The organism is Undibacterium parvum, assembly GCF_003955735.1.
GTDB classification, from domain to species: domain Bacteria; phylum Pseudomonadota; class Gammaproteobacteria; order Burkholderiales; family Burkholderiaceae_D; genus Undibacterium; species Undibacterium parvum.
The window spans coordinates 3397987-3455657 of record NZ_CP034464.1 but is presented as its reverse complement, the minus strand read 5'-3'; the positions used below and the strand labels follow the sequence as shown (position 1 = coordinate 3455657).

Sequence of the window (57671 nt, the reverse complement as noted above, 5' to 3'; positions counted from 1 at the left end):
CACCAAAGCCAGTGTCATTGCGGAAAAACAGCAACATAAAGGCAAACGTCATGGCCTGCGTGATGATAGAAAAATACACACCTTTGATACGCGAGCGAAACGCAAAATAGCCAAACACAAATGCCAGCACGCCCGGCACCAGGACCACCAGCGCCATGCAATACCAGAAGTTGTCGGTCATGGCCCAATACCATGGATAAGTTTTCCAGTCGAGAAACACCATAAAATCGGGCAAATGACTTTGATACACGCCATCGCGGCCTATCGCACGCATCAGATACATGCCGTGCGCATACGCGCCCAAGGCGAAAAATACCCCATGCCCTAAGGATAAAATACCGGTATAACCCCACACCAGATCGAGCGCCATCGCTGCCAGTGCATAGCACATGAACTTGGCCACCAGACCCAGCATATAGCTAGATACATGCAGCGCATGGCCGTCGGGGAAACTCAGATTAAGTAGCGGCAGTAAGGCGGCAATCACGCTGCAGACCATAATCGCCGTCCAGACCGGGCGGGCAAACAAAGGCTGATGCTTCACTAGCTTATTCATGGCGATGGTATTCATTCGACGCTCCTGCCTTTCAATGCGAACAGGCCTTGCGGGCGGCGCTGGATAAAAATAATGATAAAAATCAGGATAAAAATTTTACCCATCACGGCACCGGCAAACGGCTCCAGGAACTTATTCACTTCGCCCAAACCAAACGCGGCAATCACGGTGCCGGCCAACTGCCCTACCCCGCCCAGCACCACCACCATAAAAGAATCGACGATATAGCTTTGTCCCAGATCTGGCCCAACATTACCCAACTGCGACAAGGCAACGCCACCCAGACCGGCAATCCCTGAGCCCAGGCCGAAGGTCATCATGTCGACCTTGGCAGTGGAGACCCCGACGCAATCGGCCATACGACGGTTTTGCATCACCGCCCGTACAAAAAGGCCGAGCCGGGTTTTATTCAGGATCAGCCACACCGCCAACACCACCAACAAGGAAAAAAATACGATGACGATGCGGTTGTAGGACAGCACCAGGGAACCCAGCACCGTCACGCCACCCGACATCCAGGAAGGATTGGCGACCTCGACGTTTTGAGCGCCAAAAATGCTACGCACCGTTTGCATCAACATCAGGCTGATGCCCCAGGTAGCCAGCAAAGTCTCGAGCGGGCGTCCATACAACCAGCGTATCACCGTGCGCTCAAGTGCGATGCCAACCGCTGCCGCGACAATAAAAGCAGCCGGCAAGGCCACGATCAAATAGGCATCAAGCGCGGCCGGCAAATAGCTGCGAAACAGCATCTGCACTACATACGTGGTGTAGGCACCTATCATCAGTAATTCGCCATGCGCCATGTTGATGATGCCCATCAGGCCGAAGGTAATCGCCAGACCAAGAGCCGCCAGTAGCAGCACGCTACCGAGAGAAATACCATACACCAGATTGCCGACAAATTCGGTCAGCGCCAGATGACTGTCGAGCGCTTTTAGGGTTGCCGCTACTTCGCGGCGCACCGCTTCATCCGGCTCTGCGTAAAGACCATCCGCCGACTTTTCTAGCATTGCTTGCAATACTGGCTTGAGGCTAGCGTTGCGGGTTTGCGCCAGGGCATGCGCGGCTTGCCTGCGTATCGCCGCATCGGGCGACTGCAGATTGGCGCTTGCCATCACCATTTTCAGTATCGCCAGTATCTCGTCATCCTGCTCCTTGGCGATGGCGATTTCTATCAGTGGAATTTGTTCTATGGCTGCGCTTTTTTGCAATTCCAGCGCGGCGCTAAGGCGCACCGTGCGCTCGGGCGAGAGTAATTTAAACCCTGACAAGGCGCCATCGACGACGGCGCGCAAACGGTTATTCACGGTCACGCCATCAATACCATCGGGTGTCTCGCTAATCTGGCCGTTAAGCGGATGAAAAGCTTTACCGTCGGCCACAATCAGGAACTCGCCGTCCGGCGTGCTGTAGGCGCTATCGTTTTTTAAGGCGTTCAAGACCTGCTGCGCCTCGGGGCTGGCGAGTGCCGCAATCTTGGCTACCGCCGCTATGCGCGCATCCGGATCGTCGCCCGTCAGCGGCTTGAGTAATGCCGCATCGATAGCGGCAATTGCACTAAGCGCATGGGTGCAAAGTAGGAAAGCTATATAAAATTTGTTGGATAGACGCATATTGCTGTCGTTGGGTTTTCGCCGCCCTCCTTTTTTTAAGCATTCCAAATCAATCTAATAGGACTTACGCAAAATTGCTCCAGCTAGGCGCACCGCCGAAGACAGTACTCTAGTACGGCAAGGCGGATGCAACGACGCTGGGGCGGTTTTGCGTAAGTACTATCTAAGCCGGACTCAAGCTCCCTCTCCCGCTAGCGGGAGAAGGTTGGGGTGAGGGCGATTCAGATTATTAAAATGCTAGAGTTCCAGGAATTATTGCGGCTTGAAATTACTTGAGAAAGTGCGTTGCTCTACCGCCCTCACCCCCAGCCCCTCTCCCGCAAGCGGGCGAGGGGAGCTTATGTCGCTGCGCTTGGTAAAAACTACAGCTTCTGCTTGCCTTCGTTACCGGCGATATACGGGCTCCAAGGCTGCGCACGGATCGGCGCTTTGGTTTTGTAGACCACACTGAACTGACCGTCACCTTTGATCTCACCTATCATGACCGGCTTATGCAGGTGATGATTGGTGGCATCCATGGTCAGCGTAAAACCGGATGGCGACTTAAAAGTCTGCCCTGCCATTGCCGCAATTACTTTATCGGTATCGGTAGATTTGGCTTTCTCTACCGCTTGCTTCCACATATTGATACCGACATAGGTCGCTTCCATAGGGTCGTTAGTAACGACCGTGCTGGCGTTCGGCAATTTTTGCGCCACTGCGTAGGCTTTCCATTTTTTGATGAACTCATCATTCGCAGGATTTTTTACCGACTGGAAATAATTCCAGGCTGCCAGATGACCGAGCAAAGGCTTGGTATCAACGCCGCGCAATTCTTCTTCACCGACCGAGAAGGCAACCACAGGAACATCGGTGGCTTTCAATCCGGCATTGCCGAGCTCTTTGTAGAACGGCACATTCGAATCACCATTAATGGTAGAGATCACTGCAGTCTTGCCGCCGGCCGAAAATTTCTTGATATTCGCGACGATGGTCTGGTAATCAGAATGACCGAATGGGGTGTAGACCTCGTCGATGTCGGTGTCTTTCACGCCTTTTGATTTGAGGTAAGCGCGCAGGATTTTATTGGTAGTGCGCGGATACACATAATCGGTGCCGAGCAAGACAAAACGCTTGGCCGCGCCGCCTTCTTTACTCATCAGATATTCGGTCGCTGGTATCGCTTGCTGGTTCGGTGCGGCACCGGTGTAGAACACATTTTTCTCCAGCTCTTCACCTTCATATTGCACCGGGTAAAACAGCAGGCTATTGAGTTCCTTAAATACCGGTAGTGTCGATTTGCGCGAGACCGAAGTCCAGCAACCAAACACCACCGCCACCTTATCTTGCGAGATCAGTTGACGCGCTTTTTCTGCAAACAAAGGCCAGTTGGACGCTGGATCAACGATGACAGGTTCTAGCTGTTTGCCCATCACGCCGCCCTTGGCATTGATCTCGGCGATCGTCATCAAGGCCACGTCTTTCAAGGACGTTTCCGAGATCGCCATGGTGCCGGAGAGTGAGTGCAAGATACCAACCTTAATCGTATCGGCAGCCATCGCCTGAGACATCCAAACGTTGGCAACGAGTGTCATAGCGCCTAATGCGCTAGCCTTCAAAATCATGCGACGTGACATAAATTCTCCTAGATGAAAAAAGAAAAAAAGGCAAAAAGGGTGAGGACTGCGACTTCCCTAGCCTAGTTAGCAAAATTGATGCCACGCTCGCCTGCCCAGTTTTAATGCCTTCATGACTAATTATTTTGCCAACACGGTGCGTTTATCATGTGCAGCCGCTGTGCCGCACTGAATCGGTGAGAGCTAAGCACCAGAACAAGGATTATTCGATAGAAGCGAAAAAAGCGGCCTCAGCCTAGTCAATGCACAGATCTGAAGGGAATTGAGGTGATAGAAAAAGCCACACAAGATGATCTTGCCAGCCGACAAGGAAATTTAGGTATACTGCGCATTTAGACCTCAGCCTCTAATTTAAATGACGGGCGAGGAATAGCCAGGGGTCTTGATTTTAATACTAGGAAATGGAATTAGGCATGATCTTAAATACCGGGAAACGCTACCTGCTAGCGGCAATTTTAACCTTCAGCGCGAGTCTGAGCGGTCATGCTAGTAGCGCCGAGGTGGCGGGGGTCAAACTCGAAGATAGCCTACCGCTCGCCAACACAGAATTAAAACTCAATGGCGCAGGAATACGCTACAAAGCCATCTTCAAGGTCTATGTCGCTGGCCTGTATCTGAAGGAAAAGAAAACCACAGTCCCGGAAATTTTGGCATTAGCCGGACCTAAGCGCGTCAGCCTGGTGATGTTGCGCGGTTTGAGCAATGAGGATTTCGGGCGTGGCTTCGTCACCGGCATCCAACAAAACACAGAAAAAGCCGAGAAAGCCAAACTGATCGCACAATTTGTACGCTTTGGAGAAATGTTTGCCTCCGTCCCTGAATTAAAAAAAGGCGACGTCCTGATCTGCGATTGGCTGCCTGGAGTCGGCACCGTGATGTCCTTAAATGGTAAGCAGATGGGCGAGCCGTTCCAGGATGTGGCTTTCTACAACGCGATTTTGCGCATCTGGCTGGGAGAAAAACCGGTCGATAACGGTTTGAAAAAAGCCATGATGGCCGACACCAGCGACGACAGCAAGAACAGCTATCGCTAACACTTTCATCCGGCTGGGTTTAAGGCTGGCTTTAAGCTGAACGAAGACTGACAGCCAAGCAATCAATTTTAAAACACTATTAAATCCACTGCCTAGCAGCTGTATCGCTAGGCGTTTTTTTGCGCGCCGACTTTGCTGTAGTGCAGCATAAGCAAGGCATACAGGTTAGAATCACGCCTGTTGAAAATAATAGACACTAGAGGACGAACACCATGACTTTACCTAGCAGCAGCGGTCTTACACCTCAGCAATTATTTGAAAACAATAGAAAATGGGCGGCAGCCATTAGCGCCAAAGATGCCGACTTCTTTAAAACACTCGCTTCGCAACAAAATCCCGAATACCTGTGGATAGGCTGCTCGGACAGCCGCGTTCCTGCTAATGAATTATTGGGCTTATTGCCGGGCGAACTTTTCGTCCACAGAAATATCGCCAACGTGGTGGTGCATTCTGACCTGAACTGCCTGTCGGTATTACAGTTTGCGATTGATGTACTGAACGTCAAACACATCATCGTCTGCGGTCACTATGGCTGCTCCGGTGTACACGCCGCGATGACGGGCCGCCGCGTCGGCCTGGCCGACAATTGGCTGCGCCATGTGCAGGATGTCCATCAGAAACACGAACGTTATCTGGGCGAGGTACTGCCCCTTAAGCAACGCTCAGACCGACTGTGCGAACTCAATGTCATCGAGCAGGTAGTGAATCTGTCGCAGACCACGATAGTCCAGGATGCCTGGGAACGCGGTCAGCCCCTGACCGTGCATGGCTGGGTCTACGGCCTGCAAGACGGTTTATTGAGTGAACTGGGTATGTCTATCAGTTCGCCAGACATGCTGGCACCACATCTGGAACGCAGCCTGGCGCGCTATCAAGACTAAGTCGCTGCTAAGGCAGCGGGTAGTCGATTGCGCCTACCAAATTTTACCTATGAAGGCCTGAGACTTGCCATGAACATCCTTCCGCTATCAAAGTTAGGACGCACTGCCGCAATGTCTTGGCTGACAGTCTGCAGCGCAGTCTTAATTTTTGCCTACGTCCAACAGCAAATTCCCGGCACGCCTGTCATTTTCACCTATTGCCTGGTCGCGCTGACTTTCCCGCTGGGACTGCCATTCGGTGCCGTGGTCGGTATCTCAATGACATGGCTTTACACCAACCATGGCCTGCCCTACCATCCTTTCGGCGATCTTGTCCCCACCTGGATAATGATGGTGTTCGCTGGCTATCTGCAATGGTTTGTACTATTGCCAATCGCGCTTAAAAGGTTTACGCGCTAAGGCGTAATGGCACACATTCAGTTCGGCAGCTGCGATTAGCAACGCGTAATCGCAGGCTGTTCGCTTTGTCCGAAGGTATTTAAGCTGCCCCTGCCAACGCGCATATTCCATGCGCTTCTTCAGGTATGCCGGGCTGTGAGGCGCATGGAATATGCGTGTTGGCGACATGCTGTTTTTGCGTGCTGTTGTTCTGCTCTTGTTTTTATTTCGGTCGTTGTTGTGCGATTGCAGGCCGGTGGTAGACCGGCGGCTACTCCCTTTTCTTGCTTCGCCAAGAAACGGAAGCAAAAGAAGGCGACGCAAAGTCGCTGCCCTGCGGGTTCCCGCCTGTGCAGGTCAAAAAATGGGAAAAGTTCGAAACTCGCTACGCTCAAACACGAACCTTTCTAATCCATTTTCTGCCATGCACAAGCGGCAGCGCCACATGCGGAAAGCGAAAGTCAACACATCCGTAGTGCGGCTTGCGCGTCTCCGTAAGCCCGCGTAGGTACGATTAGCGCAGCGTAATCGTACGCATGCTGCGCCGAATGGAATTCTATTTGCGCCAGTCCGCACAGCCACGGCGCATAGCCCATGCGCTTCTCCAAGCACATTGCTTTGAAACCCGCATGGAATATGCGTGCTGGCGGCATGCTGTTTTTGGTTTGCTATTGCTTGGTCTTGTTTGTACTTCTGTCGTTGCTGGGCGATTGCTGGCCGGTGGTAGACCGGCGGCTACTCCCTTTTCTTGCTTCGCCAAGAAACGGAAGCAAAAGAAGGCGACGCAAAGTCGCTGCCCTGCGGGTTCCCGCCTGTGCAGGTCAAAAAATGGGAAAAGTTCGAAACTCGCTACGCTCAAACACGAACCTTTCTAATCCATTTTCTGCCCCGCACAAGCGGCAGCGCCACATGCGAAAAGCGAAAGTCAACACATCCGTAGTGCGACTTGCGCGTCTCCGTAAGCCCGCGTAGGTACGATTAGCGTAGCGTAATCGTACGCATGCTGCGCCGAATGGAATTCTATTTGCCGCCAGTCCGCACAGCCACGGCGCATAGCCCATGCGCTTCTTCAAGCATGCCGGCCTGCGAGCCGCATGGAATATGCATGCTGGCGGCATGCGGTTTTGGTTTGCTGTGGCTTGGTCTTGTTTATTTTTCTGTCATTGTTGTGAGATTGCTGGCCGGTGGTAGACCGGCGGCTACTCCCTTTTCTTGCTTCGCCAAGAAACGGAAGCAAAAGAAGGCGACGCAAAGTCGCTGCCCTGCGGGTTCCCGCCTGTGCAGGTCAAAAAATGGGAAAAGTTCGAAACTCGCTACGCTCAAACACGAACCTTTCTAATCCATTTTCTGCCATGCACAAGCGGCAGCGCCACATGCGGAAAGCGAAGGTCAACACATCCGTCGTGCGACCTCCATCTCTCAACACACGCAATGCTCAAGCACATCAAAATACGGCAATCCGGTGCTGCTTTTGATCTGGGTTTTGACCTAGGTTTTGAATCTGCTTTTGACTCTGCTTTTGAATCGAATTCGCATGTGGCGCTGCCGATTGTGCGGGGCGGAAAATGGATCAGAAAGGTTCGTGTTTGAGCGTAGCGAGTTTCGAACTTTTCCCATTTTACGACCTGCACAATTGGGTATCCCGCAGGGCAGCGACTTTGCGTCGCCTTTCTTTGCTTCCGTTTCTTTGGCGAAGCAAAGAAAGGAAGTAGCTACCGGGCTACCCCCGGTCGGCAATCGCACAACAACGACAAGAATACCAACAAGACCAAGCCGCAGCCAACCAAAAACAGCATGCCGCCAACACGCATATCCCATGCGGCTCGCAGGCCTATGTGCTTGAAGAAGCGCATGGAATATGCGCGGTGGCCCTGCATGTTTTGAAATTACCTAAGACGTAATAGATCAAGCCAATTACGCTTTAGCGAGTTAAAAAAAGTTTCTACATAACCAATTGTGTTAGCATGATGCAATTAGTCAAAGTGAACGTTTTGTCGATTTGTTTATTCCATCTATTTTCAGGGCATATACGATTTGAGCTAGACGCCATAAGGCTTTCCCGAAGATAGAAACCGATCCGCTATTTTTTTCTTGTCGGTTATCTTTGCAAAATGAAAATTAAAACACGTTATACGGCACAAAACACCCTGCGGTTATCCAAGGAGTAATGACGAAGATGCATCCAATTCAATGCAAGTGCGGCACAGTCCGCGGCCAACTGGACGGCACAGGAGTCCACAATCGAGTCATCTGTTATTGCACAGACTGTCGCGCGTTCGCGGGTTTTCTAGGCAGAACTGCTGAAGTGCTGGACAAGCAAGGCGGAACTGAGATTGTCCAAGTGGCGCAACCGCGCCTCCGCTTCTTGCAGGGAGAAGATCGACTTTCGGCGGTGCGCCTCAGCGAGAAAGGCATGGTTCGTTGGTATGCGTCATGCTGCAACACCCCCATCGGCAACACGATGGCCGACCCAAAAGTTTCATTCATTGGATTGATTCATGTGTCCCTTGATCATGCCCAGATGGATAGGGACTTCGGAACGAAGATTGCAATCTTGAATACGGACACCGCGCTGGGTGAGACGAAACCAAAGCAGCGCGGCCTTATAGGAGTCATAGCCCGCTTTATCTGGATCTTTGTCACGACGCGCATCAGTGGTCGGTACAAAGACTCTCAGCTGTTCAATGCATCAGGTTCGCCACGGGTAGTCCCATCGATACTTACGCCTCAAGAGTTGGCGCGGTTGAAGGGTGCCGTATAACATGGCGCTCAACCTCGCTCCCTTCGGTCGCTGGACGCTGCGCGATAAAGCCGCGCAGCGCCGGTTAGCTCTACGTTAAACCTCAATACGGCAAGGCGCAATGCCCCTCAAATATCGCGCCGTATACAGCCCGGAAAAACGCGGCATCTAAATCTCGCCGCAATCTAATTTCCTAAAAACCACCCCCGCCCACCGCGCATATTCCATGCGCGTCTTCAAGCACATCGCCTCGAAACCCGCATAGAATATGCGTGTTGGCGCGGTGGCTTAAAAATTGCTGTGCCATTGATGACGCCAATTAGAATCCAAATTTTGATACCGCGACCCACCCTATGATTTCTCACGTCTTTATCGGCATCACGGATTTCCAACGTGCTTTGGCTTTTTATACTCCGATCTTACAAAGTCTTGATCTCAGTCTGAAATTCTGCGATGCCGAAAAACCCTGGGCTGGCTGGGTGGCACGCGATGCGCCACGGCCGCTGTTTGTCATCGGCCACGCCTTTAATGGCCAAGCTAGTACGCCGGGTAACGGCCAGATGATTGCCCTGCTTGCCGCCGATAGAAAAACGGTCAGGCTTTGCCATGCGCTGGCATTAGAAAATGGCGGTGTCTGTGAAGGTGAGCCGGGTTTGCGGCCGCAGTATCATGCCACATATTACGGCGCGTATTTCCGCGATCCTGATGGCAACAAGCTTTGCGTTTGCTGCCATGCGGCCGAAGCTGAACTTTAGAACTCGACGGTTTAGAACTTAACGGTTTTCCAGTTTGCCGTCGCGCAGCTTGAGCCTGTGCACTCCCGGTAAGGCGATCAGGTCTCTGTCGTGGCAGACCATGATGACGCTGCTGCCTTCTTGGATTAAATCCGGTATCAAGGCAATCACTTGCTCGCGCGCTTCGCCGTCGAGATTTGAGGTCGGCTCATCGAGTAGCAATAAAGCCGGACGCAGCACTTTGGCTCTGGCCAGCGCGACTCTTTGCTTCTCGCCACCAGACAAGGTAGTGGCCAGCTGCTCGCGCAGATGTGCGATGCCAGCCCAGTCTAGCGCTTGTTGCAGGGCGATTTTTTGTTGCGCTAGCGGGATGCCGCGCAGCTTCAAGCCATACACGATATTGCCAGCTACCGTATCGGCAAACATGATGGGGTGCTGATGCACATAAACTATGCTATCGCGCAACACGCGCGGGTAGGCCGCCCAGTTTATCGCTGCACCACGGAACTGCGCCTGCTGTATCTGCGCTTGATCGAGGCCACTGAGTATGCGTAGCAAAGTGCTTTTGCCCGCGCCATTGATGCCGGTCAGTACGTAGGCGCTCTGGGTTTCTATCGTCAGGCTAGCGATGTCGAGCAGCCATTCACGCGCCGGGCTTTGTTGCGATTGCGTGCCGCAGCGCTTACGCAGGCCATGTAGCTGTAGCAGTATGCTCATCGCCGCCGCCCATAGTGAGGTGTATCGCCTTGCAGCAATAACAGCGCGGCGTTGAGCAGTAGCGCCAGCGCAATCAGGACGACGCCTAATGCGATGCCCTGAGCGAATTCACCCTTGCTGGTTTCTAGTGCAATCGCGGTGGTGATGGTACGGGTTTGGCCGGCGATATTCCCGCCTACCATCATGGCGCAACCGACTTCAGAAATGACCCGCCCAAAGCCATAAATCAAGGCGGCCATGACGCCAAAGCGCACTTCGTGCATGACCGTGAGCATCACTTGCCAGGGTCTGGCACCTAGTGTGATCGCGGTCTCGGCCAGCCGTGGATCAGCCGCCTGCACCGCGCTTAAAGTGAGCGCGATCAAGACTGGCATGGCGATTAAAGCTTGGCCTAAGATGATGCCGGACTGAGAAAATAACCAGTGCAAGGAGCCGAAAGCGCCCTGACGGCTAAGCAGCAAATACAGCAGCAAGCCTATCAAGACGGTCGGTAGCGAGAGCGCCGCCTGCACCAGCCAGATCAGCACCCGGCGTCCGCGAAACTGCGAGCTGGCGATCAAATAACCCGCCAGCAGCGCAGGCACGGTCGCCAGCGCCAAACCGAGCACGGAGGTCTTGAGCGAAACCCAGACGATTTGCCACAGCTCTGGGTCACCAGAAAATAGCAAAGCAAAGGCATCCGCCACCGCTGCAGAGATACTCATGGGCGACTCATGGGTGACTCATAAGCGGCTCAAGAGATCGCTAGGTGGAGGAAAATAATTAGGCTCAAAAGCAATGTTCAGGCGCCGGAAAGGACAAGTCTTTAACGGCTGCAACATAGGCCAGCACGGCAGCATCGATACTGCTATGCCCTTCCATGAAGTTTTTTACGAACTTGGCTTTGCGACCCGGGAACACGCCCAGCAAATCGTGCATGACCAGCACTTGGCCTGAGCAATCCGGGCCAGCGCCTATGCCTATGGTGGGAATCAGTAGCAGGTCGGTGACTTGCTTACCCAGCACTGAGGGGATCGCCTCCAGCACCAGCAGCGTGGCACCGGCGGCCTGCAAGATCAAAGCATCTTTTTTAAGTAATTCGGCCGCTTCGGCAGTTTTGCCCTGTACTTTATAACCGCCTAGCTGATGCACCGATTGTGGTGTCAGACCCAAATGGGCGCACACCGGTATCGCCCGCTCGGTTAAAAATTGTATGGTGGGCGCAAGCCATGCTCCGCCTTCCAGCTTGACCATCTGGGCGCCGGCTTGCATCAAAGTTACCGCGTTATTAAAGGCCGCTTCTGGCGTGCCATAACTGCCAAACGGCATATCGGCCACTAGCAAGGCGCTCTTGTTGCCGCGTGCCACACTCGCCGTATGGTAGGCGATCTCGGCCACCGTCACCGGCAAGGTCGAGCTATGTCCCTGGCTAACCATGCCCAGTGAATCACCGACCAGCAGGATCTCTACCCCGCACCTATCCATCAATGCCGCGAAGCTGGCATCGTAGCAAGTGAGCATAGTAATTTTATTGCCCTGGCCACGCTGAGCGATCAAGCCAGGGAGGCTTACTGCCTTACGATCTTGTAAATATTCAGCCACGATTTTCTCCACAATTTCTACAATTAAGATAGCGCTGCGCAGGTAATTTTAATGGCTGCGCAGAAAAATGCCCCGGTCTTGCCCTAACTTCTGAATATAAAATACAGCGCGCCTATCAGACACAAACCAGCCCAGACATCAACTATTTTAAACGGCTGATCAATGTAAAATTTTGCAAACGGCACGAAGACTAACAGGCTCAATGCCACTTGTAAAATTTTAAGTTGCGCCAGGCTGCAGTGAGTGTAACCGATACGCTAGTCCCGCACTTGCAACAGCTAGCTGATGCGCGCGCTGCTAGCTACGACGTGAATAAATCTGACGCTCACACTACGTTTGCAACACTAGCTTTGCAACACCATAGCGATAAGACTAAATACGGGAGTATATGAATCAGATCGCCATTTGCGCATACCAGATAAGCGGCTTTAGCTAAAACATGGTCATACTATCAGGGAGTATCCGAAACAAACCAATTAAATTTGCAGTCGATTAAGCCAGCTTACGGATTGCCTGATCGGCGACACCAGGGGCAAATTGATGCGCCGCCCCTTTACCCGGTATGCGGATAAAAGGATCTAGCTGCAACAGCGGCAGCAAGACAAAAGCCCGCTCCGTCATGCGCGGATGCGGCAGCGTCAACTCTTCAGTGTGTATGCTTTGATCGGCATACAACAGCAGATCCAGATCCAGAGTACGCGGCGCATTCCGATACGGACGTTCGCGCCCAAACGCCAACTCAAGCTCTTGCAAGGCGTGCAGTAAATCGAGCGCGCTCAGCGCTGTGCTCAGCTCAATCACCGCATTCACATAATCGTCACCTAGTGCATCGACCGGCGCACTCAAAAACAAACTCGATTGCGCCTTCAAGATGGTTTCTGGCAATTGCGCCAGACGCTGTATCGCTTGCTGCACGCTGGCCTGCGCATCGCCCAGATTGGCACCTATGCCTATGAATGCGGCGACCTGCATCTTACTCATCAGCAGCAACAGCCGCGCGCGGTTTGCTGGCGGGAGCACGGCGTGGTTTGCGCTTTTTGGCCGCACCAGCTGCAGCTTTTGGTTTAGCCGTGAGCAATTCTTCGCGGGCGACTTCATCACCATTGATAAACGCGGTCCACCACTCGCCGATTTCGGCTTCGACTTCGCCGGAAGCGCAGCGCAGTAACAGGAAATCATAACCGGCCCGCAAGCGCGTGTTTTCTAATAATTTATACGGCGTTTTACCGACGCGTTTTTCAAAGCGTGGCTGCATGGCCCAGATGTCGCGCATGTCCGAGCCTATCTTGCGTTGCAGCGCCAGCGCATCGGTTTGGGCATTGAGTACATCGTCGGCCGCCAGATGCAGCGCCGGTATCGAGAACTCACCGGCAGCGATATACGCATTCCATTTTTCCAATACCTGATGCCACAGCAAAGAGGCAAACAAGAAACCGGGCGAGACTGGCTTGCCTTGCTGTATGCGCTCGTCCGTGCTGGCCAAAGCCAGAGTGACGAACTTCTCGCCCATGGGTTGCTCTAACACCACGTCGAGCAAAGGCATCAAACCATGATGCAAACCGGCTTTGCGTAATTGCTGCAGACATGCCATCGCATGGCCGCTCATCAATAATTTAAGCATCTCATCAAACACGCGCGCACTAGGGACGTTATTGATCAAGGGCGCCATCACCGCGATCGGCGCGCTGGTGGCCGCATCGATAGTAAATTGCAGCTTGGCGGCAAAGCGCACCACGCGCAGCATGCGCACCGGATCTTCGCGATAACGCGCTTCCGGCACACCGATGATGCGCAGAGTTTTTTTGCGGATATCGGCAATCCCGCCGTGATAATCGAGCACAGTCTGGCTGGCCGGATCGTAGTACATGGCATTGATGGTGAAATCACGTCGAACCGCATCTTCGTGCTGCTCGCCGAAGGTATTGTCGCGCAACACGCGGCCATGTTCATCCTTGGGCGCTGCTTCGGTGGCGGGGCCACGGAAGGTGGTGACCTCGAGTAAATCCTGACCGAACATCACATGCACGATCTGAAACCTACGCCCGATAATGAAGGCACGTCGGAATAAGCGCTTGACTTGCTCAGGCGTGGCATTGGTGGCGATATCGAAATCCTTGGGTTTGACGCCCAATAATAAATCGCGCACCGCACCGCCAACCACAAAGGCCTTAAAGCCGTTTTCTTGTAGCGTTGAAGTGACCCGGATGGCATTTGAGGATAGCAATTTGGGATCGATACCGTGTTCTTTGGCGCTCAGCACTTTAGGCTTGCGATTGCCAGCGGCCTCATCTGCAGAACTCTTAACGCCGAGTATTTTGCGTATAAATTTTTTTATCATTGCTCGTTGAATAAGTGAAGAGTAGGCCAGCCCTGAGTTTGGGCATGGGCGCTAAGTAGAGCATTTGGATTGGTGGCGACCGGGTGCGTGACGATAGACAACAAGGGAATATCGTTTTGTGAATCGCTGTAAAAATAACTGACCGGGAAGTCGCTCAGTTGCTTGCCCTGCCCTGCCAACCAGGCTTGCAGATGATGCACCTTGCCAGCGCCCGAGGTCGGCACGCCTAATAGTTTGCCGGTGATTTTGCCATCGACATCACGCTCAGGTTCGGCCGCAATCAGATGCTCCACCCCAAAGGCAGTCGCAATCGGCTCGGTCACGAAGCGATTGGTGGCGGTAATGATGACGATCAGGTCGCCCTGATCCTGATGCTTCTCGATCAAATCTAAGGCACTAGGCAAGAGCGCCGGCTGAATCACTTCTTGCATGAATTTGGCATGCCATTGATCGAGCTGCTCACGCGGAAATTGCGCCAGCGTACCGAGCGCAAACTCCAGATATTCTACCGGGTCGATAGTACCGGCCTGATACTGTGCAAAAAAATCGGCATTGCGACGGGCAAACACCTCGGCATCGACCGCACCTATGCGCGTCAAAAACTGTCCCCATTCGTAATCCGAATCGATGGGAATTAAAGTGTGATCAAGATCGAATAAAGCGATATTGCGCATGAAATTTCAATCCAGGTAAGTTAATCTAAATAAGTCAATTTAAATAAGTCAATCTAAATAAGTTCGTTATCACTGTTCACTGCTCCGCGTTCGGTTCAGCGTTTGTTTCAGCGTTCAGGCTTTGCTGTTGCTGCTGATATAGCTGATTGAGTACTTCACGCAGCAAAGGCAGAGTAATCGGACGCTTGGTTTCTAAAGAATAGTGATCCAACTGATCGAGCATCTCGGTCAGTGAGCTCATATCACGCCGATAATGGGTAATCAGATAGGGTAACACGCCAGGCGAAATTGATATACCGCGTGCTTGCGCAGAACGTTCCAAAGCATCAATTTTATCCTCGTCGGTCAACTCATGCACCTGATAAATCAAGCCCCAGCCGAAGCGGGTACGCAAGTCTTCGCGCACATTAAGTATCATAGGCGGATGATTGCCGGCCGCCACCAAAAAACCGCCATGCGCCCGAATCTCGTTAAACAGCGCAAAAGCATCGATCTGCGCCGCAGCCGAGAGCCGCTCGCAATCATCGAGCAGATACAGGCTAATCGCCGGATCATGTACAAACTCGCTTTCCGGCGCATCCGGTGCGATATAGCGCGCGTTTTCACTCTCGGCTAAAGCATGTAGCAAATGCGTCTTACCCGCGCCCGCAGCACCCCACAAATACACAAAACGCTCACCGTACTGACTTCCGGTACGGGCAAAAAACAGACTCAATAGTTGTGCCAACTCCGCATTCTGCCCAACCACAAAGCTCTCTAGGGATGGCGGTTGTTCCGCATCCAAATCCAATAGCATTTGCCTCATGACTAAATAAAAAGTTCCCGCAAATTGAGCGAACGCTGTGTTGACAGCGCGGCCGATAAATAAAAATAAGCTCTGGCTTTAACAAAAAAATAGACAAACCTATAAGTGTAAGCTTGCCGCAATTTGCGTCTCCAGACAAAGCAAAACAGAGAAAAACCTAAAAACTAGGTGAATCCTGAGTCGATTTGTTAAAATAGCGGTTTTGCTGGTCTATTTTCTGGCAATTCCGCTATTTTACCGCCTCACGCCCTCTACTGACGAAAATCATGAGTACTTCTACTTCGGCTACTACGCCTGCAACTACCGCTGTCTCTCTTTCCTACGCCGACGCAGGTGTCGATATGGTAGCTGGCGATGCGCTAGTTGATGCCATTAAACCTTACGCCAAACGCACGATGCGCGAAGGCGTCATGGCCGGCATCGGCGGTTTCGGCGCCATGTTTGAAATCAGCAAAAAATACAAAGAACCGGTTTTGGTCTCAGGCACCGATGGTGTCGGCACTAAACTGAAATTGGCTTTCCACCTGAACCGTCACGACACCGTGGGTATCGATCTGGTCGCCATGAGCGTCAATGATATTCTGGTGCAAGGTGCAGAACCCCTGTTCTTCCTCGATTATTTCGCTTGCGGCAAACTCGATGTGGCCACTGCCACTGACGTCATCAAGGGCGTTGCCTTTGGTTGCGAACAAGCTGGTTGCGCCTTGATCGGTGGCGAAACCGCTGAAATGCCTTCCATGTATCCTGAAGGCGAATACGATTTGGCCGGTTTTGCAGTCGGCGCAGTAGAAAAATCAAAAATCATCGACGGCAGCAAAATCGCTCCCGGCGACGTTATTCTTGGTTTAGCCTCTTCCGGCATCCACTCGAATGGCTTCTCTTTGGTACGCAAAATTATCGAGGTCGCAAAACCAGACCTGAACGCCGATTTCCATGGCCGCAGTCTGGCAGATGCCTTGATCGCCCCTACCCGTATTTACGTCAAGCCTTTGCTGGCTCTGATGGCTAGCCTGGAAGTCAAGGGCATGGCGCACATCACCGGTGGCGGTCTGGTCGAAAACGTACCTCGCGTATTGGGCGACAAATTGACTGCGATCCTCAATAGCGCTGCCTGGGATATGCCGCCACTGTTTAAATGGCTGCAACAACACGGCGGCGTGGCCGATGCAGAAATGCACCGCGTCTTCAACTGCGGTATCGGCATGGTCGTGATCGTAGCAGCTGACATCGCTGAAGCGGCAATGGCGCAATTGACTGCCGCCGGCGAAACGGTCTACAACATCGGCAGCATCCGCGCCCGTGCCGGTGACGAGCACCAGACTCAAGTTATCTAAGCTTATCTAAGAATAAAACACATACTGGCAGGGGGTATCCCTGCCAAATAGACGAAAAGCGCACGAATCACGTGCGCTTTTTTATTTGAGAAGATTAAAATAAGGGGAGTATATACCCCCCTATTTAGATATTAATAGGACTTACGGAAAATTGTTCCAGCTAGGCGTATCGCCGAAGACAGTAATTAGTACGGCAAGGCGAATACAACGACGCTGGGGCGGTTTTGCGTAAGTCCTAATTAACTATCCAGCGACTCCCACAAGGTATCCCAGTCATTCGGCAAGAAACTACCTTCACGCTTAAACACCAACTGATTCTTGGCATTAATCACAAAATGGGTGGGCTGACGAGTGATCACACCGAAATTATCTTTGTGCTCCGGCGCATTGCGCCACACCGTAGGGAAGCGCTGCTCTTTCGGTACCGCTAGCGCGATCAGCTTATTGTAGTCATCAAAATCTTTTTTCTCCTGGTCGATATTAATCGCCAGCAAAACAAAATTGCGCTTGGCATTGCCCACATAAAATTCGCGCATCAATTTCAGATCGCGTGAACACAGGCTGCAACCGGCGGTAAAAAAACTGACTAAGACGGTTTTCCCCAGGTAATCGCTCAATTCGAGTTTTTTACCGTTGGCATCTAGCCCATGCAGATTGAATTTTTGCGCCTCTTTTTGCGCTTCCTTGGTTTGCTGTGCCAATACAGGCAGGCCCAGCAGGCTGGCGGAAGCGGCCATCGCTGCCAATATAAATTCTCTTTTTTTCATCGTATAGTTTCAATCTTGAAGGAAAATCGGGCCGTTTTAATCCAACTTAGGACTTACGCAAAATTGTACCAGCTAGGCGTGCCACCGAAGACAGTACATCAGTACGGCAAGGCGGATACAACAACGCTGGGGCGATTTTACGTAAGTCCTGCAACTAACAGAGGCAAGCTAGCGAATGGGCTAGTAAGTAAATTCTTGCAGTCTTACTATCTTACACAAAAGTAGCCGTACTTGTCTAAGTTGATGCATGCAACGCACGTGCTAAGACCTGCGCCCTGGTGCAGAGTTCAAAATGCTTGTTTAAAGCTGGGAATTAAATTTGAGAATAAAATTTAAGAGTGAAGTTTGAAAATGAATCGCCTAAGCATCCAGCATAGGCTGCAATAAAGTCCAGACATGTTCGCTGCTAATTTTTTGCATACAGTCTTGATGACCCAGCGGACACTCTCTTTGCTTGCAGGGACCGCAAGCGAGATGCAGAGAAACAGACTTGGCGACATCCGAAAACGGTGGGGCATGCTCGGGGTCAGTCGGCCCGTACAAGGCAATCACAGGACGATTCAAGCCAGAAGCGACGTGCAATAAGCCAGAATCATTACTCACCATCAGCGCCGCGCCGGCGATCACCGCGATCGCCTGATCCAAACTGGTTTTACCGGCAAGATTGATAAGACCTGGAGATAGACTTAGGATTTCTTCACATACATCAACGTCTTTAGGAGAACCCAACAAGACCACTTGCGCCTGTGGATGCGCTTGTTTGATAGTCTGAGCCAAACGCGCAAAATGGCTGGCAGGCCAACGCTTGGCGGTGCCGAATTCTGCACCGGGAGCAAACACGATCAGTTTACTGCTGCCGCTCAGCCCCAGGGATGTATACACCGTCTCGATCTGAGCAGGTGCCACATGCAACACAGGCCTAGGCAAAACCAAGGCAAACTGGGTCTTGGGTTTAGCCGCCAATGCCGCGTAAAATTTGGTCATAGGCAGCGGTGCGCGTCGATTATCGTGATGCATCACATTAATCAAGCCATAGCGGGTCTCGCCCCTGTAGCCTATGCGCTTTTTGATGCCAGCCAACCAGGGCAATAAGGCGTATTTCAAGGTATTCGGCAGCACATAGACTTCGGAGTAAGAGCGATGGCGCAAAATTTGCGCATAACTTAAGTACTCACGAAACTTGAAGGAGCCATGCTTGAGCGAGCTCTCTATCACATGATCGACTTCGCTCATGGCACGCATCACTGGTGCCACCCAACTCGGCGCCAACACATCGATCGCTCTGTGCGGATAATTTTGCTTTAACAATTGCAGCAAGGGCTGCGCCATGATGGCGTCGCCTATCCAATTGGGAGCGATCACCAACATCCTCGAATTATGTGAAGAAACCGTAATGCTGCTACTGGCAAGCGCCATCTCTTCATCGACGGAAATCAAGGCACGCTTCATCTTAGTCTAGGCCAGAGTGAGCGTCGAAAAAACAAAGAATGATTTTTTACGATATTTCATTATTTCGGTTTGTATGTTTTTCAAAAAAACAAATCCTGAAGGACCTGGCACCAGAGCCAACAGCGCCACTAAATACAGTCAGTTACAAGGGATGTACATTACGTTACAATCCATCTGCGAACCGCGATAGTACCAACTTTTATGTATTTTTGAAAATTATTTTTCTGTACCGTAGACTCTCCTTACACATGCATAAACCTCCCGCTGATGCTGCGCCTTCCAATATCCAGATTGTTGATATCCACCACTTAGCCTTAAGCCAGCCGCATCCGCTATCACTGTTTACTAGCTCAGCGCTGCGCCCGGTTAGTTTATATACGGGGGTCAATCAATCGCAGCGCGGACTGTCGTATCTTAGAGAGACGATAAAAATAAGCTTACGTGCCGTATTCAGTTATCCTACGGCACGTCTATGGATAGCGCTTTGGAACTCTAGCCCCTTCCACAAAGACTTGGCACTGGCCAATCCCAGCATCTTAAAAAAAATCTTTCGACCTTATCTTTCCAGGCAGCTAACTTGCGGCGCCCGACTGGAGCTGGTGTATTCCCATTACGCACTCATAGCCCAGCAGCAATTGGGCGACCTGGTGTTAGCCGCAGCTAAGGCCCCCGTTACGCTCAGCCAATTCACAGGAAAATCTGGCGCGATTTATCAACTAGAACTGCTGGCAGCCACCACCATGGAACGTGAGGGTGAGCTGGTTTTGCAATTACGTAATGGTGGCCATGCGCATGACAGTGCGCAAGACAGTGTTTTGTTCTCTGTTGCCTTCACATTTTTCTCGCGTGCCGGAACTAGTGGCGTTGCCATAGGCTGCCTGCAAGGTGGCCGCGAGCCGAATAGTCTAGAACAGATACGTGTGGCCACCAAGGATATGTATGGCTTGCGCCCCAAGACGCTATTGGTAAGATTGGTACAGCAATTAGGCCTGCAACTGCAGTGCGAGGATCTACTACTGGTTGGAAATAAAAACCGTGTAGTGACGCAGCCGCTAAAAAAAGGCAAGGTGTTTGCCGATTACGACGCCAGTTGGCAAGAGCTGCAAGCCGAGCCACGCGCAGATGGCGACTTCCGTCTGCCCTGTGTGGCCTTGGCTGAGCCAGATATGGCGAGTATCCCCTCGCATAAACGCTCAGAGGCGAAAAAACGCTTTGGCTTACTTTCTAGCATTTCACAGTCTACCTGCGAGAGCTTTTTCGCTCAGGATCCAGCACAGGATTTTTTACCTAAGTAGAGAACGCATATTGGCAGCGCAGGCTGGTGCTGCCAGCGCTGCAAGCCAAGCGAGCCCAGCTTTTACGCGCTAGCTAGCAAACTACTCTGCCACACATTTGGCGTGCTTGAGATGCACTTCTTGTGCCTTGTTCTCATAGATTAACCAGCATTGCTGAGCGCGGATTTGTAGTTTGAAGATGTGTGGCATCTCGACCACCCGTCCCTGCAGCATTTGACCGCTAGCATCGTATCGTGGCGTACGCGCATAGGAAAACTGGCTGCTATCGATCAAAGTATTTTCAGCCAGATCAATACTGGCGAGGCCTAAAAATGTCGCCGTCTGCAGTTGCAACTCTTGCCTGGCAAGCTGATCGACTGCCAGCAGACGCGCCGCTGTTCCAATTGCGGGCGTAACGGCCTGGCAGGCAGCAAGCGTTCCAGCAAAAAGAATAAATAAGATAGCTTGCGCTATTTTCATCGCAAACTCCCACTGCCATAAATGGCGATTTCCTTGGCAGCCGGGCGTACCAAGCGTAAATTTTGCGTGGCATAGCCGGCCTGTAAATTGACACCCACGCTGGCTGCTGGGCAAACTTTACTCTCGCGATAACTCAGGGCCGCCGCCAATTGGCCTTCGGTCGGATCACCGAGCGCGCGGGTAAAATCATCGGCCACGTTACAGGTGGCGGCTATCCCATCCGAGTAGTCACCAAACCCCTTATTGTTGACGCCTTTAAACTGAATCGCGAAATAGGTGGTGCCACAATTAGGCGTGGGATAAAAGCCATACGGCTTGCCGCAAGTCTGAGCACCGATCAAGTTAACTTCGATGTCTATACCTTGCAAGCCATTGATGATGGCCTCACTGGCTGAACAGGTGCCAGCACTGGTCAGTAGGCTGACGCGCTTCAAACCCAAATAGGGTAAGGTCGAACCTTTTGGCACACCTTGGGTGGTGGAAAAACCGATCGCTGTCGCGAAAAAGGGCGTCGCCGGATCAGGTCTGATCTTATCGTTAAACTGGGCTTGCTCAAAGACCTTACCGGCGGTGGCGGTCGGTCCGGCTATCATATATGCCAACTCACTGGCGACATACAAGAGGCCGCCGCCGTTATACCGTACATCAAGCACCAGATCAGTCACTCCTGCCGTTTTTAGTTGAGTGATCGCGTCGACCAAGCCCTTTTCTGAATTTGCATTGTGCTCATGAAATGTCAGATAACCGACCGTGCCACTGCTAGTGCTAATGGTTTTCACATTCTGCACCGGCGCTACCGCCACATTTTCAGCAACCATTGGCGCATTGATGGTGCTGCCATTGCGCTCGAAAACGAAAGTGTGGAGTTCACCTGTTTTTTCTGGAAACAGCGCCTGGTTAAATATGGCGATATCAGCCGCCACTGCACTGTTAAGGTAATCAAGGCTATCGATGGTAGTCAATTGATCACCGCGGCGCAGGCCTGCCTTATCCGCCGGCGAGCCCAGTTCAACGGTAGCGATCACCCGTTTGCGTGGGAAAGTACCGCTAGCACTACGCGACCAACGTATCCCATAACCTAGCTCCACCCCTTGCTGCGAAATCGCATCCCACTCTGCGCTAGAATAGGTAAAGTGAAACCTATCCTTGGCTTTGCCTGAGGCAGTCAACTCAGGCGTTTTCAGCGCATCGAAATAAGCAATAGGATTAGCGTAACTATCGGGATTCAAGCTAGCCGGCACTTCTTTATACCAGAGATAAGTTTCATCTATCCAGGAACGCAACCATTGTTTTTCTGTCGTCAAACTACCAGGTTTATCGGGATAGGCCAGGTTTTTATTAAAGGGATCGCCGCCAACTCTAGGCGCCTGACAAAGATTCGCCAGTGTGATCGATGGCGCCAGCGCTGTGCCAGTGCTAGTACCGTTGCCAGCACTGCCGCTAGCAGCACAAGCAGCTGCATTGCCAGAACAACTGCTAAGACTAGTGCCGCCACCGCCGCCACCGCAGGCGGATAAAAGTAGCGCGAACCACAGCGCAGTAAATGGTAAATAAGCTTGTTTCAACATAAAGCGAGACCTAAAATTTTCTGGATACGGCGAATGATTTCGACAAATCTAAACGGCGCAAGTCAGTATTGCTTGCGCTATTAGGATTTTTATCAAATGTTAAAATAGCATACGCCAATTTTAGAAATAATTTTAGAACCAATTTAGAAAGACACAATGCCAGTCACTCGCTGCGCCTGGGCTAATCCAGCCAATCCACTCTACCTTGCCTATCACGACGATGAATGGGGCGTGCCTTGCCACGACGAGCTGCGCTTGTTCGAGATGCTGAACTTAGAAGGCGCACAGGCCGGATTGAGTTGGGAAACCATACTCAATAAACGCGCCAATTATCGCGCGGCGTTTGATGATTGGGATGCAAAAAAAATCGCCGCCTACGATGCCGCCAAGGTCGCCGCATTATTGTGTAACGCCGGCATCGTGCGCAATCGTCTGAAGATCGCTGCCGCCATCACCAATGCGCAAGCTTACCTGCGTCTCTGCGCAGAAGTCGGCAGTCTGGACGCCTATCTGTGGGCCTATGTGGGCGGCGTGCCTATAGCGAATCACGGCGAGCGCATCATCAAAACAGATTTATCCGACCGCATCTCAAAAGATTTGCTCAAACGCGGCTTCAAGTTTGTCGGCTCCACCATTATCTATGCGTATATGCAGGCGATAGGCATGGTGCAGGATCATGCTGATGACTGCGACTGGAAACAGCGCTGAGCCATCCCAGACAAATTTAAAAAGTGATGCCGCCAGCGCGCATATCCCATGCGGCTTGCAGGCCATGCAGGCTGGAGACCCGCATGGTATATGCGCGAGCGGCCTGCTGCCTAAAAATTTTAGGCAGCATCCTTGGCTGGATGCGATTGGCGGTGGTATAAAAACTCCAGTACGGCGCTGCGATATTCGGCATACAAGGGGTCTTGCGAGAGCGCGACCCGCTCGCGCGGACGCTCCAGTTTGACGCTTAGAATTTCGCCTATGGTGGCCGCCGGGCCGTTGGTCATCATCACGATACGGTCAGAGAGCAACACCGCCTCATCCACATCATGCGTCACCATCACCACGGTCGATGCGGTCTTGGCGACGATCTTCAGCAACTCGTCTTGCAAATGGGCGCGCGTCAAGGCATCGAGAGCGCCAAAGGGTTCATCCAGCAGTAGCACCTTAGGCTCAATCGCCAAGGCGCGCGCGATCCCCACCCTTTGTTTCATGCCGCCTGAAATTTCATTCGGACGTTTGTTTTCCGCGTGAGTGAGGCCGACCAGCGACAAGGCTTGCATAGTACGCTTCTGTAATTTGGTGCCATTTTCCCTTGCGCCAAAGACCCGCTCCACCGCCAGATACACATTTTCATAGCAAGTGAGCCAAGGCAGTAGCGAGTGGTTCTGAAACACCACGCCGCGCTCAGGCGAAGGCCCGGCGATTTCACGATTAGCGCACAACAGTGTGCCGGAACTGGCGGTCGTCAAGCCAGCGATCAGGTTGAGCAAAGTCGATTTACCGCAACCCGAGTGGCCTATCAGGGTAATAAACTCACCCTTGGCGACACTAAGATTAATATCACGCAGAGCGTGAAAACTCCCTTTCTTGGTATTAAAACGCATCTCGACATTGTTGATCTCTATGTATTTCGCATCTAACTTTTCCATCTTGAACTCCTTACTCGCTGATTAATTTAAGGATTAACTAGGCACATCGTCATAAGTAAAAGCACGGGCCACGGCCACCAGTATTTGCTCTAAAATCAGGCCGACCAAACCTATCACCACAATCGCGATGATGATGTGCGGGACGTTCAGGCTATTCCATTCATCCCAGACCCAGAAGCCAATACCGACACCGCCGGTCAGCATTTCTGCCGCGACTATCACCAACCAGGCAGTACCAATCGCTAACCTAACCCCGGTCAGCATGTAGGGCAGTACAGAAGGGAATAAGATTTTGGTGAATATCTTCCACTCAGACAGATTCAAGACCCGCGCTACGTTCATATAGTCTTGCGGCACGCGCTGCACGCCGATCGCGGTATTGATGATCATGGGCCAGATCGAACAGATAAAAATCGACCAGATCGCTGCCGGATGTGCCGACTTAAATACCAGCAAGCCTATCGGCAACCAGGCCAGCGGCGAGACTGGCTTGAGTAAGCTGATGATGGGATTGAACATACCGGACAAAAATTTAAAGCGCCCTATCAGAAAGCCCAAGGGGATACCGACCGCAGCAGCCAGACCGAAGCCCAGTGCCACCCGCTTGAGCGAGGCAAAGATGTTCCAGCCTATGCCCTGGTCGTTCGGCCCGTTTTGATAAAACGGATCAGAAAACACCTTAATTGCCTCTTGCAAGGTAACCCAGGGAGAGGGAAAACTGGAGGTCTTGATCGCGATAATTTCCCAGATCAAGATCAGTAGACCTACGCCCAACATAGGTGGCAGAATCGCCAGAAAAAACGGTTTTAAGGAAACAGAAAAACGCGCTTGCTTTTTTTCTTTTGCAGGCAGCGGTACTGCCATCGCCTCTGCTGGCGGTGTGCTGACAATAGTTTTAATCTCGGCTGTACTGCTGGCCGGGTCGCGGATTACGCCATGTACCATGGTATTCATTTCACTCCCCTATGCTTTAATCTTGAACGAGGCAGCATAAGCTGCCGGATTTTTACCATCCCAGACCGAGCCATCCATCAGTTTGCTACTGCGCATGGCATCCTTAGGCACGGCGACCTTGGCCATTGCCGCCGCATCTTTGTAGACATCGATGCGGTTGACTGCTTTTGCCACAGCCAGATAATCCGGATCGGCTTTCAGCAAGCCCCAGCGCTTGTGCTGAGTCATGAACCACATGCCGTCCGACAGGTAAGGGAAATTCACCGCACCGTCATTGAAAAATTTCATGTAGTTAGGATCGTCCCAGGTCTTGCCCATACCATTTTGGTAGCGCCCCATAATTCTTTGATTGATCACATCGACAGAGGTGTTGACATAGGCCTTGTCGGCGATGGTTTCGGCCATCTTGTTTTTATTCGTCAGGGAAGCGTCGATCCAGCGGCTCGCCTCAAGAATTGCGGCTGTCATGGCGCGTGCCGTATTTGGGTACTTCTGTACAAACTCGGCGCTGGTGCCCAAGACTTTCTCTGGATGATCTTTCCAGATATCTTGCGTCGTCGCTGCTGTGATGCCGATACCGTCGGCAATCGCCCTATGATTCCAAGGCTCACCGACGCAGTAGCCATCCATATTTCCAACCCGCATATTGGCGACCATTTGCGGTGGCGGCACGGTGATCACCTTGGCTTCTTTTAAAGGGTTGATACCATGCGCCGCCATCCAGTAATTGAGCCACATCGCGTGCGTGCCGGTCGGGAGGGTATGGGCAAAGGTGTATTCGCGCTTTTCCATTTGCATCAGCTTGGCCAGGCCCGCACCATCCACCGCCCCTTTATCCGCCAGTTTCTTCGACAAGGTAATGGCCTGCCCGTTATTATTCAGAGTCATCAAGACCGCCATGTCTTTCTTATTGCCGCTCACGCCCATCTGCACCCCATAGATCAGCCCGTACAAGACATGTGCGGCGTCGAGTTCACCATTGACTAATTTATCGCGCACACTGGCCCATGAGGATTCCTTGGTCGGAATAATTTTGATGCCATATTTTTTATCAAAACCAAGCACCGATGCCATCACAATCGAGGCGCAATCGGTAAGCGGTATGAAACCAATGCGCACTTCTTCTTTCTCTGGCTTATCCGAACCGGCGGCCCAGACACCACCTGAACGTAGCCCGACGACACCAGCTCCTGCGACGACTGCAGCACCCTGCAAAAAATGACGGCGCTGAAGATTAGTTTGGGTGCTATCAAGGTGAGCCTCCACGGTAGTGAAATCTTCAGACTTATTCTTTGGTGTTTGAATTGACATAGTGCGCTCCAGCTTAAGAAAAAAATGTAAACAAAAAAGGCGTCTTGCTACATTGAATAAACAATGTAAGAAGACACCTTTGTCTCGGTGAATCGACCGCCGTTAGCCGGATTCACTCTTGCGCCAGCGTTGGCGCTTTACTAGCTATTAGCAATTGCTGTGCCAGTTTTCTTTCATCAGTGCGGCCTCAGCAGTGACAGCTTAAAACCGCCCAAGCATCCCCAATACAGAGAAAAAACCGCACCGTTATGACGCAGCGCACCATTACAGTTCAAAATCTATGCGCCCAACAAATCTGCCACATCCAGCACCCGTTGCGCCAGATCGGCCAACTTCAGATTTTTTTCCATCGCCTGTTTGCGTAACCTTTGGTAGGCATCGTTTTCTGATAGCTGATGGCGCTCCATCAGCAAACCCTTGGCGCGCTCTATGGTTTTGCGCTCGGCCAACTTAGCCTTGGTATCCGATAATTCGGAACGCAGTTTTTGGTCGGCATTAAAACGCGCCATCGCCACATCCAGCACAGGTTTGATACGCTCGGTCTGCAAACCTGCCACCACATAGGCCGAGACCCCTGCCTCCATGGCTGCAGCCATATTGCTTTGATCACTGTCTTCCGTGAACAAAACGATAGGGCGTGGTGCATCGCGGGTCGCTAACACCATGTGCTCGAGAACATCACGCGCATCCGATTCGGCATCGATGATGATCATGTCGGGCTGCAATTGCGCAATGCGCTCGGTCATGTAGAGATCGCCAGGCAGTACCGCAATGATGTTGTAGCCAGCCTGCAGCAAGCCTATGCGTAAGGCGCGCGAGCGTGCCAGTTGCGCCTGCACATGGCTCTCCTGCTCATTTTCGACCGGGATAACGGTATTCACGACCACGATCCGTAAACTAGCTGCTTTCATATTTTGATACTCTAGAGTGCTGCTGATTGGCTGGTTAAGACCTATAATCTGTCTTTTACGGATACTTACTTCAACTAAGTAAGCAAAATCCGCACCAGATCAAGCTCAGAGGGCTTGTCGCTTTTGCAAAACATCTAAATAAGAAACCATTTTTAATGATAGTTCTCGGTATTGAATCCTCCTGCGATGAAACCGGCTTGGCCTTGTACGACACTGAACACGGCTTGCTGGCGCATGCGCTGCACTCGCAGATCGCCATGCATCAGGAATACGGCGGCGTCGTGCCTGAGCTCGCCTCACGCGACCATATACGGCGCGCCCTGCCCTTATTGACCGAAGTATTAACCCAGGCCAAGCTGGACAAACATCAGATCGACGCCATCGCCTACACCCAAGGCCCGGGGCTGGCCGGTGCCTTGCTGGTCGGGGCCTCGGTAGCCTGCGGCCTGGCGCTGGCATTAGATAAACCGGTCATAGGCATCCATCATCTGGAAGGGCACTTACTGTCCCCCTTGTTAGCGAGCCAGCCACCGCAATTCCCCTTCATCGCCTTACTGGTATCGGGCGGTCATACGCAATTGATGCGTGTGGATGGCGTAGGACAGTACAAATTACTCGGTGAAACGCTAGATGATGCGGCCGGCGAAGCCTTCGATAAATCGGCCAAACTGCTGGGTTTAACTTATCCCGGTGGGCCGGCGATTTCGCGTCTGGCCGAGTTTGGCGACCCCGCGGCGTATAAATTGCCACGTCCTATGTTGCACTCGAAAGACCTCAATTTTAGTTTTTCGGGTCTCAAAACTGCCGTATTAACGGTGGTAAAAAACCATAACACCGACATCTGCGAGCAAGACAAGGCCAATATCGCGCGTGGCTTTGTCGATGCTCTGGTCGACGTGCTGGTCGCCAAATCCATGACGGCACTCAAAGAACAAGGCTTAAAGCGTTTGGTGATCGCCGGTGGCGTCGGTGCCAATCAGCAATTGCGCACCGCCTTAAATGCCGCTGCCGCCAAGCGTCGTTATCAGGTGTTTTACCCCGAGCTGGAATTTTGTACCGACAACGGCGCCATGATCGCCTTTGCCGGTGCCATGCGCCTGCAACAAAATCCTGCGCTGGCAACGCGCGAGTATGGTTTTAATGTCAGACCGCGCTGGCCGCTGCATGAGTTGCAGACTTAGTTGCAGACTTAATGGCGGACTTAATGGTGATTTAAGACGTAAAAAAACGCAGAACTTGTTCTGCGTTTTTTATTTGGCGTTTCAAACTTAATGCATGAACTTACCGTCTTTACCGATCACGCTCAAATCGACATAGGTCGATGCGCTGTGATTACTGCTACTAAACTTCACCTGAAATCCGCCGGCGTTATAAGAATTCATCGATTCCAGCGCGCGTATCAAGCCATCCCGCGTTAAGCCACCACCGGCGCGTTTCAAACCTTCAACCATCACCTTGGCGGCGATAAAGCCTTCCAGACTGACATAGCCGACTTCACGGCCCGGCTTATTTGCATACAGATTTTTATATTCCTTCACCACTGCAGTGATGTCTTCCCAGGGAGCTGGCATGACTTGTGAAATCATCACGCCACGACCGTCTTTTCCCAGCTCTTTCGAGAGCGCCTGGCTGCCGACAAAGGAGATATTCCAAAACACCGGAGCGGCACTGGTATCCTTAATCATTTCCTTAATAAAAGCCGCACACGAAGTGTAGGCAGAGATCATGATCACCGCTTGCGGCTTTGCTAGCTTTAATTTGGCAACAGCGGCCGTCACATCGACGCTATTGCGCTCCACCGTCGCCAGACCAACCACTTCTATATTGCGTTTTTTCAGGGCACGGGTGACGCCTTCCAATCCGGCCTTGCCATACGCATCGTTTTGATAAAACACGGCAATGCGCTTGAGTGAAAGCGTCGTACTATGATCGACAATTTTTTCTGTCTCTTCAAAATAACTGGCACGGATATGAAAGACATTGCGGTTAAAAGGCTCACGTAGTGATTGCGCACCGGTAAATGGTGCAAAGAAAGGAATTTCTTCTTTATTCACCAGCGGCATGGCAGCATTCGAAGTCGGCGTGCCTACGTAACCGAATAAGGCAAACGCGCCTTCTTTTTCGATCAATTGCTTGGTGTTGGCGGCGGCTCTATCGGCTTCGTAGCCATCGTCCAATGTTTTCAATACGATCTGACGCCCGTTGACACCACCTTGCGCATTGATATGATCAAAATAGGCCAAAGCGCCATCGCGCATTTCAGTGCCCAATTGCTGCGCCGGACCAGATAAGGCCACCGACTGTCCTAAAACGATAGTCTTGCCATTGACACCAGTTTCGGCCTGGGCCAACAAACTGATGCAGCAGCAACTCAAAAAAAACAGAATACTCTCTACGCGATTTTTCATTTCTAGCCCTTAACATGCATTTTTTAAATATAAAAATATTGATCTGGCGCAATTATAGGCTGCTTTTCTTTTTGAAATATGCGTGAGACCGAACTTGTAACAGAGACTTACAACTCAGCATAGCTGCCATGCACAGATATTTAAAGCCAAAAACTCTATGCCCAGTATCTATGCGCCTCACAGCCTCTTTTTGGCTTGTAAGCCGCATGGATACTGCGCAAGCACTTTTTAATTCAGAAATAGCGCTATGATTAATTGATAATATTTTCGACAAAAGCGCGCTCAGGCCAGTTCCGCGATCTGCAAACACAACAATACCGCCACAGATTCTCGCTGAGTGCGGCCAAACCCGCGCCAGCGGCGCTTTCGCTGTTAAAATAACGCCCTTGTCCGTTTATAAAAAAGTGCACCAATCATGACCCGTCAGCTGTTCGTTACTACTGCCCTGCCTTACGCCAACGCCCCCTTCCACCTCGGCCACATCATGGAATATATCCAGGCTGATATCTGGGTCAGGCATCAACGCATGTCGGGTAACGAAGTGCATTTCGTCGGTGCCGATGATGCGCATGGCGCACCTATCATGATTGCGGCCGAAAAAGCCGGCATCACACCGCAAGAATTTGTGGCGCAAATTGCCGCCGGGCGTAAGCAGTATCTCGATGGCTTCCATGTGAAGTTCGATAATTGGCACTCCACCGACGGCATAGAAAACCATCAGCTGTCTCAAGACATCTATCGCAAGCTCAAAGCGGCCGGATTTATCACCAGCAAAACCATAGAACAGTTTTACGACCCGGTAAAGAGCATGTTTTTGCCGGATCGCTACATCAAGGGCGAGTGCCCTAAGTGTGGCGCCAAAGATCAATACGGCGATTCTTGCGAAGTCTGCAGCGCCGTGTATTCACCGACCGAAGTGGTAAAGCCTTACTCGGTGCTGACCGGTGCGACGCCGGTGATGAAATCATCAGAACATTTTTTCTTTAAACTCTCGGATGAAAAATGCGTAGAATTTTTGCGCGGCTGGGCCTTGCAAGACAATCGCCTGCAATCGGAAGTGGCAAATAAATGCAAGGAATGGCTGGAAGGCGACGGCGGTCTGGGCGACTGGGACATCAGCCGCGATGCGCCTTACTTCGGGATAGAGATCCCCGATCAGCCGGGCAAATACTTTTACGTCTGGCTCGATGCGCCGGTCGGCTATCTGGCCTCGCTGAAAAATTATTTCGGTAAGATAGGTCGTGATTTTGACGCCTTCATGGCAGATCCGACCACCGAACAGATACATTTCATCGGCAAGGACATCACCTACTTCCATACTTTATTCTGGCCAGCGATGCTGAAGTTTTCCGGCTACAAGACACCGGACAATGTATATGCACACGGTTTCGTCACGGTCTCGGGCGAAAAAATGTCAAAGTCGCGCGGCACCGGTATCTCGCCGCTACGCTATCTCGACATCGGCATGAACCCGGAATGGCTGCGTTATTACTTTGCCGCTAAGCTCAATGCCAAGGTCGAAGATCTGGACATGAATCCGGAAGATTTCGTAGCGCGCGTGAACGCAGATCTGATCGGTAAATACGTCAACATCGCCAGCCGCGCCGCCGGTTTTATCACCAAGCGTTTCGACGGCCGCCTCGGCGCTCAGGACCCAGATGCGGCTGAACTGATACAAGCTAGTCTGGCTGCCGTGACAGAAGTAAAAGACTTGTATGAAGCGCGCGAATACAGTAAAGCCCTGCGCAAGATTATGGAAGTGGCCGATCACGCGAATCAATATGTGGCACAAAAAGCGCCGTGGCTGATCGCCAAAGATCCAGCCCGCGATGCAGAATTGCATCAGGTCTGCACCACCGCCTTAGCACTCTTCAAAACGCTGACAGTGATGCTGGCACCGGTACTACCAGAATTAACCCGCGCGGTGGCGACTTGGTTCAATTGCAAAATTGATCGTTGGGACGATGCATTGAGCACTTTGCCAGCGGGCCACGTGATCCAGGAATACGCGCATCTGATGCAGCGCGTGGATATCAAAATTTTTGATTCGCTGTTCGATGCCCCAGTGCCGGACGTGGCTGCAGCGAGCGTGGTAGCGAAAGCGATAGCCGCAGCGGCGACCGAAACAGCAGTTGCAGACCATAGCTCATCCAACGACGGGATAGAAGAACTGGCAGCAGAAATCAAGATTGATGACTTCGCCAAGATCGATTTGCGTATCGCCAAGATCGTCAATTGCGAGCACGTAGAAGGCTCAGACAAATTGTTACGCCTGACGCTCGATGTTGGCGAGGGGCGCACCCGCAATGTCTTCTCAGGCATTAAATCGGCGTATCAGCCAGAACAGCTGATCGGTAAATTTACCGTCATGGTGGCTAATCTGGCACCGCGTAAAATGAAATTCGGCATTTCCGAAGGCATGGTTTTAGCCGCCTCGGCCGCGGACGAAAAAACCAATCCTGGTTTATACATACTCGAAGCCTGGCCAGGTGCTCAGCCTGGCATGCGGGTTCGCTAAGACTATGGATGTACTGATACGCGAAGCTAGCTTAGAAGATGCGCCTTTGATTGCGCATCTAACCCGCGCTTGCTGGCAAGATAAAGTCGCAGCCAGCTCTAGCGGTCATCACGAAAGTCTGGAGAGAGTACAGAATGATCTGCAACTAGGCGGTGGCTTTATCTTATTAGTCGATGAAGAGCCCGCCGGTTCGGTACGCTGGCAGCCGATGGAGGCCGATAGCAATACCTGGGAAATGCTGCGCATGGGCGTATTACCGGCCTTTCGTGGCACAGGTCTATCGCAACACTTACTCGAAGCGGTGATACACCACGCACAAACCACAGGTGTAGATGAATTGCGTTTAGGCGTAAGGGTGGATCAACCGCGCTTGCTCGATTTATATGCGGCTTATCATTTTGAAGCAGCACCAGAATTAGAATACTCACACGCCAGCCCAAATGAACCGGCACCCCATGTCATGCGCAGGTTTTTAAGATAGAAATTTTTAGTACAGAGCAAAAGAACAAAGGGTTAATTAAGTATATTTACAGTATACTTAATTAACGATCGATCACAAGTCGACCGCACTCCCCTCACTGAAACTCCTACAGCTTCATTATCCTATGACCAGCTCAAACCCAAACAGCATCACTTCTGACATCCAGCTACGTTTGCAACAATTGCGTCACGCCATGCGAGAGCATGGTATCGATGCCTACTTGATCCCGTCTGCCGACCCGCATCTGTCCGAATATTTGCCCGAGCGCTGGCAAGGGCGCCAGCATTACTCAGGCTTTACCGGTTCAGTAGGAACACTGATCGTTACCGCTGATTTTGCAGGCTTATGGGTAGACAGCCGTTATTGGGCGCAAGCCGAGCAGCAGCTAGCTGGCACTGGCATACAAATGATGAAGATTCCCACAGCTGCCGCTACTTTGCATCTGGATTGGCTCGCTACCAATCTGCGTGCTGATCAGGTCGTCGGGGTCGATGGCGCAGTGTTAGGGCTAGCCAATGCTCGCGCCTTAGAATCTGCATTGGAAGCGCAGGGCATACGTCTCACTACTGAATACGATCTCCTGGAGCAAGTCTGGCTAGATCGCCCCAGCTTGCCTGAGGCCTCCATCTATCAACATGCCGCACCGTTTGCCACAGTAAGCCGATCTGAAAAAATCGCAAGGCTGCGACAACAGTTAGCAGAGAAAAAGGCAAACTGTCATTTCATCTCTACGGTGGACGATATTGCCTGGCTATTTAACCTGCGCGGCGCCGATGTCAGCTATAACCCGGTGTTTGTAGCGCATGCCTTAATCACACTAGAAAGCGCCACGCTATTTATCGTCCTGCCAAAAATTCCCGCAGAACTGGCAGCAGCATTGGTTGAAGATGGCATTACTCTGAAGCCCTACGAGCAGGCCGCCAGTGCGCTGGCGAGCTTAGCAAACGACGCGTGTTTACTGATCGATCCTCGCCGCATCACGCTGGGTTTTAAACAAGCGATACCAGCACAGGTGCGCATCATAGAAGCGATCAACCCTACGGTGCTGAGTAAATCGATTAAATCGGCAGACGAGGCGCAGTTTGTCAGAGACGCCATGGCGCAAGATGGTGCCGCCCTGTGCGAATTTTTTAGCTGGTTTGAAGAGAACTTAGGAAAACAAGCAATCACCGAACTGACATTAGACCAGCAAATTACCGCCGCCCGTGCCCGCCAGCCGCATTTTATCTGCGCCAGTTTCGGCACCATTGCCGGCTACAACGCCAACGGTGCCATGCCACACTACCGAGCTACGCCCGAGTCGCATGCGAGCATCAGTGGTGACGGACTATTGCTCATTGATTCAGGTGGACAGTATCTCAACGGCACCACCGATATCACACGCGTGGCTGCGGTAGGCACAGTATCGGCGGAACAAAAACGCGACTTTACCCTGGTTCTCAAGGGCATGATTGCGCTGTCACGCATGCAGTTCCCGCGCGGTACTTACTCCAGCGTTTTAGACACGGCTGCGCGCGCGCCGATCTGGGCTGAAGGCATCAATTACGGCCATGGCACCGGTCACGGGGTTGGTTATTTCCTCAATGTCCACGAGGGACCGCAATCGATCTCGTGCATGGCGATTCCGGATCAGCACATGGTGATGCAAGCGGGCATGATTACCTCGAATGAGCCTGGTATTTATCGCCCGGGAAAATGGGGCGTACGTATAGAAAATCTGATGCTATGCGTACCAGCAATCAGCACCGAGTTCGGCGAGTATCTGAAGTTTGAGACACTGACACTGTGCCCGATTGATAGCCGCTGCCTGGATCTGGCGCTACTCAGAGAGGATGAGTTGAATTGGCTCAATGACTACCACGCCATTGTTTTACAAAGACTCACACCGCACGTCAGCGGCAAAGCCTTAGACTGGCTACAAAAAAGAACCATCGCCATAGAGAAATAATTCCCTACTATTTTTTGCAGATCTGGAGCTAACCCAGCGAGCACTCAAAAAAAAGCGCTCCAGATTCTGGAGCGCTTTTTTTAATTGAGTAAAATGACATTAGCAGGAAACTGTACGCAGAATTTACTGCCTACATTCGGCGTAGACTCTATCAACAAATGCGCTTTATGTCTTAACAAGACATGTTTGACGATCGCCAAGCCCAAGCCGGTACCCTGAGTTTCGCGCGAGCGACTCTTGTCGACCCGATAAAACCGTTCAGTCAAGCGTGATATATGTTCAGCACTAATGCCTATGCCATCATCTTGAACGATGAATTTTGGGCCTAGCGGGCAATTTTCCCAAATCAAAGTAATCTTCCCTTTTTCTGGTGTGTAGCGTATCGCATTGGTTAGCAGATTCAAGAAGGCGCTGCGAATTTCATCGGCACTACCTAGAATATCCGGACCGTCATACTGCAAGCTAAGTTGATGACGCCCGGCAGACAGGGCTTCACCTTCCTGCAAAATCTGCACCAACATACCGTGCATATCGATCGCTTCATGATGCACGGAATACTCCATCGATTCCAGACGACTCAGCGTCAGCATATCTTCCACCAGACGCTGCATACGCTCGCCCTGCTCAGACATCAGTTTAAGATGCGATGAGCGTATTGAGACTTCCATGTCCGGCTGCATGGAAGCGATTTCCAGAAAGCCATTAATCACAGTCAGTGGAGTACGCAGTTCATGCGAGGCGTTCGCAATAAAATCACGTCGCATCATATCGATACGCTCAGACTCAGTCACATCATGAGTCACCAAAATCTGCCTACGGTTTTCAAACGGAATAATATGTACGATCAGCTTGCGTTCGCGAAAACTTAAAGTCAGCGGGGTCTCATAGCGACCGAGAATAATGTAATCGATAAATTCTGGGGTGCGTACCAGATTAGTGACGCGCATGCCCTTGTCCTGACTCAGACTCAAACCCAAATGTTGCTCTGCAGCTGGGTTACACCACTCCAGAAACATCACATCATCCATGATCACAACACCATCCGGCAATAGACTCATAGCCTGACGAAAACGCGCCAACCACTCGGCCAATTCAGCCTGATTTTTTTCATCGCCACGACGTAGTTTGTAGAGCCTCGAAAACACTTCCGTCCAGGCTCCCCAACCATCAGGCAAGTGCGAGCTACTCGGTTGATCCAGCCAGTCCGCCAGGCGCAATAAGTAATTCAATTGCACGAAAATCAGCGTCATCATCCCTAACATCGCCAGCACTAATCCTGGAACTAGCCCCCAGAAAAATCCTGCCACTGAGGAAGCAACTAAAACGATGATCATCCGCACGACCGCGGAAATCCAGAATACAAGATGGGGATGCATTAGAACCTGTAATAGAGTATTGGTATTTTAATTATTTTAATAATCTGGGACTGATCACGCTATCAACAGCCAGCGTCGTCAATTGAAAATCGGGCACCGCAAAATTAGTAATTTGCCGTGCCCATAGCTCCTACTATTTCTCAGACAGCATATATCCTACGCTGCGCACCGTCTTGATCAGACTTTCAGCCGACTTCAAGACTTTACGTAGGCGTAATACGTGCACATCGACGGTACGTTCTTCGATGACCACATGGTCGCCCCATACTTTATCGAGCAATTGGCTGCGCGAGAACACGCGCTCCGGATGCGCCATAAAAAACTTCAACAACTTGTATTCGGCATGACCAATTTCGACCTTACTGTCATCAATTTTTACGGTACAGCTGACCGGATCCAACACGATACTGCCAGCGGCCAGCGTGCCCTGAGCATGCTCAGGGCTCTTACGACGCAACATCGCCTTGATCCTGGCTGTCAACTCACGAGGAGAAAATGGCTTGGTTACATAGTCGTCGGCACCATGATCCAGGCCGGCAATTTTGTCTTCCTCCATACTCTTGGCGGTCAGCATAATGACAGGCATTTCATTAAAATGCCGGTCTGAGCGTATCTTGGAGAGTAGTCGCAAACCACTTTGATCTGGCAACATCCAATCTAGCAAAATCAATTGCGGTGTGCGTCGCTGCAGAAACTCCCAGGCTTCTGCCGTGTTATTGACTGCAAAAGTTTCCCAACCAGCTGCGCGCAAAGTGAAAGTCACCAACTCCACAATGGCGGGCTCATCTTCAACGATGAGTATTGTCGTTTTATCGGCTGCCATCATGAATTACTAGCGATAGTCCCTTGCTTAGTGGCGACATAATCGGAATGCCGTATGTCCTTGCCTTCTACAATATAGATAGTATGCTCGGCAATGTTTTTGGCGTGATCACCGATACGCTCTATCGCCTTAGCCACCCACAATGCATCTAATGAGGAAGAAATTGTGCTTGGATCTTCCATCATAAAAGTAATTAAATTACGCATGATAGAGCGGAAATCATTGTCGATAATTTCGTCATAAGCGATCAACTTAAGCGCCTTGTCGCCATCCTGACGCGCGAAAGCATCCAAAGACTGATGCAGCATCTCGGCCACGCTACTAGCCAGAACGCGTACCGTCTCATAGCCGCTAAACATCGCAATGTTTTTATGTCTGGCATGCGCTTCGTGTGCAATGCGCGCGATCTTGGTCGACTCATCACCAATGCGTTCCAGATCGGTAATCACCTTGCCGGTAGCCATCACGGTACGCAAATCGTTGGCAGCTGGCTGACGTTTGACGATTAAGTGACTGCACATATCATCCAAAGCGACTTCCAGACGATTAACTTCCTCGTCGGACTTGATGACGGCCGCCGCCTGTACAATATTGCCGCTACGGAAGCAAGCCATGGCATCATGAAAATGGCTCTCTACTAAGCCGCCCATCAGCAAGACCTTGGAACGTATGGTTTCCAAATCGGTGTCGTACTGCTTTGAAGAATGTTCGCCTGTCATCGTATGCTCCTAAATTTTTATCAAAAGGGCTAAGGAATTAACCAAAACGGCCCGTAATGTAATCTTGCGTTTCTTTTTTTACCGGATTCATGAAGATATGATCGGTCTCGCCAAATTCGACTAACTCGCCCAAATACATATAGGCGGTATAGTCAGAGCAACGCGCAGCTTGTTGCATATTGTGCGTGACGATGGCGATCGTGTAATCCTGCTTTAATTCATGGATCAATTCTTCTATCTTCACGGTAGAGATAGGGTCCAGCGCAGAGGTTGGCTCATCCAGTAATAAGATCTCAGGCTTAACCGAAACTCCACGCGCGATACACAGACGCTGTTGCTGGCCGCCAGACAGACTCAAGCCGCTCTTATTCAACTTGTCTTTGACCTCGGTCCAGAGTGCTGCTTTTTTCAAGGCCCACTCGACACGTTCATCCATCTCACCCTTAGGCAAGTTTTCGTACAGGCGCACACCGAAAGCGATGTTGTCATACACCGACATAGGGAAAGGCGTAGGTTTTTGAAAAACCATACCTACTTTGGCGCGCAACAAATTAATATCTTGTGAGGCTTCCAAAATATTTTTACCGTTGTACATGATTTTTCCTTCGGCGCGTTGGCCAGGATAAAGCTCATACATACGATTGAGAGTACGCAATAGCGTGGATTTTCCACAACCAGATGGGCCAATGAAGGCCGTCACTTTTTTATCGCGGATACCTAAATTCACGTCGCGCAAACTGCGGGTAGTGCCGTAGAAAAAATTCAAACCTGAAATTTCTATAGCCATCTTGTCTGGTGTAATGCTGGGAGTCGACATAATATTTTCCAAAAAAATTTAATTTTTTACTTTTTGGCTGAACACGGTGCGCGCCAAAATATTCAGGGTCAGAACACTAAAGGTCACCAACAGAGCACCGCCCCAGGCTAATTCGCGCCAGTTATCATAAGGGCTCATGGCAAACTGATAGATCACCACCGGCAAGTTAGCCATAGGCTGATTCATATTCGAACTGTAAAACTGATTATTCAGAGCGGTAAACAATAAAGGTGCGGTTTCGCCGGAGATACGTGCAACCGCCAATAAAATACCCGTCATTACGCCAGCTTTCACAGCCCGCAGGCGTATCAACAAGGCGACTTTCCAACGTGGTGCACCGAGTGCAAATGCGGCTTCACGCAAACTAGTCGGGACCAAACCTAGCATATTGTCCGTAGTCCGTACGATGACGGGAATAGCGATGAGAGAAATCGCAATACTACCGGCCCAACCTGAGAAATGTTTGACATGAAAAACATAGATCGCATACACGAACAAACCTATCACGATCGATGGTGCCGACAGCATGATGTCGGTGACAAAACGCGTCACGCCACCGAACCAACTTTTATCGCCATACTCGGCCAAATAAATGCCAGCCAGGATGCCGATAGGAGTACTGATCAAAGTGGCCGTGCCAACCATCATTAAACTACCCAGTATGGCATTCATCAGGCCACCGCCCTCACTACCTGGCGCTGGCGTACTTTCGGTCAGCAGGCTGATGCTCAGAGCTGAAAATCCTTTGACCAATAAGGTGAATAAGATCCACATCAGAAAAAACACGCCGATTGCCATCGCTATCGACGACAAGGCTATACCTACTTTATGCATCAATAAGCGACGCTGATATACGGCATTATTAATCGTTGTCATTATTTCGCTCCCTCTTTTTTGCTCAAGCCCAACAGCATTAATTTAGCCGCTGACAAGACGATGAAAGTAATTACAAACAAGATTAGACCAAGCAAGAATAAAGATGAGGTATGCAAGACCGTCTCGGCCTCGGCAAATTCGTTTGCCAGTGTGGAGGCGATACTATTACCTGGGGCAAATAACGACCAGGAGAGTTTATGCGCATTCCCGATCACAAAGGTGATCGCCATGGTTTCGCCTAAAGCACGCCCCAAGCCCAGCATCACACCGCCAACTACGCCGATTTTTGTGTAGGGTAAGACGATTTTTCGTACCACTTCCCACTTGGTACAACCCAAGCCGTAAGCCGATTCTTTTAATACTGGCGGCACCACTTCAAACACATCGCGCATTACCGAAGAAATAAACGGTATCACCATCACCGCCAAGATCATGCCTGCCGACAAAATACCTATGCCTATCATAGGACCAGAAAATAACATGCCGATTACCGGCAATTTACCCAAAGTGGCAGACAGTGCAGGTTGCACGTATTCTGAAAATATAGGTGCAAAAACAAACAAGCCCCACATACCATAAATAATACTAGGAACACCGGCCAACAATTCGATGGCCGTACCGAGTGGGCGCTTTAGCCAGGGCGGGCAAATTTCCGTCAAAAATAAGGCGATGCCGAAGCTGATAGGGAAAGCAATCAACAAGGCAATAAACGATGTCGCCAAAGTGCCGACAATAGCAATCAGGCCGCCGTATTTATCATTCACCGGGTCCCACTCTATGGTGGTGACGAAGGCGAAACCGAATTCCTGCATTGCAGGCCAGGCGTTGATGAAAAGGGAAATAATGATACCTAGCAACACCAGCAACACCAATAAGGCGAAGCTAAAGGTGAGCTTATGAAATAGAAAATCTTGCCATTGCTGACGCCGCATCACTTTATGCATATTCACAGGCGCAGCATTACTCGAAGACAAGGAATTTGCCTGAACTTGAACCGCAGCTTGAGCTTGAGTGGAAGACATAACAATAGGAGCTGGTTGGGTATTCATGGAATAGGGTTTCCATCTGTAGAGAAAGCTAGTGACCTACACTTGTCACTAGCTTTCTACGTTTTAATTACTAAAAACTACGAGGAGTAAGCTCAATTACGAAAGGCAAACTTACGGCAAGCAGACTTACCACAAAGCCTTACCACTAGTATCTTTCAGCTTGGCTTTCCAGCCATCTTCGATCAACTTAATCACAGCAGGTGGCAAGGAAACGTATTCCAATTCTGTCGCCATGGCGCCGCCATTTTTGAAAGCCCAGTCAAAGAACTTCAAAACTTCTTTGCCTTTTTCAGCATCAGCCTGCGCCTTGTGCATCAAAATAAATGAAGCGCCAGTGATCGGCCAGGTCGACTTACCTGGTTGATTCGTCAGTACCACGCCCATACCTGGCGTTTTTACCCAATCAGCACCAGCTGCAGCTGCCTTGAAATTTTCATCATCTGGCTCAACAAATTGACCATCCATATTTTTCAACTGGGCGTAGGTCATTTTGTTCTTTTTGACGTAAGCATATTCTACGTAACCGATAGAATTTTTAATTTGCTTGACGCTAGCAGCAACGCCTTCATTGCCCTTGCCGCCCAAACCGACTGGCCATTTAACTGCAGTCGAAGAACCAACCACAGTTTTGAATTCAGCATTTACCTTGGACAGATAATCAGTCCACAGGAAAGTCGTACCAGATCCATCAGAACGATGCACCACAGTAATATCTGCAGCTGGCAATTGTAGGCCTGGGTTCAATGCAGTAATTTCAGCAGCGTTCCATTTTGTAATCTTGCCCATGTAAATCGCAGCGATCACATCGCCCGTCATTTTCATTTTACCTGGAGCAATCCCCTCGATATTTACCACCGGAACCACACCGCCAATGATTGCTGGGAACTGGGTCAAACCTTCAGCATCCAAATCTTCGGCCTTCAAAGGCATATCGGAAGCACCGAAATCAACGGTCTTAGCCTTGATCTGCTTAATCCCGCCACCAGAACCTATGGACTGATAATTCAAGCCATTGCCGGTCGCTTTTTTGTAAGACTCTGCCCACTTCGCATAAATCGGGTAAGGGAAAGTTGCGCCAGCACCTGTCATATCGGCTGCATGTACGCTAGAAAAGGCGATCGCTGCACCAACAGCAATGACCAGAGATTTAAGGACACGTTTCACTTGCATATACACCTCAGGGTTAAATGTTCGAGCTGATTCAAAAAACTTCATATTTCAACTTCTGTATCACGAAACGAACTGTACTAGCCGATTATGACAAGATTATGACGCACTTGAAATAATTACGAAATGATTACGTAAACCGTAATAATCTGTCATAAACTTGTCATATTAGCTGTTTAGAATGAGTGTCACCAGAGACAGAAGGCTTTATGACATGCAAAAGACGATGCAAGACCAAGAAGTTTCCACGACGCCCGACTCAAAGCAAGTCAGTCCAGACCTACTTGTCTCGAATAGCGCAACTATCGTGCACAATGCGAAAAATGCTAAGGCCAGCGATAGCGAGGTCAGCCCAGTGAACAAAATAAGCAAAGTTCCGCCTAAGCCTGAGCTGTCGCGTGCAGTGGTCTTTCTCGACAGAGAAATGTCACAAATCGCCTTCAACTGGCGCGTGTTGGCGCAAGCCGAAGATCGCAGCATCCCCTTGCTAGAGCGTTTGCGTTACTTATGTATAGTCGGTAGCAACCTCGACGAATTTTTTGAAGTGAGGGTTGCCAGCCTCTTGGCACAAAATACTATTGATGGGGAGCTCGCCCAGCACCCTAGTTTTTTAGCCATGATGGAGCGTATTGCTACTGAATGCCATCAACTGGCAACCCGCCAGTATGAAGTTCTGAATCAAGAAATTCTGCCGCAGTTAGCTCGTAAACGTATTCATCTGTTACGTCACACCGACAGGAACGAGGAGCAACGTGCTTGGGTGAAAGCCTATTTCGATAGAGAGGTTCGTCCTTTATTGACACCGATAGGCTTAGACCCGGCGCATCCTTTTCCTCAGGTGGTCAACAAGAGTCTTAATTTCATTGTATCTCTGGCTGGCAAGGACGCGTTCGGACGCGGCACTGCCATTGCTATCGTCAAGGCACCGCGTGTATTACCACGGGTAATACGTCTGCCGGATGAGCTATCCACTAAAGGCGTCTCTTTCTGCCTATTGTCATCCATTATCCATGCGCATATTGGCGACTTATTCAATGGGCGTGAAGTGCTGGCCTACTCACAGTTTAGGGTGACGCGCGACAGCGACCTATGGGTAGATGAAGAAGAAGTTAAAAATCTAAGGCATGCACTACAAGGTGAATTGCAAGGACGGCAGTTTGGCGTCGCAGTGCGCCTAGAGGTTGCAAAAAACTGCCCTGAGGAACTTTCACATTTCTTATTAGAGCAGTTTAATTTAGATGCAGATAGGCTATACCAAGTCGATGGTCCTGTGAACATGGTGCGCCTGTCTGAATTGGTAGACCATATTAAGCAGCCAAATCTTCGCTTCCCGCCGTTTGCCGCGAAAGCCAGCGTCAAACTGAGCAACACGAATATTTTTTCTCTGCTGCAAAAGCAGGACGTCTTATTACATCACCCATTTCAACCATTTCAGACGGTCATCGATTTCATACGTTCAGCCTCTTTAGACCCGAACGTGTTAGCGATTAAACAGACCATCTACCGCACCGGCATGAATTCCGATTTAATGGAATCCTTGATCACAGCGGCGCGCCAGGGCAAAGAAGTCACGGTGATAGTCGAGCTAATGGCACGCTTTGATGAAGAAGCCAATATCAATTGGGCAGACAAGCTACAAAGAGCGGGTGCACAAGTTGTGTACGGTGTGGTTGGACTAAAAACTCACGCCAAATTGGCCTTGGTAATTCGTCGCGAAGAAGGTGGTGTACTGCGTCACTATGCCCATTTAGGCACGGGCAATTATCACCCATCTACCACCAAGTTTTACACCGATTTCGGCTTACTGACGGCGCATCCGCAGATGGCGGCCGAGGTCAATGAAGTCTTCATCCATTTGACTGGTTTAACCAAGCCGAATAAACTCAGCTATTTATGGCTGGCACCGTTTGCACTGCAGCCGCAGATTATCAAGGCAATCCGTAACGAAGCGCGCATCGCCCGCGAAGGCCGGCCCGGCCGCATCATCGCCAAGATGAATGCACTGGTTGATGAATCAGTGATTCGCGCCCTGTATGCGGCCTCGGCCGATGGCGTCAAAATAGACTTGATCATACGCGGCGCCTGCACGCTGCGCCCTGGCGTGCCTGGCCTGTCTGAAAACATCAAAGTACGCTCCATCATCGGACGTTTCCTCGAGCATTCGCGGATTTATTATTTCCGTAATGATCTTGAACACGACACCTATCTGGCCAGCGCGGACTGGATGAGCCGCAATCTGTTCCGGCGTATCGAAGTGGCCTTTCCAATTCTGGATAAGGCGCTTAAAAAGCGTGTGATGTCGGAAGGACTGGAGCCCTACCTGAAGGATAATGTGAATGCCTGGGTGCTCGATGATGAAGGTCAGTATGAACGCAAGAAAGCACGCGCCAAGCAAGTCGTCTTTTGCGCCCAAGCCACGCTGATGCAAGCCCTAGGCTCGGTAAGCGAAGACTAAGTGCACCATGTCGACCAGCCCGCCACGATCAGAGAGCGCACTATGGATCTAATTTTATGGCGACATGCAGAAGCGGAACCGGGCGACGCTGACTTGCCCGACGAGGCCCGCAGGCTCACACCCAAAGGCATCAAGCAAGCCATCAAGATGGCACGTTGGCTAGACAGCAATCTGACCGAGAGTTGTAGGATTTTGGTCAGTCCGACCTTAAGAACCAGAGAAACCATGGCTGCCCTGGATAGGAAATTCAAGGTAGTGCATGAGCTAGCGCCGGATGCCAGCGTGGAGCAAGTGCTAGCTGCTGCCAACTGGCCTAACAGCCGCGAGCAAGTCCTGATCGTAGGCCACCAACCTTATCTCGGTCAGGTCGCCGCACGGCTGATCGCCCCATTTCAGGATGAATGCGCAGTGCGCAAAGGCAATGTCTGGTGGATCAGCCAAAAACAAAAAGAAACTGAAGGCCTACATATTTACCTAAAAGCCATCATGACACCTGAACTGGTGGTGAAATAATCTTATTTCTGGGCTACGTTAAAAAGCTAGCTTTGACAAGTTAAACCCAGCATCCATGCGCCTTTGCAGGCCAAATCATGCCAGCAGGCGCATCAACATTGCGCAAGCGATTTCACAATCAAATAAAAAAACCTCGCAGTCGCGAGGTCTAGTCAAAAGCGCATTGAGATTAAGCTTGTTTGCGTCTGCGCATAAAGCCAAGCCCCGCCATAGCAAGAGCCATCAAGGCCAGTGTCGATGGTTCTGGAACTGTCGTTGCCGCTTCACCTACATTAATATTGTCTATACTCCAAGCGTGTTCATTGGCAGTTCCACCTATGCCATTAAAGGCGACGCTGGTCAGATTATTCCAAGATCCATCAAAATTCACAGTCTGAAAATCATTCAGTCCGCCAGCTCCGTCAAAAATACCATCCAGAGTAAAGTCCAATACAACACTGCCGCCACCGAAGAGACTACCAACTATGTGTACTTGCTTTGCACCAAAATTACTAAACCCCTCTGAGAGCCAGGCACTGCTCATACCGAAGGTGCCGCCGCCAATTTTAGTCATCGTCAGACCATTACCAGCATTTGCCCCGCCGTTATCATGAATCATCAGATTAGTTGAGCCGGAGTCACCGAAGCTCCCAGACTGATTGACACGGTGGATGTGATTACTCGGCGAAGTGAATAAAAATCCACCTGATGCATCCGGCGAGGTATCAAAAACAGTGTTGCCGGCGGAAGTTGCAATGTCTTCAAAATTGATCACGGCGGCCTGACTAAACTGGCTCCAAGCTCCTAAAACCAAAGTAATGGCGATTGCTGACAGGTGGCGTTTCATGTTTGCGCTCCGAAATAAAGGTGTTTTTGCTATCGATTAAGCGGTTTATAACCGCAGTTAATTTAATCTAAAGCAAATATCAAGCCACATAAACAAAAACAAAATAAACTGAATAAAAACAATTACTTAAAAAACATAAACAAGAAAAACCAACAACAACTGTAAAGTTTACCGACACAACTCAGTATTTCGCCACCAGCTATTTATCAGTATTCAGGCACAGATTTTTGTGCAGAAATTTATCTGATCTGCTTAGGCATGCAAATTCGAGGCCATCACCAGTTCCGGCATTTCTTCTATGGCTTGCTCGCCAAGCACGATCTCATGCCAACTCACCAGGCGCAAGGCACCGTTGGCATCCTCGACTAGCGCCGATAAACTTTCTACCCAATCGCCATCATTGCAATAGGTGATGCCGTCGATATCGCGAATCTCTGCCTTGTGGATATGGCCGCAAATGACACCATCAAGGCCGCGCTTACGGGCCTCATCGGCCAGTGCATTTTCAAACGAGCTGATATAGCTGACGGCGTTTTTGACTTTGAGTTTCAGATATTGCGAGAGCGACCAATACGGCAAACCTAGGCGCGCGCGCCAAGTATTCAATACCTGATTAAATTTCAAGATCATGGTGTACAAACTATCGCCAACATAGGCCAGCCACTTGGCGCAGGCGATCACGCCATCGAAGCGATCGCCATGCAAGACCAGCATGCGCTTGCCCTGAGCAGTGACGTGTATCAATTCGTCCCTGACCTTGATACCGCCAAAATCGAGGTCGATGAACTGACGCACCGCCTCATCATGGTTACCTGGCACAAAGATGACATTGGTGCCCTTCTTGGCCTTCTTCAATACCAACTGCACCACGTTGTTATGCGCTTGATCCCAATACCAGCGCCGCTTCAGCTGCCAGCCATCAATGATGTCGCCCACCAGGTACAGTGTTTCCGACTCGGTGGCCTGTAAAAATTCCAGCAGCCGGGTGGCCTGACAACCAGTCGTGCCCAGATGCAGATCAGATATCCAAATAGTACGAAAACGACTCACTTCTTTTTTGCTGGGATTAAACAGCTTGCGATTCATTTTTTTATTCAGAAACTGGTCTGCAGGTTTCATGCTATTTACTCCCCGGTGCCGTAGTGTTTGGCGTAGCGATTATCCAGATTCGCTAAAGGCAGCATCACAAACAAATCGGCGCAATGAAAATCCGGATCCCAGGCCGGATCGCCGCAGACCCAGGCACCAGCGCGCAGATAACCTTTTAACAGAGGCGGGATTCTTGCCACATGGCCCTCATCCATATTTTCGATTGGGAAAGGCAGATGCGGCGTCACGCGATAATCAAGCGGCGCGTAGTCTGACTCTTTAAAGCTACGGCAAATCGCCGCCGCATTATGCCCGCCATCGGTCAGACTGATGCTGGCGCAACCGATCAGATAGGTGCAGCGCTCGCGCTGCATATACGCCGCCAGACCGGCCCACAACATCATGATCACGGTGCCGCTACGGTAATCGGGATGGATACAGGCGCGCCCCGCTTCGGCGATGCTGCCGCGGATATTTGCCAGTCGGGATAAATCGAATTCGGTTTCGGAATAATAGCGTCCGATATGGCGCGCAGCATTTGGCCCCAGGATGCGGTAAGTACCGACCACTTTCAGGGTCTTGGTGTCGCGTACGATCAAATGATCGCAGTGCTCATCAAACTCATCTTTATCTAAACCATCGGGATTGGTTAAGGCGGATAAGCCCATGGCTTCGATAAATACCTTGTAACGCAAGCGCTGCACTTCCTTGATCTCTTTGGAGGTGCTGGCCAAGCTTAAAGCTAGTTTAGAAAAACTAGGATTAGCGTCTGCAGGTAGCGTGAGTAATCTCATTTATTATCCTTTTAGTCAGTTGACGGACGAAGAATAAAGTAGGATTACTTCAAGGCGATGACAGTTTGATGTCGGTTTTATGACAGATAAAAATACAACAGCCGCACGAATAAATCGTGCGGCTGTCAGCTTACTATTCTAGATTTTTAGCCCCGAAAAACAGCAGAACCGTTTATTTTTCTTTCTTAGGACGCCCAGCTTTTAAAGGCGCCAGATTGGCGATCAACTTTGCCAGGCTCTTGACGTCTGTATGACTGAGCAACAATAGTCCTACGCGCAGCAACTGGCTTTTTTTCACTTCTACACCCGCGGACAGACACGCTTTTTTCACTTGCCCGAGCACCGCATATTCCGGCTCTGGCATAGTAAAACTATCGCGTACCAGTTTTTCTTTCTTAGCTTTTTCTTTCGCTAAGGTGCTTGGTGTTGGTTTTGCCACCGCAGGTTTGACTGTCTTCACTGGAGTTACTGCTTTAGCCGGCGTGGCAGGCTTAGCCGCAAGCACCGCTTTGATAGGTGCTTTGGCAGGCGCTTTTGCCGCTACTTTAACGATGGCTTTAACTGGCGTTGTCGCTACCGCTTTCGCTGGTGCGTTCACTGCTGCTTTTGCCGGTGTTTTTACAACCGCCTTTGGCGCAGGCTTGCTCACGGCTTTGACCACGATCGCTTTTTTGGCAGGGCTTGCAGCTTTTACTGGCGCAGCTACTTTCGCAGGCGGCGCTTTGCTCACTAGCGGCTTCTTAACAATGACTTTTGCAGCAGCGCTGTTAACCGTGCCCGTTGCCGACTGGGGTGTTTTTTTGGCGACGACTAGTGGCGCATTAGCGTCCGGCGCGGCGGCTAGCTTGGTATTTTCAGTTACAGCAATCTCTGATTTGGTATTCATTTGAAGCTCCTAATGTTAAACACTATTAATAATATAAACAATTTACTTAATTTGCACAATACTATTTTTTTTAATAAATTTGAGCTTACGCAAAAATTGTCCCAGCTAGGCGTGCCGCCGAAGACAGTACTTGAGTACGGCAAGGCGGATACAAAGCCGCTGGGGCGGTTTTGCGTAAGTCCTATAAATGCATAAACTAATAAGAAGAAGATGGATGGAATCTAAGTCTGAAATGTGACGACGGCATTACAATGCGAGGTTTCATCACTTAGTCATAAATTTCATTGATAATTGCGATATGGCAATATCAATTAAACTTACACAAATTCGCTCCTGCCCGGCGTAGCGCCGAAGACTGTACTTGGACGCTAGAGCGATTTTTTGTCAGTTGCAATCAATCAAAAGCCTTTATTAACGACTCAACTCCACTATCAACATGCTGCGACTCATTTCCTTATTATTTATACAGATATTTTTTTATTTATCACTAGCCTCCTCAGCCACAGCTGCCGAGGTCACTGGCGCAGGCTCTTCGGCGGCAGCGCCGCTTTACAATAAATGGTCGGAAATTTTTCAAAAGAAAACCAATTTGAAGATCGAGTACCTGTCGCAAGGTTCGTCTGCAGGGATTAAGAAGATCAAAGAAAAAAGCGTAGACTTTGGCGCTAGCGACGTCGCCGTGAGTCAAGAAGACTTAAAAAAATTCAGCCTAATCCAATTTCCATCGGCGATTTCCGGTGTGGTAGCTGTGGTGAATATTCCCGGCATTAAAGCGGGCGAATTACGCCTCAGTGGCAGCGTATTGGCAGGGATTTTCTCTCGTAAAATCAGTAAATGGAACGATGCCGAAATCAGCGCACTCAATCCGAATTTAAATTTACCGAATAAGGGCATTGAGGTCATCGTACGCTCTGACGGCTCAGGCACAACCTATAACTTTACCGACTACCTGAGCAAGATGAGTAGCGACTGGCAAACCAGTTATGGAAAAAATTTCAGCATCACCTGGCATAAAGATTTAACTGCAGTCAAAGGCAGCAGTAGCATAGTCACCAGTCTCAAGAAGACAGCGTACGCGATCAGCTATATCGATTTCAACTATGTGGTGCAAGATAAGCTAGATTTTGTACAACTCAAAAATCGCGATGGCAACTTCGTGGCGCCAAGCGCGGCCAGCTTCTCTGCCGCCTTAAATGCCAGCGCCTGGAAATCCTTAGGCACTTTCGAGGAAATGCTCACTGATAAGCCTGGCAGCAATGCCTGGCCAATTACCATGGGCACTTTCGTGATCATGCAACAAGCCAGCATCAATCCAGAAAAAGCGGCGACCACATTGAAATTCTATACTTGGGCATTTATGTCAGGCGATCAATTTGTTGACAGCGTCGACTTGGTGCGCTTACCCGATAAAGTACAGGCGCGCGCCTTCAAAGAAATGATGAGAGTCACTGATGCCAAGGGCGCGCCACTGGTGTGGAGCAAACTATAAAACTAGGTCTAGGGCAAAACCTGCGAACTGTTAGAGCAAGCATCTAGAACTGTCGTGGATGGCAAAGACCGTAAGTATTTCCGAGTGGAATGTAAACTTCAAACTACAAGATGAAAAGCAAAAATATTTTCAACTTTACGTCAGTTTAATGTTACTCAGACATCTATTTATATTTTAAACAACGTAGAATTCTGTCTTCTCATTTTACCTACCGGAAAACTCAATGTCCATGAAGAAGTTTGCACTCGCTGCCCTGATTTCCCTAGTTTCATTTGCCGCTCATGCTAAAGCGCCCGTCATCACTATCGCCGGTGGAAGCTTAGAAGTTGCCAAGACTGGCCATGTTTACGCGACGTTTTTGGGCTCCGATGCCGGCTACACCGATATTTTGTATTTCAACGGCAAAAAAATCTTTAACGGACAAACGTCGACATTAGGTCAATATGTTGATCTGGGTAAGTTTGTACAAGGTACCGCATTAACTTTTCAGTTGTATGTAAAAAACACTAAATATACTTTCTCTAGCGGCTTAGCGAGTTTAAATGCCGACAATGTTTTCCATGCGAACGCGGTATTAGGTAAGCATCACTCGGCCACTGTTGGCTTTGAAGACGCCTTCGGTGGTGGCGATAAAGATTTCAACGATATGAAATTTAGCTTGAGCAATGTGGTCGCCTACAATGCGATTCCTGCGATACCTGAACCATCTAGCTACGCCATGTTATTAGGCGGTTTGGGCTTGTTTGGTTTCCTGGCACGTCGCCGTCAAAAAACCAATTCTTTCCAAATGTAAATTTTAGTTCGAAATAGACAACGGCGCTCAGGCGCCGTTTTTTTCGTTCTTATTTTGCTACCACAGCTAGCTCAAGATTGTTCAGCGATCAAAATAAGTACTCGCACCATGCGGTGCCGCCATGAAGGGCGCCTGTGCCTCGGCACGCACTGAAAATGCCTGCAAAGCAGGGAAACGCGTAGCAGGCACCATCTCTGCATGCATTTGCTGGGTGAAATGCCAAGCCACTGCGGTGCTGATTCCGGCTTGGGTGTATCCCCGATTCTCAAAACTTAAGGGCTGCGCTTGTAACTCAGCCTCTAGTGCCGTGTAAGCGGCCAGCATCTGTCCTTGCACTCGCTCCAACCAGGGTGCGTGTATTTTTTCGGCCGGTCTGAGCTTGAGTTCATACACGATTTGCACACTTTTTTCGCAAGCCGCCAAAGCCAAACCTATCAAACGCAGGGCATGCTGACGCTCGGCGAATGTCGCTGGCAGCAAACTCTTGCCGGGCGCCGCCATGGCTTCGGCCAACTCCAGTATCAGGCTAGAATCCATCAGCACTGCACCTTCATCGCAGACTAGCGTGGGCGCTTTGACCACAGGATTAATTTGCTGGAATTCGGCAAAACCACCAAACACCGAAAGTGACTGGTGCTCGAAGCGCAAATCCAGCAATTGCAAAGATATCGCCACCCTGCGGACATAGGGTGAATCTAACATTCCTATCAATTTCATGAAATTCCTTTTCTGTAAATTTAGATGTTATTAAAACATATTTCTCCCAACTAAAAATATCTCATTCAAGGCAGGCCCAGCGCGCATATTCCATGCGGCTTTCCACCCTGCCTGGCCGCTAGCCCGCATGGGATATGTGTGTTGGCGGGGGGGACTGTAAAAAATGCGTCCCTGGGGCTTGAGTCAGAGACACGGGAGCCACTAGCGGCAAAACCACAAAGATGAATTTTCTTCATCGAATGACGTTAACGTTAACGTCAATTAATATGCTATTCTAAAAACAACAGGTGCAGCACGCATGGTCTTGCGTGCTGTTAAACGGGAAAGTGGTGCGGGTCGCTCAGAGTAATACTGACCTCATGCCACTGCTGCCTCCGCAACGGTAAGTACTGCGCAAGCATCATCAATGCCACTGGTCGAAACTGACTGGGAAGGCGATGTAAGCGAATGTACCAGCCCGGATACCGGCCTGTTGATCTTCGTGAATGCTCAACTCAAATCGATGATTTGTGCTGGCTTTTTCTGGAATCTGCTCAGGTACGGAAGGTGCGTGAGGGCTGCCTAAGTCTAGACTTAGCTAGCCGTGGCCGGCAATTTTTGCCGTTTTCAGAACCTCATTGCAGCTGCGACGGGCCAGGTCTCGCCGCAGTGCTGCATAGTCTCAGGAGTAAAGCATGAACTCAGTAGCGAACAACCCCAGCGTTAAATTACTCATCAACGGCCAATTTCTAGAATCGCAAAGTCAGCAATGGCGTAGCGTGATTAATCCCGCCACCCAAAAAGTCCTGGCACGGGTACCGTTTGCCACGCCAGCCGAAATGCAGGCGGCGGTGGCCAGTGCGCAAGCGGCCTTCCCGGCCTGGAGCAAGACCGCAATCGGTACGCGCGCCCGCATCTTTTTGAAATACCAGCAATTAATACGCGAAAATATGAGCGAGTTGGCGGCGCTGCTCACGGCCGAGCAAGGCAAAACGCTGGCGGACGCCGAAGGTGATATTTTTCGCGGTCTGGAAGTAGTCGAACACGCGGCCAGCATAGGCAATCTGCAAATGGGCGAGATGGCCAATAACGTGGCCGCTGGGGTTGATACCTATACACTGAATCAGCCGCTGGGCGTGTGCGCTGGCATCACCCCGTTTAACTTCCCAGCCATGATCCCTTTGTGGATGTTCCCGATGGCGATCGCCTGCGGCAATACCTTTATCTTAAAACCGTCTGAGCAAGATCCTATGGTCACCATGCGCTTGTGCGAACTGGCCATGCAAGCCGGGATACCGGCAGGCGTCTTGAACGTAGTGCATGGCGGTGAAGAAATCGTCAATGCGATCTGCGATCATCCAGTCATCAAGGCAGTGTCTTTTGTAGGATCGACTAAGGTCGGCACGCATGTGTATCAACGCGCCACACTGGCAGGCAAGCGCGCGCAATGCATGATGGGTGCGAAGAACCATGCGGTAGTGTTAGCCGATGCAAATAAGCAGCAAACGCTAAACAATCTGGCTGGCGCCGCCTTCGGCGCGGCCGGTCAACGTTGCATGGCCTTGCCTGTCGTGATCCTGGTGGGCGAGGCGCAAGCTTGGGTAGGAGATTTAGTCGAAAAAGCCAAAACCTTGAGCGTCAACGCCGGTGCCGAAGCAGATACCGATATTGGCCCCCTCATTTCCTGCACCGCCAAACTCAGAGTGGAACAACTCATAGACTCCGGCCTACAGCAGGGTGCCACCCTATTGCTCGATGGCCGCGATGTGCGCGTGGCTGGCTATCCAGAAGGCAATTTTGTCGGGCCGACCATCTTTAGCAATGTGCGCACCGAGATGCGGATTTACCAGGAAGAGATATTCGGCCCGGTACTGTGCATCCTGCATGCCGCCAATCTGGCTGAGGCCATCGCCATCATCAATGCCAATGCGCACGGCAATGGCACTGCGATTTTTACTCAATCTGGTGCGGCGGCGCGCACTTTCCAGGAGCAAGTCGATGTCGGCCAGATCGGTATCAACGTGCCTATCCCGGTGCCGGTGCCGCTGTTTTCCTTCACCGGTTCACGCGCCTCCAAGCTCGGCGATCTGGGTCCTTACGGCAAGCAAGTCATACAGTTTTACACCCAGACCAAAACCATCACGTCCAGGTGGTTTGATGATGAGCTCGCGGCTGGAAAAGTGAATACGACTATTTCTTTGAAATAGGCGGCCACATGGACTTTGAACTCAACCAAGACCAGCGCGCCTATCAGCAAGCAGCGCGCACGTTTGCGGCGCACGAGATGCATGCGCAGGCGGCACAATGGGATGCACAAGCGATCTTTCCGCGCGAGCTGATTGCGCATGCCGGCCAGCTCGGGTTTTGCGGTCTATACGTGGCGCAAGAACTGGGCGGGATGGGGCTAAGCCGGCTCGACGCCGCCATTATTTTGGAAGAATTAGCGCGCGCCTGCCCTTCTACCGCCGCCTACATCAGTATCCACAATATGGCGACCGCAATGATCGCTGCCAGCGCCACGCCCATGCTGCAAGCCGATTGGCTACCAGCGCTGGCCAGCGGAGAAAAACTCGCCTCGTATTGTCTGACCGAGGCTGGCGCCGGCTCGGATGCGGCCGCGCTAAGCACCAGCGCCAGCCGCAGCAGTGATGGCGAGCACTATATTCTCAATGGCAGTAAGGCCTTCATCTCAGGCGCGGGTGCCACCGATGTCTTGGTAGTGATGGCGCGCACCGGTGCCGCTGGTGCCGCTGGTGCCGATGGTATCTCGGCTTTTGCGATTGCCGCCGATACACCCGGCATTAGTTACGGTCGCAAAGAAGAAAAAATGGGCTGGAATAGCCAACCCACGCGCAGCATTCATTTTGATAATGTGCGCATCCATCAATCCCAATTACTCGGACGTGAAGGCCAGGGTTTCCGACTCGCGATGCGGGGTCTGGATGGTGGCCGTATCAATATCGCGACCTGCTCTATCGGTGCGGCGCAATCGGCTTTAAACAGCGCGCAAACGTATATGAGTGAGCGGCGTCAGTTCGGCCAACAACTGGCGGCTTTTCAGGGCTTACAATTTAAGCTGGCCGACATGCAAACCGAATTAGTCGCGGCCCGTCAGATGGTGCGACTGGCGGCCACCAAGTTAGACAATCAAGCCGAAAATGCCTCAATCTACTGTGCCATGGCCAAACGGCTGGCGACCGACACCGGCTTTAAAGTCTGCAACGAGGCGCTGCAGATACATGGCGGTTACGGCTACATCCGCGAGTATCCTTTAGAACGCTACTTGCGCGATGTGCGGGTACATCAGATACTGGAAGGCAGCAATGAAATCATGCGCGTGATCGTGGCGCGCCACATGCTCAAGCATGCAGTCAGCGAAGAATTTTTATGACTATGCAATTTTTTTCAATTTGATTTTCTAGGAGAGCTGCATGCAGCAGTCAGAAGATAGCGCCGTCCCTGTGGTTTTATTCCAGACCCTGGACGCCGCCAATGGCAAACAAATAGCTATCGCCACTTTAAATGTAGAGAAAACGCTCAATGCCTTATCCATGGAAATGGTAGAGCTACTGAGTACGCAATTACAGCTCTGGGATAAGAATCCCAACATCGCAGCTGTCGTGTTGCAAGCGGCCGGTGACAAGGCCTTTTGCGCCGGTGGCGATTTGCAAAAACTGTATGCCAGTATGTTAGAGCAGCACGCTACACCACAAAAAAATGACTTACTCGGCAATCTTCAGGCCTTGAAATTTTTTGAACAGGAATACCGGCTCGATTACCAGATCCATACCTATCGCAAGCCGCTACTGTGCTGGGGCCACGGCATTGTGATGGGCGGCGGCATAGGCTTAATGGCCGGTGCCAGTCACCGCGTGGTGACGGAAAAATCGCGCCTGGCGATGCCCGAAATTAGCATAGGCCTGTTCCCCGATGTGGCCGGCTCCTGGTTCTTAAACCGCATGCCTGGCCAGCTAGGTCTATTCTTGGGTTTAACCGGTGCCGCCATCAACGCCAGCGACGCCAAGTTCGTCAAACTGGCCGACTACCAATTGCCACATGCCAGCAAGGCCGCAATACTGGCGGGCATGCAGGCGCAAAGCTGGAGCGAGGATGCCAGTGCCAATCAGCTCTTGCTCAGCGCGCTCTTGCTGCAGGCCGAGCAAGCTAGTGGCTCGCATGAACACGGTCCACTACGCCGCCATTTTGATCTGATCAACCAACTCTGTGCCAGTGCAGATTTAGCGCAAGTGGTACAACAGATTACTCAGCATGTCAGCGAGGAAGCATGGATGCAAAAAGCCATTGCTGGTCTAAAAAAAGGCAGCCCTGTATCGGCATGGTTGGCGCATAGCTTACTACAGCGTTGCAGCCATTTGTCGCTGGCCGAAGTGTTTCGACTAGAGTTGGTAGCTGCACTGGCCTGTAGTAGCGCGGGCGATTTTGCCGAAGGCATACGCGCCTTGATCATCGATAAAGATCAGCAGCCGCGTTGGCAGCATTCCAGCTTGGCAGAGATCAATCAAGACCAATTGGATCAGCGCTACTTCGCCACGCCATGGGACGCCAACAGCCATCCTCTGCGTGATTTGGGTGCTGCGCAGGAAATATCGTCACTGTTCAGCCCGCTATGAAGAAAGTCAAAACCACTCAACACAGAGGCACAGAGGCACAGAGACACAGAGATTCACAGAGGAGAACAAGGCGGTTCTCCGTTTTTCTCTGTGTCTCTGTGCCTCCTTTGAGAGGTTTTCGTTTTGTTTTTAATGATCTTAGTAGCAGGCTGAGCAGTTACGAAATATCGTAAAACACCCAGCAGGCAGGCTGGAGGGGCATATTCTATGCGGGTTTCCAGCCTATCTGCCCGCTAGGCCGCATGGGCTATGCGCCAGCGGCCTGCCCACTTTTAAAATTTATATTCGGGAGTAGCTATGTCATCCTCATCAAAAATCGCCTTCATAGGCCTGGGCAATATGGGCGCACCGATGGCGCTCAATTTACTGCGCGCCGGCCACCAACTTAGCGTCTACGATTTGTCGGCCAGCGCGCTGCAAGTGGTGCGCGAAGCTGGTGCCAGTATCGCCGACTCGGCCGCCGCTGCGGTGCAAGTGGCCGACATCGTCATCAGCATGTTGCCCGCCAGCCGACACGTAGAACAACTGTATTTGGGAAGCGCCGTGGGCAGCTCGACAGAGGTTCCCGGCATCCTGGGTCAGATCGCCGCGCATGCCTTAATCATAGACTGCAGCACGATCGCCGCCCTCACTTCACAAAAAATCGCACTGGCAGCGCAAGCGCGCGGCCTGGCCATGCTCGATGCGCCAGTCTCGGGCGGCACTTTAGGAGCGGCCGCTGGCACCTTGACGTTTATCGTAGGTGGCAGCGCCCGCGATCTGGAAAGAGCCAGGCCAGTGCTTGCTGCGATGGGGAAAAATATTTTCCACGCCGGCGGCAACGGTGCTGGTCAAACCGCCAAAATTTGCAATAATATGCTGCTAGGCATACTCATGGCAGGCACCGCCGAAGCCTTGGCACTGGGCGTGGCCAACGGGCTCGATCCCAAAGTATTGTCCGACATCATGAGTAAGAGTTCGGGACGCAACTGGGCGCTAGAGCAATACAATCCCTACCCTGGTGTGATGGAAAACGTACCTGCGGCGCGTGGTTACAGCGGTGGCTTTGGGGTCGATCTGATGTACAAAGATTTAGGTCTGGCGACCGAAGCAGCACTGAGCGCGCAAGCCACGATACCGCTAGGAGAATTGGCGCGCAATCTGTATGCCATGCATAGCAAAAATGGCGCTGGCGCCGAGGATTTTTCCAGTATTTTGAAGCTATTTCAAAACACCTCGAAATGAGCCGGTAAGCGATTGAGCTAGTAAAAGAGTACTGCGGAATATCCAAGTCGGCTAGATCTAGTCTGGCATCATGGGCAACAAGCGCTGTCATCGTTCTGAAAGCCATGCTAGTTGAAAACCCTAGCGTGGTGCGCGGCTTATGGAATAAACTCAGTCTCTTCAGCCACAAAAAAGGGCGACATGACTAGCATCCTCATCCTCGGAGCGACGGGCTTGGTAGGTCAGCAATTACTCACTCTGGCACTCGACGATACCCGCATCAGTCAGGTGATTGCCCCTAGCCGGCGAGCTTTAGCGGCGCACCCCAAACTAAGTAATCCTATCGTCGATTTCGAGCACTTGCCGCTAGACGCCAGTTGGTGGCGTGCCGATGTCGTATTGTGCGCCTTGGGCACCACCATGCGTCTGGCCGGCTCGCAAGCGGCTTTTTATAGGGTCGACCATGATTATGTCCTCGATGCCGCGCGCTTGGCACATCAGGCCGGCAGCTCAGTTTTTGTACTCAATTCATCAACTGGGGCAAAGCTCGATGCCAGCTCATTTTATTTGCGCGTCAAGGCCGAAACTGAACGCGATCTGGCTGCGCTGAAGTTTAGCTCGCTCATCCTGGTGCGCCCATCCTTGCTCGATGGCGGGCCAAGACGCCAGCAGCGCTTAGGCGAAAGCATCGCGATTGTGCTCTGCAAGTTACTAGGGCCTTTACTGACAAAAAGGCTGCGCCCGATTAGCACCGCC

General features: G+C 51.0%; 52 protein-coding genes, 2 pseudogenes and 1 riboswitch (2 of these 55 only partly in view). Of the genes and pseudogenes, 22 read left to right on the top strand and 32 right to left on the bottom strand.

Annotated features, from left to right (window positions below):
* The 3 genes from urtC to urtA form a co-directional block, all read right to left on the bottom strand.
* Positions 1 to 571, bottom strand: partial view of an urea ABC transporter permease subunit UrtC gene (gene urtC, locus EJN92_RS15110; protein WP_407701523.1) — the 5' portion only. 563 nt of this gene lie to the left of the window's left edge; only the first 571 of its 1134 coding nucleotides appear in the window; its start codon is at positions 569 to 571; the stop codon falls past the left edge of the window.
* A complete protein-coding gene (gene urtB, locus EJN92_RS15105; protein WP_126128584.1) occupies positions 568 to 2172 on the bottom strand; it encodes an urea ABC transporter permease subunit UrtB in 1605 nt (534 codons plus the stop codon). The genes urtC and urtB overlap by 4 nt, the downstream gene beginning before the upstream one ends.
* A 362-nt stretch (positions 2173 to 2534) precedes the next feature.
* Positions 2535 to 3788, bottom strand: a complete 1254-nt coding sequence (gene urtA, locus EJN92_RS15100; protein ID WP_126128583.1) for an urea ABC transporter substrate-binding protein — start codon at positions 3786 to 3788, stop codon at positions 2535 to 2537.
* A gap of 413 nt (positions 3789 to 4201) precedes the next feature.
* Between urtA and EJN92_RS15095 the strand changes: the two genes are divergently transcribed.
* From EJN92_RS15095 to EJN92_RS15075, 6 genes are all read left to right on the top strand, one after another.
* Positions 4202 to 4822, top strand: a complete 621-nt coding sequence (locus tag EJN92_RS15095; protein ID WP_126128582.1) for a chalcone isomerase family protein — start codon at positions 4202 to 4204, stop codon at positions 4820 to 4822.
* A 212-nt stretch (positions 4823 to 5034) separates the two neighbouring features.
* Entirely contained in the window at positions 5035 to 5703 is a 669-nt protein-coding gene (can, locus tag EJN92_RS15090; protein WP_126128581.1) for a carbonate dehydratase, read from the top strand.
* Positions 5704 to 5772: 69 nt separating this feature from the next.
* Positions 5773 to 6102, top strand: coding sequence for a hypothetical protein (locus tag EJN92_RS15085; protein WP_126128580.1), 330 nt, complete (start codon positions 5773 to 5775; stop codon positions 6100 to 6102).
* A gap of 1410 nt (positions 6103 to 7512) precedes the next feature.
* Entirely contained in the window at positions 7513 to 7671 is a 159-nt protein-coding gene (locus EJN92_RS21605) for a hypothetical protein (protein ID WP_170174907.1), read from the top strand.
* 577 nt (positions 7672 to 8248) lie between these two features.
* On the top strand, positions 8249 to 8842 hold the full coding sequence (locus tag EJN92_RS15080; protein ID WP_126128579.1) for a DUF6151 family protein: 594 nt from the start codon (positions 8249 to 8251) through the stop codon (positions 8840 to 8842).
* 332 nt (positions 8843 to 9174) lie between these two features.
* On the top strand, positions 9175 to 9576 hold the full coding sequence (locus EJN92_RS15075; RefSeq protein ID WP_126128578.1) for a VOC family protein: 402 nt from the start codon (positions 9175 to 9177) through the stop codon (positions 9574 to 9576).
* Positions 9577 to 9594: 18 nt separating this feature from the next.
* Here EJN92_RS15075 and EJN92_RS15070 read toward each other — a convergent pair.
* The 8 genes and pseudogenes from EJN92_RS15070 to hda all read right to left on the bottom strand — a co-directional run.
* Positions 9595 to 10191, bottom strand: a pseudogene (locus tag EJN92_RS15070) (ABC transporter ATP-binding protein); the annotation flags it as partial.
* A gap of 77 nt (positions 10192 to 10268) precedes the next feature.
* A complete protein-coding gene (locus tag EJN92_RS15065; protein WP_126128576.1) occupies positions 10269 to 10976 on the bottom strand; it encodes an ABC transporter permease in 708 nt (235 codons plus the stop codon).
* 64 nt (positions 10977 to 11040) lie between these two features.
* Positions 11041 to 11853 (bottom strand): 3-methyl-2-oxobutanoate hydroxymethyltransferase, encoded by an 813-nt coding sequence (gene panB / locus EJN92_RS15060; protein WP_126128575.1) that lies wholly within the window; start codon positions 11851 to 11853, stop codon positions 11041 to 11043.
* Positions 11854 to 11936: 83 nt separating this feature from the next.
* A pseudogene (locus EJN92_RS15055) lies at positions 11937 to 12110 on the bottom strand (DMT family protein); the annotation flags it as partial.
* A gap of 235 nt (positions 12111 to 12345) precedes the next feature.
* The gene (folK, locus tag EJN92_RS15050) at positions 12346 to 12834 is read right to left on the bottom strand and encodes a 2-amino-4-hydroxy-6-hydroxymethyldihydropteridine diphosphokinase (protein ID WP_126128574.1); all 489 of its coding nucleotides are present in this window, start codon (positions 12832 to 12834) and stop codon (positions 12346 to 12348) included.
* Positions 12827 to 14191, bottom strand: coding sequence for a polynucleotide adenylyltransferase PcnB (gene pcnB, locus EJN92_RS15045; protein ID WP_126128573.1), 1365 nt, complete (start codon positions 14189 to 14191; stop codon positions 12827 to 12829). Before pcnB ends, folK begins: the two co-directional genes overlap by 8 nt.
* Entirely contained in the window at positions 14188 to 14865 is a 678-nt protein-coding gene (locus tag EJN92_RS15040; protein ID WP_126128572.1) for a histidinol-phosphatase, read from the bottom strand. The genes pcnB and EJN92_RS15040 overlap by 4 nt, the downstream gene beginning before the upstream one ends.
* Before the next feature lie 76 nt (positions 14866 to 14941).
* Positions 14942 to 15670: a DnaA regulatory inactivator Hda gene (gene hda / locus EJN92_RS15035; RefSeq protein WP_126128571.1), complete on the bottom strand. Its 729-nt coding sequence runs from the start codon at positions 15668 to 15670 to the stop codon at positions 14942 to 14944.
* A gap of 266 nt (positions 15671 to 15936) precedes the next feature.
* Here hda and purM point away from each other — a divergent pair, with 266 nt between their 5' ends.
* The gene (purM, locus tag EJN92_RS15030) at positions 15937 to 17004 is read left to right on the top strand and encodes a phosphoribosylformylglycinamidine cyclo-ligase (protein ID WP_126128570.1); all 1068 of its coding nucleotides are present in this window, start codon (positions 15937 to 15939) and stop codon (positions 17002 to 17004) included.
* Positions 17005 to 17243: 239 nt separating this feature from the next.
* Here purM and EJN92_RS15025 read toward each other — a convergent pair whose 3' ends face one another.
* Positions 17244 to 17771 carry a peroxiredoxin family protein gene (locus EJN92_RS15025; protein ID WP_126128569.1) on the bottom strand — a complete coding sequence of 176 codons (528 nt, stop codon included), beginning with the start codon at positions 17769 to 17771 and terminating at the stop codon, positions 17244 to 17246.
* A gap of 360 nt (positions 17772 to 18131) precedes the next feature.
* Positions 18132 to 19220 carry a lipopolysaccharide heptosyltransferase II gene (gene waaF / locus EJN92_RS15020; protein WP_227869564.1) on the bottom strand — a complete coding sequence of 363 codons (1089 nt, stop codon included), beginning with the start codon at positions 19218 to 19220 and terminating at the stop codon, positions 18132 to 18134.
* Positions 19221 to 19468: 248 nt separating this feature from the next.
* Here waaF and EJN92_RS15015 point away from each other — a divergent pair, with 248 nt between their 5' ends.
* Positions 19469 to 20515 (top strand): DUF535 family protein, encoded by a 1047-nt coding sequence (locus EJN92_RS15015; protein WP_157984373.1) that lies wholly within the window; start codon positions 19469 to 19471, stop codon positions 20513 to 20515.
* 81 nt (positions 20516 to 20596) lie between these two features.
* Here EJN92_RS15015 and EJN92_RS15010 read toward each other — a convergent pair whose 3' ends face one another.
* Positions 20597 to 20974: a hypothetical protein gene (locus tag EJN92_RS15010; protein WP_126128567.1), complete on the bottom strand. Its 378-nt coding sequence runs from the start codon at positions 20972 to 20974 to the stop codon at positions 20597 to 20599.
* Entirely contained in the window at positions 20971 to 22542 is a 1572-nt protein-coding gene (locus EJN92_RS15005; RefSeq protein WP_126128566.1) for a S41 family peptidase, read from the bottom strand. The genes EJN92_RS15010 and EJN92_RS15005 overlap by 4 nt, the downstream gene beginning before the upstream one ends.
* A gap of 156 nt (positions 22543 to 22698) precedes the next feature.
* Here EJN92_RS15005 and EJN92_RS15000 point away from each other — a divergent pair, with 156 nt between their 5' ends.
* Positions 22699 to 23250, top strand: coding sequence for a DNA-3-methyladenine glycosylase I (locus EJN92_RS15000; protein WP_126128565.1), 552 nt, complete (start codon positions 22699 to 22701; stop codon positions 23248 to 23250).
* A gap of 119 nt (positions 23251 to 23369) precedes the next feature.
* Here the strand turns inward: EJN92_RS15000 and EJN92_RS14995 are convergent, their stop codons facing one another.
* The 4 genes from EJN92_RS14995 to EJN92_RS14980 all read right to left on the bottom strand — a co-directional run bounded on the left by EJN92_RS14995 (position 23370) and on the right by EJN92_RS14980 (position 27358).
* Complete coding sequence (locus tag EJN92_RS14995; RefSeq protein ID WP_126128564.1) at positions 23370 to 24182, bottom strand: ABC transporter ATP-binding protein; 813 nt, start codon at positions 24180 to 24182, stop codon at positions 23370 to 23372.
* Positions 24183 to 24215: 33 nt separating this feature from the next.
* Positions 24216 to 25046, bottom strand: a complete 831-nt coding sequence (ntrB, locus tag EJN92_RS14990; RefSeq protein ID WP_227869838.1) for a nitrate ABC transporter permease — start codon at positions 25044 to 25046, stop codon at positions 24216 to 24218.
* A 99-nt stretch (positions 25047 to 25145) separates the two neighbouring features.
* A complete protein-coding gene (locus EJN92_RS14985) occupies positions 25146 to 26447 on the bottom strand; it encodes a CmpA/NrtA family ABC transporter substrate-binding protein (protein ID WP_126128562.1) in 1302 nt (433 codons plus the stop codon).
* A 278-nt stretch (positions 26448 to 26725) separates the two neighbouring features.
* A complete protein-coding gene (locus EJN92_RS14980) occupies positions 26726 to 27358 on the bottom strand; it encodes an ANTAR domain-containing response regulator (protein ID WP_126128561.1) in 633 nt (210 codons plus the stop codon).
* Positions 27359 to 27513: 155 nt separating this feature from the next.
* On the opposite strand from EJN92_RS14980, the gene tsaD reads away from it, so the two are divergent.
* Positions 27514 to 28539, top strand: a complete 1026-nt coding sequence (tsaD, locus tag EJN92_RS14975; protein ID WP_126128560.1) for a tRNA (adenosine(37)-N6)-threonylcarbamoyltransferase complex transferase subunit TsaD — start codon at positions 27514 to 27516, stop codon at positions 28537 to 28539.
* 87 nt (positions 28540 to 28626) lie between these two features.
* Here tsaD and EJN92_RS14970 read toward each other — a convergent pair whose 3' ends face one another.
* A complete protein-coding gene (locus EJN92_RS14970; protein WP_126128559.1) occupies positions 28627 to 29766 on the bottom strand; it encodes an ABC transporter substrate-binding protein in 1140 nt (379 codons plus the stop codon).
* Positions 29767 to 30181: 415 nt separating this feature from the next.
* On the opposite strand from EJN92_RS14970, the gene metG reads away from it, so the two are divergent.
* The 3 genes from metG to EJN92_RS14955 all read left to right on the top strand — a co-directional run bounded on the left by metG (position 30182) and on the right by EJN92_RS14955 (position 34713).
* Positions 30182 to 32284 carry a methionine--tRNA ligase gene (metG, locus tag EJN92_RS14965; protein ID WP_126128558.1) on the top strand — a complete coding sequence of 701 codons (2103 nt, stop codon included), beginning with the start codon at positions 30182 to 30184 and terminating at the stop codon, positions 32282 to 32284.
* A gap of 4 nt (positions 32285 to 32288) precedes the next feature.
* The gene (locus tag EJN92_RS14960; protein WP_126128557.1) at positions 32289 to 32765 is read left to right on the top strand and encodes a GNAT family N-acetyltransferase; all 477 of its coding nucleotides are present in this window, start codon (positions 32289 to 32291) and stop codon (positions 32763 to 32765) included.
* 124 nt (positions 32766 to 32889) lie between these two features.
* Positions 32890 to 34713: an aminopeptidase P family protein gene (locus EJN92_RS14955; RefSeq protein WP_126128556.1), complete on the top strand. Its 1824-nt coding sequence runs from the start codon at positions 32890 to 32892 to the stop codon at positions 34711 to 34713.
* Between the two features lie 80 nt (positions 34714 to 34793).
* Here the strand turns inward: EJN92_RS14955 and phoR are convergent, their stop codons facing one another.
* From phoR to pstS (EJN92_RS14920), 7 genes are all read right to left on the bottom strand, one after another.
* Positions 34794 to 36089 (bottom strand): phosphate regulon sensor histidine kinase PhoR, encoded by a 1296-nt coding sequence (gene phoR, locus EJN92_RS14950; protein ID WP_126128555.1) that lies wholly within the window; start codon positions 36087 to 36089, stop codon positions 34794 to 34796.
* A 133-nt stretch (positions 36090 to 36222) separates the two neighbouring features.
* The gene (phoB, locus tag EJN92_RS14945) at positions 36223 to 36912 is read right to left on the bottom strand and encodes a phosphate regulon transcriptional regulator PhoB (RefSeq protein WP_126128554.1); all 690 of its coding nucleotides are present in this window, start codon (positions 36910 to 36912) and stop codon (positions 36223 to 36225) included.
* Positions 36912 to 37631, bottom strand: a complete 720-nt coding sequence (phoU, locus tag EJN92_RS14940; protein ID WP_126128553.1) for a phosphate signaling complex protein PhoU — start codon at positions 37629 to 37631, stop codon at positions 36912 to 36914. Before phoU ends, phoB begins: the two co-directional genes overlap by 1 nt.
* Positions 37632 to 37668: 37 nt before the next feature.
* Positions 37669 to 38448 (bottom strand): phosphate ABC transporter ATP-binding protein PstB, encoded by a 780-nt coding sequence (gene pstB / locus EJN92_RS14935; RefSeq protein ID WP_126128552.1) that lies wholly within the window; start codon positions 38446 to 38448, stop codon positions 37669 to 37671.
* Positions 38449 to 38466: 18 nt separating this feature from the next.
* Positions 38467 to 39324 (bottom strand): phosphate ABC transporter permease PstA, encoded by an 858-nt coding sequence (gene pstA / locus EJN92_RS14930; protein WP_126128551.1) that lies wholly within the window; start codon positions 39322 to 39324, stop codon positions 38467 to 38469.
* Positions 39324 to 40268 carry a phosphate ABC transporter permease subunit PstC gene (gene pstC, locus EJN92_RS14925; protein WP_227869837.1) on the bottom strand — a complete coding sequence of 315 codons (945 nt, stop codon included), beginning with the start codon at positions 40266 to 40268 and terminating at the stop codon, positions 39324 to 39326. Before pstC ends, pstA begins: the two co-directional genes overlap by 1 nt.
* A gap of 231 nt (positions 40269 to 40499) precedes the next feature.
* Entirely contained in the window at positions 40500 to 41543 is a 1044-nt protein-coding gene (pstS, locus tag EJN92_RS14920; RefSeq protein WP_126129954.1) for a phosphate ABC transporter substrate-binding protein PstS, read from the bottom strand.
* A 421-nt stretch (positions 41544 to 41964) separates the two neighbouring features.
* On the opposite strand from pstS (EJN92_RS14920), the gene ppk1 reads away from it, so the two are divergent.
* Both ppk1 and sixA read left to right on the top strand, forming a co-directional pair.
* Positions 41965 to 43995, top strand: a complete 2031-nt coding sequence (gene ppk1, locus EJN92_RS14915; RefSeq protein WP_265415617.1) for a polyphosphate kinase 1 — start codon at positions 41965 to 41967, stop codon at positions 43993 to 43995.
* A gap of 42 nt (positions 43996 to 44037) precedes the next feature.
* Positions 44038 to 44508: a phosphohistidine phosphatase SixA gene (gene sixA, locus EJN92_RS14910; protein ID WP_126128549.1), complete on the top strand. Its 471-nt coding sequence runs from the start codon at positions 44038 to 44040 to the stop codon at positions 44506 to 44508.
* Positions 44509 to 44677: 169 nt separating this feature from the next.
* Here the strand turns inward: sixA and EJN92_RS14905 are convergent, their stop codons facing one another.
* The 4 genes from EJN92_RS14905 to EJN92_RS14890 form a co-directional block, all read right to left on the bottom strand.
* Positions 44678 to 45334, bottom strand: a complete 657-nt coding sequence (locus EJN92_RS14905) for a PEP-CTERM sorting domain-containing protein (RefSeq protein ID WP_126128548.1) — start codon at positions 45332 to 45334, stop codon at positions 44678 to 44680.
* A gap of 252 nt (positions 45335 to 45586) precedes the next feature.
* The gene (locus EJN92_RS14900; protein WP_407701559.1) at positions 45587 to 46420 is read right to left on the bottom strand and encodes a UDP-2,3-diacylglucosamine diphosphatase; all 834 of its coding nucleotides are present in this window, start codon (positions 46418 to 46420) and stop codon (positions 45587 to 45589) included.
* Between the two features lie 38 nt (positions 46421 to 46458).
* A complete protein-coding gene (locus EJN92_RS14895; RefSeq protein WP_126128546.1) occupies positions 46459 to 47217 on the bottom strand; it encodes a GNAT family N-acetyltransferase in 759 nt (252 codons plus the stop codon).
* Positions 47218 to 47389: 172 nt separating this feature from the next.
* A complete protein-coding gene (locus EJN92_RS14890) occupies positions 47390 to 48103 on the bottom strand; it encodes a hypothetical protein (RefSeq protein WP_227869861.1) in 714 nt (237 codons plus the stop codon).
* A 436-nt stretch (positions 48104 to 48539) separates the two neighbouring features.
* On the opposite strand from EJN92_RS14890, the gene pstS (EJN92_RS14885) reads away from it, so the two are divergent.
* Complete coding sequence (gene pstS, locus EJN92_RS14885) at positions 48540 to 49592, top strand: phosphate ABC transporter substrate-binding protein PstS (protein WP_126128545.1); 1053 nt, start codon at positions 48540 to 48542, stop codon at positions 49590 to 49592.
* A gap of 229 nt (positions 49593 to 49821) precedes the next feature.
* A complete protein-coding gene (locus EJN92_RS21460) occupies positions 49822 to 50385 on the top strand; it encodes a DUF4114 domain-containing protein (RefSeq protein ID WP_157984372.1) in 564 nt (187 codons plus the stop codon).
* Positions 50386 to 50466: 81 nt separating this feature from the next.
* Here the strand turns inward: EJN92_RS21460 and EJN92_RS14875 are convergent, their stop codons facing one another.
* Entirely contained in the window at positions 50467 to 51102 is a 636-nt protein-coding gene (locus EJN92_RS14875; RefSeq protein WP_126128544.1) for a glutathione S-transferase, read from the bottom strand.
* A gap of 268 nt (positions 51103 to 51370) precedes the next feature.
* A riboswitch (cobalamin riboswitch) is annotated at positions 51371 to 51589 on the top strand.
* 187 nt (positions 51590 to 51776) lie between these two features.
* On the opposite strand from EJN92_RS14875, the gene EJN92_RS14870 reads away from it, so the two are divergent.
* The 5 genes from EJN92_RS14870 to EJN92_RS14850 form a co-directional block, all read left to right on the top strand.
* Complete coding sequence (locus EJN92_RS14870; RefSeq protein ID WP_126128543.1) at positions 51777 to 53288, top strand: CoA-acylating methylmalonate-semialdehyde dehydrogenase; 1512 nt, start codon at positions 51777 to 51779, stop codon at positions 53286 to 53288.
* Positions 53289 to 53296: 8 nt separating this feature from the next.
* Complete coding sequence (locus tag EJN92_RS14865) at positions 53297 to 54472, top strand: acyl-CoA dehydrogenase family protein (RefSeq protein ID WP_126128542.1); 1176 nt, start codon at positions 53297 to 53299, stop codon at positions 54470 to 54472.
* Positions 54473 to 54512: 40 nt separating this feature from the next.
* Positions 54513 to 55712, top strand: coding sequence for an enoyl-CoA hydratase/isomerase family protein (locus tag EJN92_RS14860; protein WP_126128541.1), 1200 nt, complete (start codon positions 54513 to 54515; stop codon positions 55710 to 55712).
* Positions 55713 to 56009: 297 nt separating this feature from the next.
* On the top strand, positions 56010 to 56936 hold the full coding sequence (gene mmsB, locus EJN92_RS14855; RefSeq protein ID WP_126128540.1) for a 3-hydroxyisobutyrate dehydrogenase: 927 nt from the start codon (positions 56010 to 56012) through the stop codon (positions 56934 to 56936).
* A 180-nt stretch (positions 56937 to 57116) separates the two neighbouring features.
* A protein-coding gene (locus EJN92_RS14850; protein ID WP_126128539.1) for a Rossmann-fold NAD(P)-binding domain-containing protein crosses the window boundary here: on the top strand, positions 57117 to 57671 show its 5' portion. It continues 81 nt past the right edge of the window; the window shows 555 of its 636 coding nt (coding positions 1-555); the start codon lies at positions 57117 to 57119; its stop codon lies beyond the right edge, outside the window.

What these genes read in the sequence shown, in the direction of transcription:
- urtB (WP_126128584.1), bottom strand. Translation starts at nt 2,172, where the DNA reads ATGCGTCTATCCAACAAATTTTATATAGCTTTCCTACTTTGCACCCAT.
- urtA (WP_126128583.1), bottom strand. Translation starts at nt 3,788, where the DNA reads ATGTCACGTCGCATGATTTTGAAGGCTAGCGCATTAGGCGCTATGACA.
- EJN92_RS15095 (WP_126128582.1), top strand. Translation starts at nt 4,202, where the DNA reads ATGATCTTAAATACCGGGAAACGCTACCTGCTAGCGGCAATTTTAACC.
- can (WP_126128581.1), top strand. Translation starts at nt 5,035, where the DNA reads ATGACTTTACCTAGCAGCAGCGGTCTTACACCTCAGCAATTATTTGAA.
- EJN92_RS15085 (WP_126128580.1), top strand. Translation starts at nt 5,773, where the DNA reads ATGAACATCCTTCCGCTATCAAAGTTAGGACGCACTGCCGCAATGTCT.
- EJN92_RS21605 (WP_170174907.1), top strand. Translation starts at nt 7,513, where the DNA reads ATGCTCAAGCACATCAAAATACGGCAATCCGGTGCTGCTTTTGATCTG.
- EJN92_RS15080 (WP_126128579.1), top strand. Translation starts at nt 8,249, where the DNA reads ATGACGAAGATGCATCCAATTCAATGCAAGTGCGGCACAGTCCGCGGC.
- EJN92_RS15075 (WP_126128578.1), top strand. Translation starts at nt 9,175, where the DNA reads ATGATTTCTCACGTCTTTATCGGCATCACGGATTTCCAACGTGCTTTG.
- EJN92_RS15065 (WP_126128576.1), bottom strand. Translation starts at nt 10,976, where the DNA reads ATGAGTATCTCTGCAGCGGTGGCGGATGCCTTTGCTTTGCTATTTTCT.
- folK (WP_126128574.1), bottom strand. Translation starts at nt 12,834, where the DNA reads ATGAGTAAGATGCAGGTCGCCGCATTCATAGGCATAGGTGCCAATCTG.
- pcnB (WP_126128573.1), bottom strand. Translation starts at nt 14,191, where the DNA reads ATGATAAAAAAATTTATACGCAAAATACTCGGCGTTAAGAGTTCTGCA.
- EJN92_RS15040 (WP_126128572.1), bottom strand. Translation starts at nt 14,865, where the DNA reads ATGCGCAATATCGCTTTATTCGATCTTGATCACACTTTAATTCCCATC.
- hda (WP_126128571.1), bottom strand. Translation starts at nt 15,670, where the DNA reads ATGAGGCAAATGCTATTGGATTTGGATGCGGAACAACCGCCATCCCTA.
- purM (WP_126128570.1), top strand. Translation starts at nt 15,937, where the DNA reads ATGAGTACTTCTACTTCGGCTACTACGCCTGCAACTACCGCTGTCTCT.
- EJN92_RS15025 (WP_126128569.1), bottom strand. Translation starts at nt 17,771, where the DNA reads ATGAAAAAAAGAGAATTTATATTGGCAGCGATGGCCGCTTCCGCCAGC.
- waaF (WP_227869564.1), bottom strand. Translation starts at nt 19,220, where the DNA reads ATGAAGCGTGCCTTGATTTCCGTCGATGAAGAGATGGCGCTTGCCAGT.
- EJN92_RS15015 (WP_157984373.1), top strand. Translation starts at nt 19,469, where the DNA reads ATGCATAAACCTCCCGCTGATGCTGCGCCTTCCAATATCCAGATTGTT.
- EJN92_RS15010 (WP_126128567.1), bottom strand. Translation starts at nt 20,974, where the DNA reads ATGAAAATAGCGCAAGCTATCTTATTTATTCTTTTTGCTGGAACGCTT.
- EJN92_RS15005 (WP_126128566.1), bottom strand. Translation starts at nt 22,542, where the DNA reads ATGTTGAAACAAGCTTATTTACCATTTACTGCGCTGTGGTTCGCGCTA.
- EJN92_RS15000 (WP_126128565.1), top strand. Translation starts at nt 22,699, where the DNA reads ATGCCAGTCACTCGCTGCGCCTGGGCTAATCCAGCCAATCCACTCTAC.
- EJN92_RS14995 (WP_126128564.1), bottom strand. Translation starts at nt 24,182, where the DNA reads ATGGAAAAGTTAGATGCGAAATACATAGAGATCAACAATGTCGAGATG.
- ntrB (WP_227869838.1), bottom strand. Translation starts at nt 25,046, where the DNA reads ATGGCAGTACCGCTGCCTGCAAAAGAAAAAAAGCAAGCGCGTTTTTCT.
- EJN92_RS14985 (WP_126128562.1), bottom strand. Translation starts at nt 26,447, where the DNA reads ATGTCAATTCAAACACCAAAGAATAAGTCTGAAGATTTCACTACCGTG.
- EJN92_RS14980 (WP_126128561.1), bottom strand. Translation starts at nt 27,358, where the DNA reads ATGAAAGCAGCTAGTTTACGGATCGTGGTCGTGAATACCGTTATCCCG.
- tsaD (WP_126128560.1), top strand. Translation starts at nt 27,514, where the DNA reads ATGATAGTTCTCGGTATTGAATCCTCCTGCGATGAAACCGGCTTGGCC.
- EJN92_RS14970 (WP_126128559.1), bottom strand. Translation starts at nt 29,766, where the DNA reads ATGAAAAATCGCGTAGAGAGTATTCTGTTTTTTTTGAGTTGCTGCTGC.
- metG (WP_126128558.1), top strand. Translation starts at nt 30,182, where the DNA reads ATGACCCGTCAGCTGTTCGTTACTACTGCCCTGCCTTACGCCAACGCC.
- EJN92_RS14960 (WP_126128557.1), top strand. Translation starts at nt 32,289, where the DNA reads ATGGATGTACTGATACGCGAAGCTAGCTTAGAAGATGCGCCTTTGATT.
- EJN92_RS14955 (WP_126128556.1), top strand. Translation starts at nt 32,890, where the DNA reads ATGACCAGCTCAAACCCAAACAGCATCACTTCTGACATCCAGCTACGT.
- phoR (WP_126128555.1), bottom strand. Translation starts at nt 36,089, where the DNA reads ATGCATCCCCATCTTGTATTCTGGATTTCCGCGGTCGTGCGGATGATC.
- phoB (WP_126128554.1), bottom strand. Translation starts at nt 36,912, where the DNA reads ATGGCAGCCGATAAAACGACAATACTCATCGTTGAAGATGAGCCCGCC.
- phoU (WP_126128553.1), bottom strand. Translation starts at nt 37,631, where the DNA reads ATGACAGGCGAACATTCTTCAAAGCAGTACGACACCGATTTGGAAACC.
- pstB (WP_126128552.1), bottom strand. Translation starts at nt 38,448, where the DNA reads ATGTCGACTCCCAGCATTACACCAGACAAGATGGCTATAGAAATTTCA.
- pstA (WP_126128551.1), bottom strand. Translation starts at nt 39,324, where the DNA reads ATGACAACGATTAATAATGCCGTATATCAGCGTCGCTTATTGATGCAT.
- pstC (WP_227869837.1), bottom strand. Translation starts at nt 40,268, where the DNA reads ATGCATAAAGTGATGCGGCGTCAGCAATGGCAAGATTTTCTATTTCAT.
- pstS (WP_126129954.1), bottom strand. Translation starts at nt 41,543, where the DNA reads ATGCAAGTGAAACGTGTCCTTAAATCTCTGGTCATTGCTGTTGGTGCA.
- ppk1 (WP_265415617.1), top strand. Translation starts at nt 41,965, where the DNA reads ATGTCACAAATCGCCTTCAACTGGCGCGTGTTGGCGCAAGCCGAAGAT.
- sixA (WP_126128549.1), top strand. Translation starts at nt 44,038, where the DNA reads ATGGATCTAATTTTATGGCGACATGCAGAAGCGGAACCGGGCGACGCT.
- EJN92_RS14905 (WP_126128548.1), bottom strand. Translation starts at nt 45,334, where the DNA reads ATGAAACGCCACCTGTCAGCAATCGCCATTACTTTGGTTTTAGGAGCT.
- EJN92_RS14900 (WP_407701559.1), bottom strand. Translation starts at nt 46,420, where the DNA reads ATGAATCGCAAGCTGTTTAATCCCAGCAAAAAAGAAGTGAGTCGTTTT.
- EJN92_RS14895 (WP_126128546.1), bottom strand. Translation starts at nt 47,217, where the DNA reads ATGAGATTACTCACGCTACCTGCAGACGCTAATCCTAGTTTTTCTAAA.
- EJN92_RS14890 (WP_227869861.1), bottom strand. Translation starts at nt 48,103, where the DNA reads ATGAATACCAAATCAGAGATTGCTGTAACTGAAAATACCAAGCTAGCC.
- pstS (WP_126128545.1), top strand. Translation starts at nt 48,540, where the DNA reads ATGCTGCGACTCATTTCCTTATTATTTATACAGATATTTTTTTATTTA.
- EJN92_RS21460 (WP_157984372.1), top strand. Translation starts at nt 49,822, where the DNA reads ATGAAGAAGTTTGCACTCGCTGCCCTGATTTCCCTAGTTTCATTTGCC.
- EJN92_RS14875 (WP_126128544.1), bottom strand. Translation starts at nt 51,102, where the DNA reads ATGAAATTGATAGGAATGTTAGATTCACCCTATGTCCGCAGGGTGGCG.
- EJN92_RS14870 (WP_126128543.1), top strand. Translation starts at nt 51,777, where the DNA reads ATGAACTCAGTAGCGAACAACCCCAGCGTTAAATTACTCATCAACGGC.
- EJN92_RS14865 (WP_126128542.1), top strand. Translation starts at nt 53,297, where the DNA reads ATGGACTTTGAACTCAACCAAGACCAGCGCGCCTATCAGCAAGCAGCG.
- EJN92_RS14860 (WP_126128541.1), top strand. Translation starts at nt 54,513, where the DNA reads ATGCAGCAGTCAGAAGATAGCGCCGTCCCTGTGGTTTTATTCCAGACC.
- mmsB (WP_126128540.1), top strand. Translation starts at nt 56,010, where the DNA reads ATGTCATCCTCATCAAAAATCGCCTTCATAGGCCTGGGCAATATGGGC.